The following is a 55828-nucleotide window of genomic DNA, read 5'->3' as shown; positions in this document are numbered from 1 at the left end:
GCGGCGGTGTTGGCGACGCCCTGCTCTGCCCCGTTTCTTGGCACCGCCGTGACATTCGCGCTGGCAGGCAGCGCGCTTGACACATTGGTGATCTTCACCGCACTCGGGCTGGGCCTCGCCCTGCCCTATCTGCTGGTCGCGTTGCGGCCGTCGCTGGTGCAGGCCCTGCCGACGCCTGGCCCGTGGATGGTGCGGGTCCGGTGGGTGATGGCTGCATGTCTGTTGGCGACCGCGCTATGGCTCGGCTTTGTGCTGCTGGGGGTGTCTGGCGCTTTGGTTGCCGGTATTCTGGCGACGTTGCTTGTGACGGGCGTCGTTGTGTTGACGATCCCGAAGGCCAAGCGCGTGGCATTCGCCCTATTCGCTGCGGCGATCTTCGTGCCTGCGATCCTTGCTCCGGCGCCTGCCCCGGTCGCGCCAGAGCGGGCGTGGGCCGTCTTTTCAGAGCAAGCCATTGCAGAGCGCGTGGCTGCCGGGGATATCGTCTTCGTCGATATCACGGCGAGCTGGTGCCTGACCTGCAAGGCCAACAAGGCCCGGGTGCTGAACCGCGGCGCGGTGGCCGACACTCTGGCGTCAGACGGGGTGACGGCCCTGCGTGGCGACTGGACCCGGCCCGACGAGGCAATCCTGACCTACCTGCAAGACAATGGCCGCTTTGGCATCCCGTTCAACAAGGTCTACGGGCCGAGCGCGCCGCAAGGCATCGCATTGCCAGAGTTTCTGACCCAGGATGCGGTGATGGAGGCCGTGGCGCAGGCGCGCTAGCCGCCAAGTTCCCGCAAGCCCTGTTCGACTGTTTCGCGACGGGCGTCGTTTTCGGGCAGGGCGTCCGTCAACTTCTTGGCGCTTTCCAGCGCGCCGCGCGCATTGTCCCGCTCACCCAGCACCATGTAGGCGCGCGCCAGTTGCAGCCAGCCTTGCAGGTTACCGGGCTCATCTTCGAGCCGGTCCGCAAGATTGTCGACCATCGTTCGGATGAAGGCCTGCTGCTCTTCGGGGCTCATCTCTTGCGCCGCTTCAACATCCTCGGCGGAGGGTCCGCGCGGGGCCTCGAAGAAGTCACCTAAAGTCACGGGTTGCAGCGCGAAATTCGCCCCCATGCGGTTGGCTTCCTGCAGGAAGGCGGGCATCCAAGGCTGAGGGGTCTCGGCGCGCGCGACCCGGTCGAGAAGCAGCTTGCGCGCATCGAGCGTCTGGCCCGCCTGATCAAGGGCCACGGCGCGGTAATAGGTGCCCGCCGGATTGTCGGGATCCAGTTCAAGCGCGCGGGCTGTCGCGTCCTCCGCGGGCTTCGTGACGATGCCGTTTTCGGCAGAAATCAGCGCCTCGGCATATTGCGACCACGTGGCGGAGGTGGCGTCGTCGCGCTCGACAATGCGCGCAAAGGCCTGCACCGCATCCGAGAAGCGGCCCATGTTCATGTAAGTGCTTGCCAGAAGCTCCCAGCCACGGGTCTCACCGCCGCCCGGATCGTCGAGCAGGCGCGTGCGCAGCTGCGCGGTCAGCGCGCCGAGGTTTTGCTTCTCGTCCCGCTCCGCCTGCCGCTCGGCGAAGGGTTGCGATGCAATCCCGGGGGCACCGAGTTGGGTGTAGAGCGCCGCGCCTGCGACCGGGGTCAGAGCCGCGAACAGCAGCAGCAGACCCGCCCCGCCCTTGCGGGCATCCTTGCCGGAGCGCGCGCGGTCGGCGGCCAGCATCCGGCGCTGAATTTCAGTGCGCGCGGCGGCGGCTTCCTGATCGGAGATCAGGCCGCGCTCGGCGTCGCGATCAACTTCGGCCAGCTGGTCGCGAAAGATCGCAATGGCGCTGTCGGCGCGGTCGAGCGTCTCGGTCGAGCCTTTAAGGACCGGCCAAACGAAGGCCAGCGCGGTCAGAAGCGCGAGAATGGCGGCAAGGCCCCAGAAGATCATTTCGGCGGGTCCTCTTTCAACAGCTTGTCGAGGGCGTCCTGCTCTTCCGAGCTGAGCCCCGTCGTTGCGGATGCCGGCGCCCGCGGCCTGCGCGCGAGCATCACGACCACGGCCAGAATGCCAAGGAACAGGATCGCGAAAGGCCCGATCCACAGCGCATAGGTCGAGGGCTTGAAGGGCGGCTTGAACAGCACGAAATCGCCGTAGCGCAGCACGAGGAAGTCATAGACCTGCTGATTGGTGTCACCGGCCACAAGCCGCTCGCGGATCAGCACGCGCAGGTCGCGCGCGACGCCCGCGTTGGAGCTGTCGATGGGCTCGTTCTGGCACACGACGCAGCGCACATTGGCCGAGATCGCCCGGGCCCGTTCTTCGAGCGCGGGGTCATCGAGTACCTCGTCTGGCTCCACCGCCATCAGCGGTGTCGCGAGCAACAGGCACAGGATCATCAGCAGGCGCTTCACTGGCGAACCTCGTTGAGGATTTCCGTGAAGCGGCGGCGGCCGTCGCCCACCACAGGGCCAGCCATGCGGTGGCGGATGATACCGTCCTCGTCGATGATGAAGGTTTCTGGCACACCCGAGATGCCCAGCTCGATCCCCGCGCGGCCCGAATAGTCGGAGCCGACGGCGACATATGGATTGCCCAGCTCTTCGAGCCAGGCCGCGGCGGCTTCGGGCTTGTCCTTGTAGTTCAGACCGATCAGGGTCACCCCCTCTTCTTCCGCGATGCGGGTCAAGATCGGGTGCTCGGCCCGGCATGGGCCGCACCACGAGGCAAAGACGTTGAGCAGTTTGATGCCCTCGATCTCGTTCAGCTCGGCGGTCGTAAAGCCGGGGGAGCCGACGCCCTCGACCGGCTCGAGCGCCAGCTCAGGCACGGGTTGAGAGATCAGCACGGAGGGAATCGCGCCCGGGTCACGCCCGCCCGACAACCCCCAGATGGCAAAGCCGCCGATGATGATGGCCACCACCAGTGGCAGCGCGAAGAGAAGACGTCTCATGGCTGACTACTCCGCCGGGGTCGCGATGGCCGGCCCCGCGCGCGACTTGCGCGGCGCGCCCACCCGCAAGCGGCGATCCGACAGGGACAGGCAGCCGCCGATCACCAACAGGAAGGTGCCGATCCACAAGAAATTCACCAGCGGCTCGTAGAGAACGCGCAGGGTCCATTTGCCCTGCGCCCCTTCGGCGGCGGGCTCGGCGATGGAAACGTAGAGGTCGCCCGCGAGCGTTTGTCGAATATCGCTCTCGGTCGTGGAGGAGCCCGCGGCGGGATAGACCCGTCGTTCCGGGTAGAGCTTGGTGACGAATTCGCCGTCCCGCGTGACATTCAAGGTCCCGACCTGCGCGATGTAGTTCGGACCGCGCACCTGCTCGACCCCCTCGAAGGTCAGATCGAAGCCCGCGATTTGCACCTCCGTCCCCTCTTCGGCGAAGGTGACGATATCGGACTTCCAAGCCGAGGCACCCGTGGCCCCCATGACGAGCACGGCGAGGCCCACATGGGCCATGGTCATGCCGTGGGATGCGCGCGGCTGCCGGCGGATGCGGCCCCACGCGCCGGGCTTGAACAGTTTCACGCGCGACGCCCATTCCTGCAAGGTGGCGAATAGCAGCCAGAGGGCGATTGCCATGGCGAGCACTGCCAGGACCGGTCCACCGGTGGTGACGTACCAGATGACCAGCGCCGCGACGAAGGCCAGCGCAAGCGCGAATTTCAGCCGCGACAGCACGCCTGCGAGGTCTGCGCGTTTCCACGACAGGAACGGCCCAACGGCCATGACCAGCACCAGCGCCAGCGAGATCGGAATGAAGGAGGCGTTGAAGAACGGTGGGCCGACGGAGATCTTGTCGCCCGTGACCGCTTCCAGAAACAACGGGTAGAGCGTGCCGAACAGCACGGTCGCGGTTGCCGTGGCGAGCAGCAGGTTGTTGATCAAAAGCCCCGCCTCGCGGGAGACCGGCGCGAACAAGCCACCGCCCTCCATCGCGGGGGCGCGCCATGCGAAGAGCGCCAGCGAGCCGCCGATGGATACGGCCAGAAGGCCAAGAATGTAGACGCCCCTCTCCGGATCGACGGCGAACGCATGGACCGAGGTCAGCAGGCCCGAGCGCACGATGAAGGTGCCGAGCAGCGACAGCGAAAAAGTCAAGATCGCCAACAGGATGGTCCAGCTTTTGAACGTATCGCGTTTCTCGGTCACGATGGCTGAATGCAGTAGGGCTGTGCCCAGAAGCCACGGCATGAAGGAGACGTTCTCGACCGGGTCCCAGAACCACCAGCCGCCCCAGCCCAGCTCGTAATAGGCCCACCACGATCCCAGCCCGATGCCCGCGGTCAGCGCAGTCCACGCGGCCAGCGTCCACGGGCGCACCCAGCGCGCCCATGCGGGATCCACGCGCCCCTCGATCAGGGCGGCGACGGCGAAGGAGAAGACGATTGAGAAGCCGACATAGCCCACGTAAAGCAGCGGGGGATGGATCGCGAGACCGATATCCTGCAGCAGCGGGTTGAGGTCCTGCCCGTCCAGCGGCGGCGGCGAGACGCGGGTGAACGGGTTGGAAGTGAACACCATGAAGCTGATGAAGCCCACCGTGATCCACGCCTGCACCGACAGGGTGCGCGCCATCAGCGTCTGCGGGATGTTGCGCCCGAAAAAGGCCACCGCCGCGCCGAAGGCCGCGAGGATCAACACCCAGAGCAGCAGCGAGCCCTCGTGATTGCCCCATGTGCCGGAGATCTTGTAGATCAGCGGTTTAAGCGAATGGGAATTCTGCACCACGTTCAGCACGGTGAAGTCCGACACGATGTAGCTGCGCATCAGGGCCCCGAAGGCGAAGGCCACAAGCACGAATTGCACCAGCGAGCTGGCCCGCGCAGACCGCATCCACAACACATTGCCGTTAGAGGCCCCCCAGATCGGCACAACGCTTTGCACGATGGCCGCGATCAGGGCGAGGGAAAGCGCAAATTGTCCGAGCTCTGGGATCATTGTCCTACCTGTCAACGTGATGCGCCATAGATGGGGCCAAGCCCCTTGGAAGGTCAAGCAAATCAGGCGCGACCGGTTGCCCCGGGGCCTTCACGTTTGCGCAAGCTCAGCTCTTCCCGGCCCGCAGCAGAACCACCCCCGCCAAGGTGATTGCAGTGGACAGGATTTTGCCGAGGCTCAGCCGCTCTCCCATGAGCAGCACGCCGATCAGCAGCGCGAAGATGATCGAGGTCTCGCGCAGCGCCGTGACCAGCGCAATCGGAGCCTGGGTGAAGGACCAGATCACGAGGCTGTAGGCGAGAAATGAGGCGCCGCCGCCGATCCAGAACAGCTTGGCCCCCTTGCGCGGCATATCGCGGAGCACCTGCGGGGTCGTGACCGCCATGTAGAGCGCGAAGATCGCGGCATTGGCAAGGCCGAGCCACGCGTAGAAGCCAACGGCGCTGCCCGACACCCGCGCGCCCATGCCGTCGACCAGCGAATAGGAGGCGATGAAACACCCGGTGGTCAGCGCCATCCCCGTAGCCTTACCGTTGCGCAGCCCGTCCGCCCCGCGCACCAGAGAGATGCTGAGGATGCCGATGGCGATGGTGATGACGGCGAGAAGCTCGAGCCCCGACAACTCGACCCCCAGCGCCACGACAGACACCCCGGCCACAAGCAATGGCGCGACGCCGCGCGCGATGGGATAGACCTGTGTCAGATCGCCGATCTTGTAGGAGCCCAGCAAGAACATCTGATAGCCGAAATGCAGCACCATCCCGGCGAGGATATAGGGGTAGCTTTCAGGGGCCGGCGCAGGCACGAACACCAAGGCGAGCAGCGCCAGCGGCGTGTGGCCGATGACCACGCCTGCCATGTTCAACCGCTTGTCGGCCCCGCCCTTGACCATGGCATTCCACGTGGCGTGCAGCAGCGCAGCCGTGAGCACAGCGAAGAAAACGGTGACGGACATAGGAGCCGACGCTAGGCAGAACCGGCCTGCGCTACAAGCGCTCTGACGCCTCAATCCTCACTTGAATACGTATTCAGAACGCGGCACACTTCCGGCATTGAACTTTGCGGAGGATCTTCCATGGCGATCGAGTATCTCAAGCGCGGCAAACCCGAAACCGAGCGGGCCGAGGATGACAGCAAGGTTCGCGCAATCGTCGAAGAGACCCTGAAAGACATCGAAACCCGGGGCGATGCCGCCGTGCGAGAGTTATCGGAGAAGTTCGACAACTACTCCCCCCCTTCCTATCGCCTGAGCCTCGACGAGATCGAAGCGCTCATCGCGCAGGTCGATCCGCGCGACATGGAAGACCTGAAATTCGCACAGGCACAAGTCAAGGCATTTGCCGAGGCCCAGCGCGCCTCGATGACCGATATCGAAGTGGAACCGATGCCCGGCGTGATCCTCGGCCACAAGAACATCCCCGTGCAAAGTGTTGGCTGCTACGTGCCTGCGGGCAAGTTCCCGATGGTGGCGTCCGCCCATATGTCCGTGGCGACGGCGAGCGTGGCGGGCGTGCCGCGCATCATCGCCTGCACGCCGCCCTTTCAGGGCCAGCCGAACCCAGCAGTGATCGCAGCCATGCATCTGGGCGGCGCGCATGAGATCTATGTGCTGGGCGGCATGCAGGGCATCGGGGCCATGGCGCTCGGCACCGAGACGATTGAGCCCGTGCACATGCTCGTCGGCCCCGGCAATGCGTTTGTGGCGGAAGCCAAGCGCCAGCTGTTCGGGCGCGTGGGCATCGACCTGTTTGCGGGCCCCACGGAAACGATGGTGATCGCCGACGACACGGTCGATGGCGAACTTTGTGCCACCGATCTGCTGGGTCAGGCGGAGCATGGCTACAATTCCCCCGCCGTCCTGCTGACCAACTCGCGCAAGCTGGCCGAGGACACGATGCGCGAGATCGATCGGCTGCTTGAAATCCTGCCCACACAGGAGACCGCGTCGAAATCCTGGGAGGATTACGGCGAGATCATCTTGTGCGACACCTACGAGGAGATGCTGGAGGTCGCCGACGACATCGCCTCCGAGCACGTGCAGGTGATGACCGACCGCGACGACTGGTTCCTGGAGCACATGACCTGCTACGGCGCGCTGTTTCTTGGGGCGCGGACCAACGTGGCCAATGGCGACAAGGTCATCGGCACCAACCACACCCTGCCCACCAAGAAAGCCGGGCGCTACACGGGCGGGCTGTGGGTGGGCAAGTTCCTCAAGACCCACTCCTATCAGAAAGTCACCACGGACGAGGCCGCTGCTGATATTGGCGCCTATTGCTCGCGGCTGTGCCTGCTTGAAGGTTTCGTGGGCCATGCGGAGCAGGCCAATGTGCGCGTGCGCCGTTACGGGGGCATCAATGTTCCCTATGGCGGGCCCGCGCCATACAAAGACGCAGCCGAGTGATGGCGGACGCGGCGCTCGCGGACAAACAGGCCTACACCGCATTCTGGTCCGCCTTCCGGCACCGGGACGCCGCGGCGCAAACGCGCGCGGTGCACGATTTCTTTGCCGACCGCGCGCAGGTCAATGTGGCGCATCCGGTCAACGATCTCAGCGGGCCGGAGGGTGTGATCGCGGGCTTTCTCGACCCGCTGCTGCGCGCCTTCGAAGGGCTGTACTACCGCCCCGATATCTCGATCGGCGGCAACTCCTTCGATGGCAGTGCCTGGACGTCAGGCATGGGCTACCTCGTGGGCACCTTCCGGCGCGACTGGCTGGGCATCGCGCCCACCGATCAGCTGGCCTACATCCGCATCGGCGATTTTCACCGGATGGAGAACGGCCAAGCGGTCGAGAGCTACATCTACCTCGACCTGCCGGAGCTGCTGATGCAGATCGGGCGCTATCCGCTGGGCACGCCACAGGGCGCTTGCTTCATGGTCCCCGGGCCCGCCACCCATGATGGGCTGCGCACCGACCTTGCCGACCCAGACCACTCGGCCCGGACCTATCAGATCATGGTGGACATGCTCGACGGGCTCGCCACCCCGGACGAGGCTTGGCGCCCCTACTGGCACCCGAACATGATGTGGTACGGCCCCGCGAGCTTTGGGCGGTTCGTCGGCATCGAGGAATTCCAGCGCTTCCAGGTCCCCTTCGAGGCCGCGTTCGAGGGCTGGGGCGGCGGGATGTCTCCGCGCACGCCCACCAAGCATTTCACCCGGTTCGCGGATGGCGACTATTCGTGCATCGGCGGCTGGCCCTCGCTGCAGGGGACCCATACGGGGTCCTATCTGGGGTTTGAGCCCACCGGCGTCACCACCCGCTTCCGGGTCTGCGACTGGTATCGGCGGGAGGGGGATCTGCTGGTCGAGAACTGGGTCTTTGTCGATCTGCCCGACGCGCTGCTGCAATGGGGCTACGACATGATGGCGGAACAGGCCAAGCTATGATCCACGACCTGTGTGCGGCGCTCTATGATTTCGAGGAAGCCCCGGTCCGCGCGGCGCTCGACGCCGCCTTCGCGCCGGATGCGGTGATACACCTGTGCCATCCGTTCGGCGATCTCACGGGGCCCGCCCTGCTATATGATCACGCGTTTGAGCCACTGTTCGGCGCGATCCCTGATCTGGAGCGGCGCGACTGGATCGTCATTGAGGGCGAGACCGCGCAAGGCGGGCGTTGGATCGGCTGCGGCGGCTATTACACCGGCCTGTTCGACGCGCCGTTCCTTGGCATTCCGGCAACGGGCCGGCAGGCGCATATGCGCTTTCACGAGTTCTACCGGATCGAAGACGCGCGCGTGGTCGAGATGCAGGCGATCTGGGACATCCCCGAGCTGATGATGCAGGCCGGTGCCTGGCCAATGGCGCCTTCGCTGGGGCGCGAATGGCTGACGCCCTCCCCCGCCACGCAGGATGGGCTTGGGCCCCATAGCGAGGACGGCGCGGCCAATCTGGTGGTCGTGCAGGACATGCTGATCCATATGGGCAGGCATCCCGGTGAAGGCGGCCCGGAAGTGATGGAGATGGAGCGGTTCTGGCATCCACGCATGTCGTGGTACGGGCCCGCGGGCATCGGCACCGGGCGCGGCATCGACGGCTTTCGCCGGCATCACCAGATCCCGTTTCTGGCCGCCATGCCGGACCGGGGCAATTACCGCGACCAGTTGGACTATCATTTCTTCGCGCAAGGCAGCTACGTGGCCGTCACCGGCTGGCCCAATATGCGCCAGCACCTGACCCATGGCGGCTGGATGGGCATTGCGCCGTCGGGAAAGCAGGTGGAGATGCGATCACTTGATTTCTGGCGTCTCGAGAACGGCCTGATCCGGGAGAACTGGGTGCTGGTCGATCTGCTCGACGTCTATCGTCAGCTCGGAGTCGACGTATTTGCCCGCATGGGCGAGCTGGTCGGAGGTCACCATGGCACCTAAGGTCACGGCCCTCGATGTGGCCCGCGCGGCGGGCGTGTCGCAGCCCACCGTCAGCCGGGTGTTCACCCCGGGCATGAAGGTCTCGGCCACGCTGGCCGACAAGGTCAAACGCGCCGCCGCAGAGTTGGGGTACCGACCGAACACGCTGGCCCGGTCGCTGATCACGGGGCAATCGAAGACCATCGGCCTGATCGTGGCCTATCTCGACAACCCGTTCTACACCGAGGCGCTGGAGAAGCTTTCGCGGGGGCTGCGCGAAAAAGGCTACCACATCATGGTCTTCATGGCCGCCAATCACGCGTCCGATGTGGACTCGGTGGTGCATGACCTGCTGGCCCATCAGGTCGATGGGATCATTCTGGCCTCGGTCGCGATGTCATCGACCCTTACCGACCGGCTGTCCGAAGAAGGCGTCGCGATGGTTCTTTTCAACCGCGGCTCGTCGGACCGGGAGCTATCCTCTGTCACTTCGGCGAATTTCGACGGTGGAAAGCGGGTGGCGGAGTTGCTCATCGCGGGCGGTCACGCGCGCATCGCGCATATCTCCGGCTGGCAGGGCGCATCGACCGGGCGCGACCGCGCGGCAGGATTCGAGGCGGGATTGGCAGAGGCCGGATATGAAGCCTTCGGCGTGGTGGACGGGTTGTTTTCGCGCGAGGCCGCGATGGCCGCTGCGCGCGCGCTTTTTGCGGGCTCAGAAGGCCCGGACGCGATTTTCGTAGGCAATGACCACATGGCGTTTGCCGTGATGGATGTGGTCCGCGGTGAGCTGGGCCTACGCATCCCGGAAGACGTCTCGATTGTGGGCTATGACGACGTCGCGATGGCCGCCTGGCCCACGTTCGAGCTGACCACGGTGCGCCAGCCCGCCAACCGCATGGTGGATGCCGTCATCGCCCAGCTTATGGCGCAAATCGAGGGCGACGCGCCGCCCAAGCAAACAGAAATCGAGGGACCGCTGGTGATCCGCCGCAGTGCCCGCATTCCAGAAGGATGGAGCACATGAAGGGTTTCAGCAATCAATTCAAGGACCTGCCGGACTACATCCTGAAGATCACCAAGGAAATCTGGGAGGATCGCGGCCTGTCCACCCTGAACCACTACTATGCCGAAGACCTGCCGATGCGCTTTCCGTCCGGTCTGGTGCGGGGCAATCAGAACGTGATCAACGGGACGATGGCGACCATCGCCGAGTTCCCGGACCGGCAATTGCTGGGCGAGGATGTGATCTGGTCCGGCGACGAGGACGCGGGCTTCCTGTCCTCCCACCGCTTGCTGACCACCGGCACGCATCTGGGTCATGGCAGCTTCGGCGCACCCACCGGTCGCAGCTTTCAGATCCGCGCCATCGCGGATTGCGCGGCGAAGAACGACCAGATTTACGATGAATGGCTGATCCGCGACGTCTCGGGCATCGTCAAGCAGCTGGGCATGGACGTGGTCGCTTTCACCCGCGATATGATCGACCGCGAAGGTGGGTCGGAGCATTGCGTCAAACCGTTCCATCCGCGTGACGACGTGGATGGCGGCTATAATTCGCGCGGCAACGACAACGAATGGGGGGCGCGGCTGGCCGATATCCTGACGCGCATCATGGACAAGGAATTCTCAGTGATCCCCGCGCTCTATGACCGGGCCTGCCATGTCTACCACGCGGGCGACCGGCACGAGATTTCATGGGCCGGGGCCGATCAGCTGTGGCTGCCACTGCGCTCGTCCTTCCCGTCCGCGAAGTTCGAGGTGCACCACGTGATCGGCCGCCACGACCCGATGCTGCCGCCGCGGGCCGCCGTACGCTGGTCGCTGACCGGCACCCATGATGGCCACGGCAGCTTTGGCGCGCCCACCGGTGCGGAGGTGCATGTGATGGGCATGACCCATGCCGAGTTCGGGCCCTATGGCAATGACGGGCGGGACTGGTCGCTGCGCCATGAGTTTACGCTCTACGACGAGGTGGCGATCTGGAAGCAGATCCTGATGCATCAGGGATGAAGGCCGCCAGATCGCGCCCGCGCGAGGTGAAAAATCCCCGTGTTCAATCCCGAAATGCCCCGTATAAAGGCGGGTGCGACTGACACGCGGGGGAGGATCTGAGTATGACATGCGTCTTTGTGCAGGTGCGCTGCAAGCCGGGGGAAACCTACCGCGTGGCCGATGCCATCGCGTTGAAGGAGATCCACTCCGAGATGTTCTCGACCAGCGGCGACTGGGACCTCCTGGTCAAGATCTACGTGCCCGATGGCGAGGATGTCGGCCGCTTTATCAACGATAACATAAGCCCGATACCGGGCATCGCTAGAACGCTGACAACGCTGACGTTTTCGGCCTTCTAGACCACGAAAATCAGGGAGAAAGACATGAAGAAACTACTACTGGCGACAGCCGCCGCGGCGGTCTGCGCGACAGGCGCTCTGGCCGAGGTCAAGGTCGGCATGATCACCACATTGTCCGGCGGCGGCGCGGGGCTAGGCATCGACGTGCGGGACGGTTTCATGCTGGCCATCGCGCAATCGGGCCGCGACGATATCGAGGTCGTCATCGAAGACGACCAGCGCAAGCCCGACATCGCGGTGCAGCTGGCCGACAAGATGATCCAGTCCGAGAAGGTCGACGTGCTCACCGGCATCATCTGGTCGAACCTCGCCATGGCCGTCGTGCCGAGCGCCACGGCGCAGGGCAAATTCTACCTCTCCCCCAATGCCGGCCCCTCGGCGCTGGCCGGCAAGGGCTGCCATCAGAACTACTTCAACGTGGCGTGGCAGAACGACAACCTGCACGAGGCCGCTGGCGCGCATTCCAACACCGCCGGCTACAAGAACAGCTTCATCATGGCCCCGAACTACCCCGCGGGCCAGGACGCGCTGACCGGCTACAAGCGCATGTATGAGGGCGAGCTTGCGGGCGAGGTCTTCACCAAGCTCGGCCAGACCGACTACGCCGCAGAGATCGCGCAAATCCGCGCGAGCGGCGCCGACAGCGTCTATTTCTTCCTCCCCGGCGGCATGGGCATCTCGTTCCTAAAGCAATATGCCGACAGCGGCGTGGACATCCCCGTCGTGGGTCCCGCCTTCAGCTTTGATCAGGGCATCCTGCAGGCCGTCGGTGATGCCGCCATGGGGGTCGTGAACACCTCGCAGTGGAACAAGGACCTCGACAATCCGACCAACGCGGCCTTCGTCGAGAGCTTTCAGGCTGAATATGGCCGCCTGCCCTCGCTTTATGCGAGCCAGGGTTTTGACACGGCGAACCTGCTGATCTCCGCGCTGGAGAAGGCCGCCCCCGCCGACGCCGATGCGTTCCGTGAAGCCCTGCGCGCGGCTGATTTCGACAGCACCCGCGGGGATTTCGCCTTCGGTCCGAACCACCATCCGGTGCAGACGATCTACGCCCGTGAGGTGATCAAGGAGGGTGACGTGTTCACCAACAAGATCATCGGCGCCGCGCTGGAGAACCACTCCGACGCCTACGCGGCCGACTGCAAGATGTAAAACCTCCGTTCCCGCGCGCCTTGTATCTTAGCGGCGCGCGGGAACCCGGAGCCTTACTCCATGTCCTCGATCCTGATCATCGAGCAGATCCTCAACGGTCTGCAATTCGGCATCATGCTGTTCCTGATGGCTGCGGGTCTGACGCTGATCTTCGGCGTGATGGGGCTGATCAATCTGGCCCACGGCTCGCTTTACATGGTCGGTGCGTTTGCGGCGGCGGCGGTGGCAGGCGCCACGGGGTCTTTCCTTCTGGGGCTGGTCGCGGCGCTGGCGGCGGCGGCGCTGGCGGGCGCGCTGATCGAGATGGTCGTGATCCGGCGGCTCTACCGCGCGGCCCATCTTGATCAGGTGTTGGCGACCTTCGCGCTGATCCTGATCTTCTCGGAAGGCACGCGGTGGGTGTTCGGCTCCTTTCCGCTGTTTCTCGACATCCCGGATGCGCTGTCCGGCCCGGTCACCCTCCCGGGCGGCATCCAGTACCCGCTCTACCGCCTCTCGCTGATCGCAATCGGGCTGGCGGTAGCGGTGGGATTGTGGGCCCTGATCGAGCGCACCCGGATCGGCATCCAGATCCGCGCTGGCGAAAATGACCGCGAGATGATCGCAGCGCTCGGGGTCGATATCTCAAAGCTTTACACGCTGATCTTCGCACTTGGCGCGGCACTGGCGGGGCTGGCGGGCGCGCTGGTGGGCGCGATCCAGTCGGTGCAGGTCGGCATGGGCGAGCCGGTGCTGATTTTGGCCTTCGTCGTGATTGTAATCGGCGGCATCGGCTCGATCCGTGGCGCGTTCGTCGGCGCGCTGCTGGTGGGACTGACGGATACGCTGGGCGGCGTCTTTCTGCCGGAACTGTTCGCCCTGTTCATGGAGCCCGGTCCGGCGCAAAAATCCGGCTCCGCCATCGCGTCGATGGGCATCTACATCCTGATGGGGCTGGTTTTGGTCTGGCGGCCCACCGGGCTGTTCGGGGCCCGCGCATGAGGTTCGACGAGCGCCTGATCAACGCGGTGGTCCTGCTCGGCCTGCTTGCTGTGCCGCTCTGGGCCGTGAGCGTGGACGAGCCCTTCACGATCACTCTGGCCACACGGGTCGCGATCCTGGCGCTGGCCGCCGTGGGGCTCAACATCGTGCTGGGCATCGGCGGAATGGTGAGCTTCGGCCACGCGCTGTTCTTCGGTTTGGGTGGCTACGCGATGGGCATCCTGGCCTACCACGCGCAAACCTATACCGTGCTCGAGATCGGCCCGTTCGCGACGGACGGCACCAAGCTGATGCCGGTGATCTGGCTCGTGGCAATGGTGGTCTCGGCCTGCGTCGCGGCCTTGGTGGGGCTTTTGTCGCTGCGCACCTCGGGCGTCTATTTCATCATGATCACGCTCGCCTTTGGGCAGATGTTTTATTATTTCGCGATCTCATGGGCGGAATATGGCGGCGAGGACGGGCTGTCGATCTATGTGCGCAACGACTTTCCGGGGTTGAACACACTGGTGCCGATCCAGTTCTTCGGCATCTGCTTTGCTCTGCTCTGCGCAGCTCTTTTCCTTTCCGCGCGACTGCGGGCCTCGCCCTTTGGTCTGGCGCTCAATGCAACACGGCAGTCCGCCACGCGGGCGGAAACCGTGGGGCTGAACCCGCAGCGTCTGAAGCTGCTGGCCTTCATCCTGTCGGGCGCGGTCACCGGGCTTGCGGGGGCGCTGTTTGCCGATCTCAACCGCTTCGTGTCGCCGACCATGTTCAGCTGGCAGTTGTCGGGTGAGCTGATCGTGCTGATCATCATCGGCGGCGTGGGCCGTTTGATGGGGCCGGTGATCGGCGCGTGCATCTTTGTGGCGCTGGAGCATTGGCTGGGGGGCCTGACCGAGTTCTGGCACATCTATCTTGGCGCGATCCTGCTGGGCATTGTGCTGTTCGCACGCGGGGGTCTCATCGGACTTTTGACAGGGCGCGAGGGCGCCCATGTCTGAGGTGGTGCTGGCGACATACGGGCTGAGCAAGAGTTTCGGCGCGCTGAAGGCGACGCAAGACGTCTCGATCGAGCTGCGCATGGGCGAGATCCACGCGATAATCGGCCCGAACGGGGCGGGCAAATCCACCCTGATCCAGCAGATATGCGGCGCTTTGCGCCCTGACAGCGGGCGGGTCGAGCTGTTGGGGCGGGACGTCTCCGACTGGTCCATTCAAGCGCGCGCCCGTGCCGGGCTGGGCCGCACCTTCCAGATCTCGCAGCTGGCGATGGAGGATACGGTTCTGGAAAACGCGGTGCTAGGCGCGATCGGGGCCGAAGGCACGCCGTGGCGATTTTGGCGCCCTGCCCTGAACACAGCTGAACTGACCGAGCGGGCCGAGGCCGCATTGGATCGCGTCGGTCTTGAGGGCCTCAGAGATATGCGCTGCGCGAACCTTTCGCACGGCCAGCGTCGCCAGCTGGAAGTGGCTGTCGCTTTGACCCTGCGCCCGCGGGCCTTCATCATGGATGAGCCGATGGCCGGGCTTGGCGCGGAGGGCTCGCGGACGATGACCGGCTTTCTGGACCAGCTGCGCGACGAGGCCCCGATCCTGCTGGTCGAGCATGACATGGACGCGGTCTTCGCGCTGGCCGACCGGATCAGCGTTCTGGTCTATGGCCAGATCATCGCCACCGGCACCGCGGCCGAAATCCGCGCCAGCAAGGCCGTGCGCGACGCCTATCTGGGGGACGCCGCATGAGCTTTCTCGAGGTAGGGCAATTGACCGCCAGCTATGGCAGCTCGCAGGCGTTGTTCGGGGTCGATGTGGCGATGCAGGAAGGCGAGGTCACGGCGCTTCTGGGACGTAACGGGATGGGCAAATCCTCGACCGTAAAGGCGATATGCCGGATGATCCCCGCGCAAGGCACATTGGCGCTGGACGGCACCGATCTGCACGCGCTGCCCAGCCACCGGGTCGCGCGTATGGGGGTCGGGCTGGTGCCGGAGGGGCGGCGCTGTTTCAAGGATCTGAGCGTGCAGGAGAACCTGATTGCGGCCTGCCGGCCCGGTGCGTGGACGCTGGCCTCGGTCACCGCGCTGTTCCCGCGGCTGGGCGAGCGTTTGGGGCAACGAGCGTCATCTTTGTCGGGTGGGGAGCAGCAGATGCTGGCCATCGGTCGCGCATTGATGACGAACCCGCGCCTGCTGATCCTCGACGAGGCGACGGAAGGTTTGGCACCGATCATCCGTCAGGAAATCTGGGCAGCCATTCGCACTCTGAAGTCAAAGACCGGCGTCAGCATCTTGTTGATCGACAAATCCCTGCGCGAACTCGCGCAAGTGTCGGACAAGGCGGTCATCCTTGAGCGTGGCAAAACGGTTTGGGCCGGCCCGATGGGCGAGCTGACCGCCGACATCTCGGAAAGGTTTGTCGGCGTTTAGTCGGCGTCTGGCTTCGGCTTTGCCTGCATCAGCGGCATGTCACTCTGGCTCACGCCCTCTTCGGCGAGAAGCTCGGCGATGGTCTTGAATGTCACGGCGGTGGGCTGAACCTGCGCCGGGCCGCGCTCGAGAGGTTGCAGCGCTTTGTGGTCGTGTACACGCTGGGGCGCTTTGAGCGGCTGATCGGGCGCCTTACTCTCAATGGCGACGTCCTTGAACTCGACGCCTTCTTGGGCGAGCAGCTCCTTGATCGTCATTTTGGTCACATTGGTGGGCTCGCGGCCCGACTTGCCCTTAAGCGGCTCAAGACGTTGGTGATCCATCATAGGTCCTTCCGACATCACACAATTACACACTCAGCGGGCGGTCTGATCCGCGCCGCGCGATCCAGACAGTGGCTCCAAATTGTGGCGGATGTTCGGAAAAAATGTGTCGAATTGGATAAATTCGAGCGGGCGGTGTTCCGTCAGGCACGCAAGGCGGCCCCCGGGGGCCGCCTTGCAATAGGTCTAGTTCAGGGCCGCATCCGTGATCTCGGAGGTCCATGCGCCTTCCGGCGTCTTGGTGATCACGGGATCCGAGCCACCCGCCAGAAGCGTCTCGACCGTGCGGTTGAAATCCGCCTCATCGAGCGCGCCATTGGAGCCCGCGGTGAGCTTGGCGATCTCGCCCATCATGCGCTTTTGATGCGCCTCGGTCTGAGCCCCGCTCTCGTCGTTTTCAAGCACGATTTCCGCAGCCTCATCCGGGTTGGCCTCGGCGTATTTCCAGCCTTTCATCGAGGCGCGCACGAACTTGACCATCTTCTCCTTGAAGGCCGGGTCCGCGAGGTTTTGCTCAAGCGCATAAATGCCGTCTTCCAGCGTGGCGACGCCCTGATCTTCGTATTTGAACGTCACCAGCTCATCCTCGGAGACGCCCGCATCCAGCACCTGACCATATTCGTTGTAGGTCATGGTCGAGATGCAATCGGCCTGCCGTTGCAGCAGCGGGTCGACGTTGAAGCCCTGCTTCAGAACCGTCACGCCGTCCTCGCCGCCATCGGTCGAGATGCCTTCCTGGCTCATCCAGCTCAGGAACGGATACTCATTGCCGAAGAACCACACGCCGATGGTCTTGCCCTTGAAGTCCTGTGGCGAGGTGATGCCGGTGTCCTTCCAGCAGGTCAGCATCAGGCCAGAGGATTTGAACGGCTGGGCGATATTGACGACCGGCAGGCCCTTTTCGCGCGCGGCCAGAGCCGAGGGCATCCAGTTGAGCATCACGTCAGCGCCGCCGCCTGCCAGCACCTGCGGCGGTGCGATGTCGGGACCGCCGGGCAGGATCGTGACGTCGAGCCCCTCTTCCTCGTAGAAGCCCTTGTCCTTTGCCACGTAGTAGCCTGCGAACTGGGCCTGCGTGACCCATTGCAGCTGCAGCTTGACCGAGTTGTCGGCGTGGCCATCGGCAGCCGCAAACTGCGGTGTTGCCGCGAGCGTCAGCGCCAGAGCGGCGGTTGAGAGTAGCTTTTTCATGTTGTCCTCCAGGTTGGATTTTTCAGTGTTGTTGTTTGCGTTGCGAGGGGTGCCAGAATGTCAGGCGGCGCTCGACCAGCGCCACCGCCCCGTAGAAAGCCGAGCCCGCCAGGGCCGCGACCACGATTTCCGCCCAGACCATGTCGAGCGCCAGCTGCCCGACCGATGTGGAGATGCGAAAGCCCATCCCCATGGTGGGCGAGCCGAAGAATTCCGCCACGATCGCGCCGATCAGGGCCAGGGTTGTCGAGATTTTCAGCCCGTTGAAGATGAAAGGCAAGGCCGCGGGCAGACGCAGTTTGGTGAGCGACGCCCAGTAACCCGCGCCATAGGTGCGCATCAGATCGCGCTGCATAGCCGTGGTCTCCTGCAGGCCCGCCACGGCGTTGACCAGCATCGGGAAGTAGACCATCACGACGACCACGGCCGCCTTGGACTGCCAGTCGAAGCCGAACCACATCACGAGGATCGGCGCGGTGCCGACGATAGGCAGGGCGGCCACGAAATTGCCCACTGGCAGCAGGCCGCGACGCAGGAAATCGAACCTATCGACAAGGATGGCGGTCGCAAAAGCGGCCCCGCAGCCGATCAAGTATCCCGACAGCGCGCCTTTGAGGAAGGTCTGTTTGAAATCAAGCCAGAGCGTCGGCAGCTCTTCGGCGAATTTTACGGCTACTTGGCTGGGCGCGGGCAGGATCACCAGCGGGACCTCAAGGCCGCGCACCAGAAGCTCCCACATCACCAGCAGGGTCAGGCCGAAGATTGCGGGAACCGCCAGCCGAACGGCCGGAGTGTGGGAGCCAGGGCCATTGGCAAGCCGCACATTGAGCGCCCAGGCTGCAAGCCACAGGATCAGGGCAAGAGCCACCAGCGTCATGCGAGCCCCATTCGCTTGAGAGTGCCGCGCTGGATCACCCCGATGATCAGCACAAGACCCGCCGCAAGGATCGCCGCAAAGACGAGCGCCGACCAAATTTGCACCATCTGTCCGTAATAGCTGCCTGTCAGCATCCGCCCGCCAAGCCCCGTGGCGCCGCCCGCAGGAAGCTCCGCCACGATGGCACCGACTAGGGACGCGGCCACGCCGATCTTGAGCGAGGCAAAGAGATAGGGCATCGAGGCGGGCAACCGCAGCTTCCAGAACGCCTGCGTGCGCGAGGCATTATAGGTGCGCAGCAGATCCATCTGCATCGCATCTGGCGCGCGCAGGCCCTTGACCATGCCCACGACCACCGGAAAGAAACTCAGGTAGGCAGAGATAATCGCCTTCGGCACGAGCCCCTGCAGCCCGACGGAATTCAACACCACGATGATCATCGGCGCGATGGCGAGGATCGGGATTGTCTGCGACGCAATCGCCCAGGGCATCACGCTCATATCCATCGCACGGCTGTAGACGATGCCGACCGCGAGCAGGATCCCCGCGCCGGTGCCGATGACGAAGCCCAGAAGCGTCGCGGACAGGGTGATCCAGCCGTGGTAGACGAGGCTGCGTTTCGAGGTGACTTTCTTCTCCACCGTGGTGTCCCACAAGTCCAGAACGACCTGATGCGGCGCGGGCAGCCTTGGCCGGTCCTGCGCGTAGGTCGCTGGGATGGCGAAGCTGTTTTGCAGGACGAGCCCGAGGTGGCCCGCATCGCGTCGCGCCATCGGGCTGTCCGGGGTGACCTGCGCCCCTGCCCGCTCCAGCCCGGTCAGGGTTTCCTTGATGTTCATCACCGGCACGGCGGCGTACCAGATCGCAAAGATCGCCGCGACCACGACCAAAACTGGACCCGCGGTTCTCATGCGCGCCACTCGAAGGTGATCTCGGGGATGCCGTCGTTGCCCTGCCACGGCGCGCCGGTCGGCTGAAACGCTTCTCGCGCGTAGAACCGGTGCGCGGCTTTGTTGGCGGCGTGGCTGTTGAGCTTGAGGTAGCTGCGCCCGGTTTTGGCGCGGTCCAAGAGCGCCTTGCCAAGCCCCTGCCCGGGTCGACCCACATAGAGCCCCCAGATATGGTTTTCCGCCGGATCAAGCGACAGGTAGCCTGCGATCGGATCGCCAACCACATATGCTTCGCGCTTCGGCAAGCCCTCTCGCAGGGCCGTCTCGATCGCGTCGGGCGATATCGTTCTCGGCATCCAGTCCGTGCCGTCGATCCACGCGTTCAGGATCGCGGCGCAGGCGGGCGCATCGTCCGCGGTGGCGCGGCGGATCGGCTCAGTCATCGAGATGCCCTGCCCTCAAGCCCTCGCGGACCCGGTGCGCAATTTCCAGAAACTTCGGCGTTTCGCGGATTTCTAGAGGACGGTCTTTCTGCAGCGGGCTGTCGATCACGTCTGTGATCCGCCCAGGCCGCGGGCTCATCACGACGATCTTGGTCGACAGATAAACGGCTTCGGGGATCGAATGGGTCACGAACCCGATGGTCTTGCCTGTCCGCGCCCAGAGCGCGAGCAGTTGCTCGTTGAGATGGTCGCGCACGATCTCATCCAGCGCACCGAACGGCTCATCCATCAGCAAGATATCCGCATCGAAGGCCAGCGCCCGTGCAATGGAGGCGCGTTGCTGCATGCCGCCGGACAGCTGCCACGGGTATTTCGCGCCGAACTCCGACAGATCAACCAGCTCCAATACCGACGACACGCGGGCCTGCTGATCGGCCTTTGAATAGCCCATGATCTCTAGCGGAAGCTTGATATTGCCAGATATCGTCCGCCACGGGTAAAGCCCCGCGGCCTGAAACACGTAGCCATAGGCGCGGGCCTGCCGCGCCTCTTCGGGGGTCATGCCATTGACGGTCAGCGTGCCGCCCGTGGGCTGCTCCAACCCCGCGACGCAGCGCAGGAAGGTGGTCTTGCCACAGCCGGATGGTCCGATAAAGGAGACAAACTCGCCCGGAGCGATATCCAGCGACACATCCGAGAGCGCATGAACCGGCGCGTCGGCTGTCTGGAACACCAGATCCAGGTTTTGCGCCGAAATGACCGGCGCGGTCGTGTCGAGGGCCATCTAGCGCAGCCCTCGCATGGACGAAGGCTCTAGAGAGCGACCTCGTCGTTGGCCGCGCTGTATTTCGACCAGACCCCGCCGATCGCGAAAGCTGCGAAGATGAACATCGCGTCGGCAATTGCCACGTCGTTGATCCAGGTGCCGACGGCCAGCAGCCCCAGCGCCATTACCAAGAGAGCTTTGGTAAACAGAATTTGCATCCGGAAACCCCTTCATTTGTCCCGATCTGAGGGTAAGGAATTCCAAACCTTTGGGGCGAGACTGTGACACTGGGCGGGCGTTTCGGTCCAATTTGGAGGTATTGTGCAACATTTAATTCTAATCAGACCCCGGACGGGATGTTGAGCGGATCGCGTTCGATCTTGCGGGGGGTGTTGAGCGATTTCCAGCGGCTAAGCGCCTTGGAGGCAGAGGCAAAGGCCGGGCGTCGCACAAATTTTCCGCGGCCGGGCTGCGGCTGCGAGTTTTGCCCGTAGGCCCAGATCACCTCACCCCGCGACAGCGTGTAGCGCGGCTGTGCCGTGACGGTCATGCCTTCGAACACATTGTAATCAATGATCGATTTCTGCGTGCTGACGGCAATCTCGCGGCTGATGGTCGGATCCCACACCACGACATCAGCGTCGCCACCCACGTTGATCCCGCCCTTCAGCGGGTAGATGTTGAGGATCTTGGCGATGTTGGTGGAGGTCGCGGCCACGAATTCTTCCGGCGTCAGGCGGCCGGTCTCGACCCCGGTGGTCCAAAGCATCGCCATGCGCTCCTCCAGGCCGCCCGTGCCGTTGGGAATGGACGTGAAATTGTCGAGCCCCATCTGCTTTTGCTTATCGGTAAAGGCCGCGTGATCTGTTGCCACGACCTGAAGAGAGCCTGCGGCAAGGCCTGCCCAGAGTGAGGCCTGATGGTCCTTGGAGCGGAACGGCGGGCTCATTACCCGGCGCGCGGCGTATTGCCAATCCTTGTTGAAATACTCGCTCTCATCGAGGGTCAGGTGCTGGATCAGCGGCTCGCCATAGACCCGCATCCCCTTCTGTCGCGCACGCCGGATCGCCTCGTGCGCCTGCTCGCAGGACACGTGCACAATATAAAGCGGCGTGCCAGCGGCGTCGGCGATCATGATGGCACGGTTGGCGGCCTCGCCCTCGACCTCGGGCGGGCGGGAATAGGCGTGGCCCTCGGGTCCGGTGATGCCTTCGGCCATGTATTTCTGCTGCAGCTCCTGCACAATGTCACCGTTCTCCGCGTGGACCAATGGCAGCGCGCCCAATTCTGCGCAGCGTTTGAACGACGCGAACATCTCGTCATCCTCCACCATCAGCGCGCCTTTGTAGGCCATGAAATGCTTGAACGTGTTTATCCCGCGCTTGTTAACAACATCTTCCATCTCATTGAAAATGTTCTCATTCCAGCCGGTAATGGCCATGTGGTAGGAGATGTCGCAGCAAATCTGGTCCTTGGACTTGCGGTCCCAATCATCAATGGCGGACAAGAGCGAGCCGTCCTCGCCCGGCAGGCAGAAATCCACCAGCATCGTGGTGCCACCGGCGGCGGCGGCAAAGGTGCCACTCTCGAACGTCTCTGCCGCGGTCGTGCCCATGAACGGCATTTCGAGATGTGTGTGAGGGTCGATGCCGCCCGGGATGACATAGGCGCCTTCGGCGTCGATGACTTCGTCGCCTTTCAGGTTCTCGCCGATCTCGGCGATCTTCTCGCCCTCGATCAATACATCCGCGGTCCAGCTGCGGTCCGCCGTGACGATTGTGCCGCCTTTGATCACCTTGCTCATCGGGGTCTCTCCTTGGTCTCAGTCTCGGGCGCAGGGCGCGGCCTGCGGGAATGGGTCAGTCTTTTAAGCGCTCACTTGCGCTTGATGGCAAATCGGGACCGCTGGCCGCCGGAGCCGCGCAGCACCACCATGTCGAGAAGCACCGCGTTCTTGTCGATCGAGTAGATCGCGCGGCGGGTCTCGTTGACGAGCCCGGGGTTCTTCTCGCGCGGGTCAAGCTTGGTGCGGGAGCGCCAGATGCCGCCCTCTTCGGTCGTTTCGGTCACCAGCGAAGCCGCCCGCCCGGCGCGGTCGATGGCCTTGTAGCGGCAGGTGCCGAGCACCGCGAAGCAATCATTGGGCGCATAGCGGGTCGTGTCGCCGGTGATCGACGAGCTGGTCGCCCGAAAGCGGTTGTCGGCCTTGAGCCCGATGGGAATGAACAGCTGGTTGCCCCGCGCACTGATCGGCGCCTCGCCGATGGCCTCTGACAGGATCGCGGTGATCTGTTCGAGGTTCCGGGCATCCGGCAGCGTCAGGATCATCTGCCCGGCATAGGTGTAACTTGTCGCCCCGCGCTTGCGGGAAGTCAGGCGCATATCCGTCGGGATCGGCAGGCCGTCATTAATCAGATCAAAGCGGTAGGTGACGCCCGAGGGGGGCCGGATCGCATCAAGATCGACATCGGATCCAATGCCGGGCCGCACGGTCAAGGTCTCGCCGGGGGGCGGCGCACAGGCGGTCAGCAGCAAGGCCGCGCACAGGGCGGCGAGACGCTTCAAGAGACGATCTCCGCCGTCTCGACCACGGCGTGGAACAACACATTGGCCCCCGCCTCTGCCCAGTCGGGGCTGATCTCTTCGGCCTCGTTATGGCTCAGACCGTCGACACAGGGGCACATGATCATCGCCGTGGGCGCCACGCGGTTGATCCAGCAGGCGTCATGCCCCGCGCCGGAGATGATATTCTGGTGGCTGTAGCCCAGCCGCTCTGCCGCGCTGCGCACGGCGCTCACGCACCCCTCGTCGAAGGTGACGGGATCGAAGCCGCCGACCTTCTCCATCTCGATGCCAAGCCCCATATCATCGCAGATCGTCTTGGCACCGGCGGCAAGCCGTGCCTCCATATCTTCGATCACACTCAGATCAGGGGATCGGAAGTCGACGGTAAAGACAACCTTGCCCGGGATCACATTGCGCGAGTTCGGGTAGACGTCGATATGGCCCGCCGCGCCCACCGCGTGGGGCGCGTGAGACAGGGCAATCTGGTCGACAAGCTCCAGCACCCGCGCCATGCCGAGCCCTGCATTCTTGCGCATGGGCATCGGGGTCGAGCCGGTGTGGCTGTCCTTGCCGGTGATGGTGACCTGCGTCCAGCTGAGACCCTGGCCGTGGGTGACGACGCCGATGTCCTTGCCTTCGGCCTCCAGGATCGGCCCCTGTTCAATATGCAGCTCGAAGAAGGCGTGCATCTTGCGCGCGCCGACCTCTTCGTCGCCCTTCCAGCCGATGCGCACTAGCTCTTCGCCGAATGTCTTTCCCTCGGCATCGGTGCGATCATAGGCCCAATCCTGCGTGTGGATGCCCGCGAAGACGCCCGATGACAGCATCGCGGGGGCATAGCGCGTGCCTTCCTCATTGGTGAAATTCGTCACGACGATGGGATGCTTGGTGGTGATGCCCAGATCGTTGAGCGAGCGGATAATCTCCAGCCCGCCCAGAACGCCCAGCACGCCGTCATACTTGCCGCCCGTTGGCTGCGTGTCGAGGTGGGAGCCGACATAGACCGGCAGCGCATCCGGGTCTGACCCCTCGCGCCGCGCGAACATATTGCCCATCTGATCAAGGCCCATCGTGCATCCCGCCGCCTCGCACCAGCGTTGGAACAGGGCGCGGCCCTCGGCATCTTCGTCGGTCAGGGTCTGGCGGTTGTTGCCGCCCGCGACGCCCGGGCCGATCTTGGCCATCTCCATCAGACTGTCCCAAAGGCGCGCGCCATTGATCTTCAGGTTTTCGCCAGGTGCTGCCATGAGATGTTCCCCAGTATTTGACCAGTCGGTCAAAGAGAGGCTACCCATGGGTCATGGGGTGTCAAGGATTCCTCTCGCGAAACCTGCCCGCCGACGCGGCAATCGATGAAGAATGAGGCACCCGACAGATGGCAGATGGCCGCCCCCGCACCCGCATCCAGCAGCGCAACCGCGAAGCCATTCTGGAGGCCGCGCTGGAGGTCTTCTCGACCCATGGATTCCGCGGTGCCACGCTCGACCAGATCGCGCAGGGCGCGGGGCTGTCGAAGCCCAACCTGCTCTATTACTTCCCGTCCAAGGAGGCAGTGCATGTCGAACTTCTGGGCGGGCTCATGGACACCTGGCTTGACCCGCTGCGCGACCTTGACCCGGATGGCGACCCGATCGAGGAAATCCTGACCTATGTACGGCGCAAGCTGGAGATGAGCCGGCTTTACCCGCGCGAAAGCCGCCTTTTCGCCAACGAGATCGTGCAAGGCGCGCCGCGCATGAAGGACGCGCTGACCGACGAGCTACGCCCTCTGGTGGATGCGAAATGCGCCGTGTTCGAGCGGTGGATGGAGGACGGCCTGATTGCACGGCTTGACCCCTACCACCTGATCTTCTCGATCTGGTCGCTGACGCAGCACTATGCCGATTTCGATGTGCAGGTCCGCACCGTCATGGGCCCGCGCGACCCGTTCAAGACAGCACCGGATTATCTAGAAGCCGTGTTTCGCAAAACGCTGGCGCCGGGAACCTGAACGCCTCGGCTGCGGTTGGTTGTGCAAAAGGAGCACAACATGAGCCATTCCGTCACCCTGACCTCGGTCGAGCCGATCACCCACAACACCTACCACCTCACCATGGAGCGCCCGGAAAGCTTCGACTTCGCCCCCGGCCAAGCCACCGAACTTGCCATTGACAAGGACGGCTGGCGCGACGAGGCACGGCCGTTCACGATGACCTCACAGCCCGAGGACCCGGAGTTGAGCTTCGTCATCAAGAGCTACCCTGACCATGACGGCGTAACAGAACAGGTCGCGAAGCTGGGCGCGGGCGATACAGTAATGCTCGACGAGCCCTTTGGCGCGATCCAGGACCAAGGCCCGGGCGTGTTTATCGCAGGCGGTGCCGGCATCACCCCATTCATCCCGATCCTGCGCAAGCGCGCCATGACCGGCGACTTCCAGAACTCACACCTGATCTTCTCAAACGCCACCGAGAAAGACATCATCCTGCGCGAAGAGTGGGAAGGCTATGACGGTCTCGAGACCACGTTCCTCGTGACCGAACAGGAAAACAGCCCGATGCACGCGCCGCAGCTCAACAAGGGAATTCTGGCCGAGCTGATCGACGATTTTGGGCAGAACTTCTACCTGTGCGGCCCTAAACCGATGGTCAAGGATGTCCGGTCCGCGCTCAAGGAGCTTGGCGCGCACGAGGACAAAATCATCACCGAAGACGGCTGGTAGGCTACTCTGCGGCCACAGCACCCGGATTGTTCGGGTGCGTGGTCCAGTTTGCGTACTCCTTCTCCACGATTTTGCCCGTGCGGGGGTCCACCTCGCCGGGCGTCATCGGCACCATCGAGATGCAGTCTTCCACCGGGCAAACATCCACGCACAGGTTGCAGGCCACGCATTCCGCGTCGATCACCTCGAACGTGCGGTCCCCTGACATCGAGATCGCCTGGTGCGAGGTATCCTCGCAGGCCGCGTAGCAGCGCCCGCATTTAATGCAGGCATCCTGGTCGATCTTGGCCTTGGCGACGTAGTTGAGGTTAAGGTACTGCCAGTCGGTCACGTTCGGCACCGCCATCCCGATAAAATCCGCGGTCGATGTGTGCCCCTTCTCGTCCATCCAGTCCGACAGGCCCGAAATCATTTCCTGCACCACCTTGAAGCCATAGGTCATTGCGGCCGTGCAGACCTGCACGTTGCCACATCCCAGCGCCATGAACTCCGCCGCGTCGCGCCATGTTGTAATGCCGCCGATGCCAGAGATTGGCAGACCACGCGTCTGCGCGTGACGCGCGATCTCAGAGACCATCGACATCGCAATGGGCTTCACCGCGGGGCCGCAGTAGCCGCCATGGGAGCCTTTTCCGTCAATCGAAGGCTCAGGGCTCATCGTGTCGAGGTTGACCGAAGTAATCGAGTTGATCGTATTGATTAGCGACACCGCATCGGCACCCCCATTCAAGGCCGCCTCTGCGGGCTTGCGCACGTCGGTGATGTTGGGGGTCAGCTTCACGATCACGGGCTTGGAGTAGTTCTCCTTGCACCAGCGCGTCACCATTTCGATATATTCCGGCACCTGCCCCACGGCGGCGCCCATGCCGCGCTCCGACATACCATGCGGGCAGCCGAAATTCAGCTCGATGCCATCCGCGCCGGTCTCTTCCACGCGCGGCAGAATGGCTTTCCACGCCTCTTCCTCGCACGGCACCATGAGGGATACGATCATCGCGCGGTCGGGGTAGTCGGCCTTTACGCGGGTGATCTCCTCCAGATTTATCTCAAGCGGTCGGTCGGTGATCAGCTCGATATTGTTGAGCCCAAGCAAGCGCCGGTCCGCGCCGTAAATCGCACCGTAGCGCGGCCCGTTGACGTTGACGACGGGCGGCCCCTCTGCCCCAAGCGTCTTCCAGACAACACCGCCCCACCCCGCCTCAAAGGCGCGGCGCACATTGTATTCCTTGTCGGTCGGCGGTGCAGAGGCCAGCCAGAACGGATTGGGGCTTTTGATGCCAAGGAAATCGGTTGTCAGGTCAGCCATGGGACTTCTCCTCTTGGGACAATTAGATTGGCGGGGCTCATGCGGCCTCCACCTGATGCTTGGGGCAGAAATAAGAGCTGCGGCCGCCCACCTTGATCCGGGCGATGCTGCCGTCACAGCGCGTACAGGCGTACCCTTCCTCGCGGCGGTGGATCAGCCACGCGTCCGGCAGTTCGCGATAGTGGGCATCCACGTCACAGACGCCGCGCAAAATCCTGTCTGAGGCCTTGTGGAGGCCCGAAATGTCGTCGCGGCTCAGCTCCGGGATCTTCGTGGCCGGATGAATGCCCGTCTGGTAGAGCGTCTCATCGGCCCAAAGATTGCCGATCCCCGCCAGCCGCGACTGATCCATCAGCGCCGATTTGATCGCGCCGCGCCCGCCTTCAAGCCGGTTCGCAAATCCATCGGCGTCGAGGTCAAGCGCATCGGGACCCAGCTCGCGCGCTTCGATCTCCGTCTCGGGTGTGTCGACGTATTTGACCCAGCCGAACTTGCGCGGATCGCGGAACGCCATGCGTCGGCTGCCCTCGAACGCGACAATCAGCCGGGCGTAATCCGGGTTGCCGTCCTCGGCGTCATACACCCGGACCGAGCCCGCCATGCCCATATGCAGCGCCATCCAAGGGCCGGTTGCGGACCCGGCGAAGAGGTATTTTCCGTGACGGCGCACCTCGGTGAATTGATGCCCCTCAAAACGCGCGCGATCTTCGGGCCCGGGCAGCTCGACATGCTTGGTGTCGTTGCCCAAAGTCACCGTCTCGATCGTGCGGTGGAGCGCGCCGTCCTTGATCCGGCGCCCGTAAGCTTCGACTTCCGGCAACTCGGGCATGTCAGGAGGACAGCCGCGCGTGGATGTCTTCTGCGGCGTCGCGGCCTTCGGCCACCGCGGTGACGGTCAGGTCCTCGCCCCCCGCCGCGCAATCGCCGCCCGCCCAGACCTTCGGGTTCGAGGTGCGGCCCGCGCCGTTGACGGCGATCTTGCGCCCATCAAGCTCCAGCCCGTCCGGCACACCTTCGAGCGCCTGTCCGATTGCCTTGAAGACCTGATCGCATTTGAGGCGGAAGGTCTCGCCCGTGCCCTCGAGCCCGGCATCCGTACTGCGTGTGTACTCGAACTCGACCTCGACCGCGGCACCATTGCCATGGACCGCGACGGGTTGAGCGTTTGCGATGATGCGCACGCCTTTCGAGGTGGCGAGGTCCTGCTCGTAGGTGGACGCCCCCATGCGGTCGGTGCCGCGGCGATAGACGATGGTCACCATCTCCGCGCCCAGGAGTTTGGACTGCACCGCGGCGTCTACCGCCGTCATGCCACCACCGATAACCACCACGTTGCGGCCCACGGGCAGCTTGGTCAAATCGTCTGTCTGGCGCAGCTCCGCGATGAAGGACACCGCGTCGAGCACACCGTCCTTGTCCTCACCGGGTGCGCGCAATGCATTGACGCCGGCAAGCCCCATGCCCAGGAACACCGCGTCATGCTCCGCTGTCAGCTTGTCGAGGTCGATATCCCGCCCGAGCGCCTTGCCCGAATGCATCGTGATACCGCCGATCTGCATCAGCCACTCGACTTCGCGCGCGGCAAACTCGTTGGGCGTCTTGTAGGCCGCGATGCCGAATTCGTTGAGCCCGCCGGGCTTCGGCTTTGCGTCAAAGAGCGCGACGTCGTGGCCATGCATCGCCAGCCGGTGCGCACAGGCGAGGCCTGCGGGGCCCGCCCCCACTACAGCCACACTCTTGCCGGTGGGTGCGGCGCGGGTGAACGGATGCATGCCAGCCTCCATCAACGTGTCGGTCGCGTGGCGCTGCAGGCGGCCGATCTCTACCGGCTTGCCCTCCGCGGCCTCGCGCACACAGGCCTGCTCGCACAGGGTTTCTGTCGGGCAGACGCGCGCACACATCCCGCCAAGGATGTTTTGCGACAGGATCGTCTTGGCCGCGGCCTCTTCCGTGCCGGTCTGGATCTGGCGAATGAACAGCGGGATATCGATGTCCGTCGGACAAGCCGTGATGCAGGGCGCATCATGGCAGAAATAGCAGCGATCCGCCGCAACCGCCGCCTCGTGCGGTGCGTAGGCGGGATGCAGATCCGAGAAGTTCTCGGCCAGGGTTTCGGCGGGCAAGCGGCCCGCGGCAATGCCGGGGGTCAGGGGCGTGGCGTCGGACATGGGGTCTCCGGGCTGCGTCAGGGTTCGACGAAGCTTGCCACAGATCAGAATTTTATCAACTGGTAAAATTTAGGCGGTTTGTGAACGCGGCTAGAACGGGAAACCCTTATGTGGCCCTTGGTCCAGACGCCAGCAGAACTCGGGCCCGTCGCGCGGGAACAACTCCGTCGTCAGCGGATCATGGCCCGGAATAATCAGCGACCGATCCGAGGCGAGCCGCTGGATCGTCGCGAACCCGTCGAGCATGTTCTGAAGATCAACAACGATGGGGAATGGCTTGTTCTCAAACACATTCTCATAAAAATGCGTGGCATCAGAAGCGAGGCAGAGCCAGCCCGCATCGGTGCGCACCCGCACCACCTGAAGCCCCCGCGAATGGCCGCCAACGCAGTGCACCGTCACGCCTTCGGCGACCTCACCGTCCCCCTTGTGGAAGACGCAGCGGCCCTGGAAGACCCGGCGCACGGCCTCGCAAATATGCTCCGCTGTGAAGGGCATTTGCAGCGCACCGTGGCACATGCACGGGCCGGTGGCATATGCCATCTCGGCTTCCTGCAGATGGATTTCGGCGTTTGGAAAAAGGTGCAGCCCACCGCCGTGGTCGTAATGCAGATGGGTGACGATCACTTGCGAGATGTCTTCGGCCTGCAGTCCGATCTCGGCCAAGGCGTCGCGCGGATCGCGAATGATCGGACGGCCGCGCGTGTCGGCCTCCGCCCCGTCATAGCCGGTGTCGACCAGAATGACCTCGGCCCCGCGACGCAGGACCCAGATGAAATAATCCATCGGATGCGGCGCATTGTGATCGTCGTCGAACAGAAAGCTCTCGACGCGCGTGCGGTCGTTACGATCCGCATATTTCAGCGCGTGGACCTGCCAGGCGCTCATCGGGCCACCTGCGAGAAAAATCGCACGTCCTTTGATAGGACCATTCCGTCAATGTCCTTCTGGAACTGCGCATAATGCGCCGACGCCGTGTGCGCCTCGAACGCCGCGCGGTCGTCGTAGATCTCGTAGAGGAACACCTCCCCCGCCCGCTCCGGGTCTGTGCAGACGTCGAATTGCTGGCATCCCGGCTCGTTGGCGCGCGATGAGCGTGCGTTTTGCATCATGAGCGGCAAGAAGGCCGCGACCGCATCTGGCGCGATCTGGAAGGTGACGACGACGGCGTACATGAGCGGTCCTTATTCTATTGCATGCATTAACGTATACGTTAATGTGCGATCAAACGTATAATCACAAGGCTGAGTTACGCATCCATGGGAAAAACATTCAAGATTGCCGTCTTTGATGGCGACGGCATCGGTCCGGAAATCATGCACCCGACGGTTGCTTTGTTAAAGGGCTTGGCCGCGCGCAGCGATGAGTATGATTTCGCCTTTGACACCGTGCCTGCAGGGGCCGCTCACTACGTATCCAACGGTGAGAGCTTGCCCGATGCGTCGCTGGAGACAGCCCGGGCAGCGGACGCCATCCTGCTGTCGGCCATGGGCCTGCCTTCCGTCCGCTATCCCGACGGCACCGAAATCTCGCCGCAGATTGAGATTCGCAAGACGCTGAACCTGTACGCGGGCGTGAGACCGGTGCGCATCGCGCCCGGCCAGCCAACGCCGCTTGCGCTGAAGGGCGGACAGACGGTCGATTTTGTGCTCATCCGCGAGAGCACCGAAGGGCTGTTCCATTCGCAGGGCACGCGCGACGTACGCAACGACGAAGAGGCCTATGAGACGCTGAAAATCACCCGCGCCACATCGGAGAAGCTGCACCGCTTTGCCTTCAAACTTGCGCAAAATCGCAAAGCAACGGGGCGCAGCCCCGGCAAGGTCACATGCGTCGACAAGGCGAATGTCTTTGCGGCCTTCGCCTTTTTCCGCAAGATTTTCGACGAGCAGGCGGCGCTCCATCCTCAGATCAGCCATGATCACGCCTATGTCGACGCGACCGCGCTCTGGATGGTGGAAAAACCGTGGGTTTTCGATGTGCTTGTCACCGAAAACATGTTCGGGGACATCCTGTCCGATCTTGGCGCGGGCCTGATGGGGGGGCTGGGGCTCGCACCATCTGCCGATATCGGCGACGAGCACGCGGTGTTTCAGCCCTGCCACGGCTCGGCCCCCGATATTGCGGGTCAGGGCATTGCCAACCCGTTTGCGATGATCCTGTCGGCTGCGATGATGCTCGATTGGCTGGGCGAGACCCACGGCATTGCGGCGCTGTCCCAAGATGGCACGCGCCTGCGCGAAGCGGTCGAGGCCGCCATCGCGGACCGGGACGGCGTGACCCGCGATCTGGGCGGCACAGCCAGCACATCGGAGGCGGCAGAGGCCATCGCCGCGCGCCTGTTGTGAAGGTCGCCTGCCTAGGCGCGGGCTATTTCGCGGCGTTTCATTACGACGCGTGGCGGCGCAATTCCGGGGTGGAGTTGGTCGGCTCCTGTGACATGGACCTGGTGAGGGCCGAAGCGACGGACCTCCCTGCATTCCAGTCCTTGGACGAAATGCTCGAGCGCACACGACCCGATATCCTTGACATCATCACCCCACCGCCAACACACGCCGAGGCGATCATGACGGCGCTCGATGCCGGGGTCACGGCGATCATTTGCCAGAAACCATTTTGCACCTCTTTGGACGAAGCGCGGCGGGTCACGGACGCCGCAAAGAAAGCCGGCATCCCGCTGATCATCCATGAAAATTTCCGTTTCCAGCCGTGGTACCGTGCAATCAAATATCTGATGGATGACGGCGCGATCGGGACGCCGCATCAAGGCACGTTTCGATTGAGAACAGGCGACGGCCAAGGGCCCGACGCCTATCTTGACCGGCAGCCCTATTTCCAGACCATGCCAAGGCTGCTGATCCACGAGACCGGCGTGCATTGGATCGACACGTTTCGCTACTTGTTTGGACGCCCGGTAGCAGTCTATGCCGATCTGCGCCGCATGAACCCGGCCATCGCAGGCGAAGACGCGGGCCACGTTCTGTTCGAATTCGAAGACGGCACGCGGGCGATGTTCGACGGCAACCGTTTGCTTGATCACAGCGCGCAGAACCACCGGCTGACATTGGGCGAAGGGCTGTTCGAGGGCACCGGTGGCACGCTGACCCTCTCCGGCGCCGGCACGGTGGAGCTTCGCCAGTTCGGCACACGCGACATGACCCGGGTTCTGCCCCCGCAGCTCTGGCGCGGATTTGGCGGGGACTGCGTGTTCGCGCTGCAAAACCACGTCGTGGAGGCGTTGGAGGTCGGTGCACCGTTCGAGAACAAGGCGGAGGATTACCTGATCGTGCGAGAGGTCGAGGACGCGATCTACCGCTCCGCCGAGACCCGCCAACGGGTCGAGGTCTGAGCCATGGCGCGCCAGACCGAACACGCGTTGGAGCGGCTGCGCGAGATGGTATTTTCCGGGGAGCTTGCGCCCGGCTCGAACCACTTTGAGGCTGACCTTGCCGAAGCGCTTGGCATGTCACGCACACCGGTGCGCGAGGCGGCGTTGACGATGCAGGCCCAAGGCTTGGTGGAGGTCCGACCGCGGCGCGGAATGCGCGTTTTGCCGATTTCTGCCAAAGACATGGCGGACATCTACGACCTGCTGAGCGAGCTTGAAAGCCTTGCCGCCGCACGGGCCGCCGCGCGCGGGTTGTCACGTTCGGAGCTTGCGCAGGCCCAGGACTGCATCGCGCGTATGGACGCGGCCTTGGCGCGCAAGGACCTCACCGCGTGGGCCGAGGCAGATGCGGATTTCCATGCCGAGCTCGTGCGGCTCTCCGACAATCCGCGCCTGATGGAGGTGTTCGCGCGCTACACCGATCAGGTGCGTCGCGCGCGATTGGTTACCCTGCCGCTGCGCCCGCTGCCCGTGCAATCGAACCGCGATCATCAGGCGGTGCTCGATGCCATAGGCCTTGGATTTGCTGACAGGGCCCGCGATCTGCACCGCGATCATGTGACCCGCGCACGCGCGATGCTAACCCAGCTGCTGGTCGAGACGGGGCTAAACGCGCTTTAGGGGCTCTTGGGCGGCTCGATGTCCCGGTCTGCCACGGGCACGTTCAGGGTCGACCACGTGTCGTCGCGCGGCGGCGTAGGCGGTGTGTCGCATGAGCGCTTGTGAATGTTCACCTTCGCCAGAAAGTTCGCCGAAATCGGCGCGGTGACGAACAGGAACGCCATGATCAACACCTGATGCAACGAGCCTTCGGAATAGGTGAAGGAATAGAATATCGAGGCAAGCAGGAACATGCCTACCCCCACAGTGCCGACCTTTGTCGGCGCGTGCATTCGGGTCATGCTGTCGTTGAACTTCAAAAGGCCAATGGCGCCCACAAGCGTGAAGATCGAGCCAATGACGAGGCAGATAGCGGCGGCTATTTCTAAGATCTCGGTCATTCGATGATATCCCCGCGAAGCACGAAGCGCGCATAGGCGACCGTAGACACGAAGCCTAACATGGCGATCATCATGGAGACCTCGAAATAGATCGTGGTGCCTTGCGCGATGCCCAAAAGCACGATCAGCCCGATGGCATTGACCACCATCGTATCGAGCGCAAGGATACGATCCCCGGTGCTTGGCCCGATCACCAGCCGGATCATGCACATGATCTGTCCAAGCGCCGCGATGACAAAGGCGATCGTCAGCGCGCCGGACATGAAACTTGTGGCGAAACTCATAGGAAAATCTCCTTCAAGCGGGCCTCGTAGCGGCTTTTGATCTCATCGCACACCCCGTCGGGGTCATCGGTGTCCAGCACGTGAACCAACAGGCTGTGCCCCTGATCCGACAGATCGGCGGATACCGTGCCGGGCGTCAGCGTGATGGTACCGGCGAGGATCGTGATCGCCTCTGGCTGGACCAGATCAAGCGGGACGACAATCCACGCGGGCTTCAGCTTGCTGTTGGGCTTGGTCAGCACGATCCAGGCCACCTGCACGTTGGCCACCATAATATCCCACAGGACAATCACGGCATAGCTTGCCATCTTGCCAAGGCGGAAGCCCTTGGGCGTATTCGGCCACCAGATCGAGGTGGCCCAGGGAATAATGATCCCCAAAATGATGCCGAAGACCACCATCCCGGCCGAAATCTGGTTTTGCAGCAGCGTCCAGACCACGGCGAGGATCAGGGTGACGAACGGATGCGGGATCAACCAGTAGAACGCACGTTTGAGCATCTCAGTTGTCCCCCTCTTTCTTCTCGCCGACCGTCTCGCTGAGCTTGCCCGGGGTCTCGAGCACGGTCGAGATGTAGCGATCCGGCGCGAAAAGCTGGGCGGACATCTCGGTCATGTAGGCATGGGCCCGGCCCGCGAAGACAGTGTAGAGCACCAGCAGTCCCAGCAAGCTGCCAACGGCCACGTAGGACAGGGCCGATGGCTGCGGGGCGACCTCGGCAGTCTCCTCCTGCGTCACGCTCTGGGCCTTCCAGAACACAACGGAGCCCGCGCGGGCGAAACCCACAACGGAAATCAGGCTTGAGATCAGGACCGTGGCCCAGACCCAAACTGCCATCTCGTCGGTGAAAGCCGCTTGCAGGATCAACAGTTTGCCCACAAAGCCCGACAGCGGTGGCAGGCCGGCCATCGCGATGGCGGCCATGAAGAACAGCCCGGCCGTCAGCGCCGCGCCCGCAACGGGGGCCATCGGGGTCAGGTTAAGGTTCATCCGGCATGCACGCACCAGGTCGGTGATCAGGAAAAGGGCCGCGGCGGCGAGCGTCGAGTGGATGATATAGTAAAGCGCCGCCGCGATGCTCACTTCCGTGAACATTGAGATCGCGACCATCACCATGCCCATTGAGCCGATGACGGAGAAGGCCACAAGTCGGTCAAGCTTTTTCGCCGCGAGAACACCCACCATCCCAATCGCCAGAGACACCAATGCGGCGGGCAGCAGCCACCAGCCATGCAGGCCCGCAGTCGCCTCCAGCTCTGGCGAGAAGATCATGGTGTAGACGCGGATGATCGCGTAGGCGCCGACCTTGGTCATGATCGCGAAGAGGGCTGCGACCGGTGCCGGAGCCTCGGCATAGCTTGACGGCAGCCAGAAATGCAGTGGCACGAGCGCGGCCTTGATCGCGAAGACCAGCAACAGCAGTACCGAGGCTATGCGGATGCCCACCGTCGCCTCCGGTCCGATCAACTGCACCCGCTGGGCGAGATCCGCCATGTTGAGCGTCCCCGCCTCGGCGTAGATCGCGCCGAGTGCGAACAGGAACAGGGTCGAGCCCAACAGGTTGAACAGCACATACTGAACGCCCGCGCGCAGCCGCTCATTGCCGCCTGAGTGGATCATCAGTCCGTAGGAGGCAATCAACAGCACCTCAAAGAACACGAACAGGTTGAACAGGTCGCCCGTCAGGAACGCGCCAAGGATGCCCATGAGCTGGAATTGGAACAGCGCGTGGAAGTGCCGCCCGCGCTCATCCCAGCCAGAGCCGATGGCGTAGAGCAACACAAACAGGGCCAGTACGGAAGTCAGCAAGACCATCATCGTCGACAGCCGGTCGCCGACGACCACGATGCCGAAGGGCGCGGCCCAATCGCCAAGCTGGTAGAGCATCACTGTGCCGTCAGAGGCCTGCCATGCCAGCCCCGCCGTGATGGCGATCAGGGCGATGACGCCCGCGACGGACAGCACCCGCTGGATGCCGATGTGATAGCGTGCGGCCAGCACAATAAAGGGCGCGAGGATCGCGGGCAGGATGACGGGAAGGATCAGCCAATGGGTCATGACTGTGCCTCCTCATCCTCGGAAGGCACCGGATCATCCACGTGATCGTCGTCGGATCCCAGATAGGCCCCGAGCGCCAGCATCACCACGACCGCGGTCATGCCGAACGAGATCACGATCGCCGTCAGCACAAGCGCCTGGGGCAGCGGATCGGCATAGGTCTCGACCCCGTAGCGCAGGATCGGCGGGGAACCTGTGGTCAGACGCCCCGAAGCGAAGAGGAACACGTTGACCGCATAGGTCAGCAGTGAAATCCCCAAAATGACCGGGAAACTGCGCAGGCGCATCACAAGGTAAAGACCGGCGGCCGTCAGGATGCCGATGGCGGAGGAGACGAGCAATTCCATGGTCACGCGCTCTCCGCTTTGATGTCGAGACTATCGGGCGGCGCTTCGCGGGACGGGTCGATGTCCATCGGATGCTCGCTTTCGGGCACATGCGCGCGCCGGGCAAGCCGCGAGAAGCTTTCAAGCGACAGCATCACGGCGCCAACGACCGCAAGGAACACGCCTAGGTCAAACAGCGCCGCAGTCGCAAGCTCGAACTGCTGGAAGGGCGGGATGCGCACATAGGTGAAGTCCGAGGTCAGGAAAGGCTTGGAGAAGAACCAGGAGCCGATGCCTGTCAGCCCCGCGATCAGCACGCCTGCGCCGATCACGCCGTGATACGGGTATCTCAGCCGCGCCGAGGTCCAGGAAAAACCGCTCGCCATGTACTGCATGACCACGGCGATGGAAACGACGAGCCCCGCAATGAACCCGCCACCGGGCTCGTTATGACCGCGCAGGAAGATATAAAAGCCCACCATCAGCACGACCGGCATGATCACGCGGGTCAGCACCACCATCATCGTCGGGTGCATGTCCCCCGCCCGCGGCTGATCGGGCTTGCGGTTCAGCAGCCGTGCGCGGACAGGGCCGGACAGCAGTGTCTCTGTCAGAGCGTAGATCAGCAGCGCGGCGATACCCAGCACGATGATCTCACCATAGGTATCAAAGCCCCGGAAATCGACGAGGATCACATTCACCACATTGGTGCCGCCCCCGCCTTTGTAGGAGTTTGCGAGGTGAAACTCCGAGATCGGCGTGGCGACCGCGTCGCGCAGCAGGAAATGGTAGCTCATCGCCATCGTCGCCAATCCACCCGCAATCGCGACACTGGTGTCGCGCAGGCGGCGCAGAACGGTGCTCTCGATGGGGGTGGCGTTCGGCAGGAAGTTCAGCGCAAGCAACAGTAGGATGATCGTCACCACCTCAACCGTGAATTGCGTCATCGCCAGATCCGGGGCGGAAAAGTAGACAAATGCCACCGAGACCATCAGCCCGACGATCCCGATCAACACCAGCGACAACAGACGGTTGCGATGCATGAACACCATGCCCAGCGTCGCCGCGACCAGCATGACCCAGCCGGCTATCGCGATCGGCTCAATCGGTGTGAGCTCTCGCGTGGCCGCGCCCAACGTGCCGGTCGTAAACGCGTAGTAGCCCGCAAGCGTGGTTGTGGCCGCCATGATCGCCGCATAGCGTGTAAAAGCGCCGTTGTGCAGCGTGTGCGTGACGGCTTGGGCGAGCCTGACGATCGCCGCGATCAAGGCCTCGAATATCGTCTTGGCCTCCGGGCGCGGCGTGTTTTCCCAAGCGGCCAGCAAGGGCTTGTAGATCAGCATCAAGAGCAAGCCACCCACCACGGCCGCGATGGACATGAACAGCGCCGGGACCAGCCCATGCCAGATCTTGAAATAGGCTTTCGGAACCTCGCCCGCCTCGCCGATCACAGCGGCTGTGACGAGCTTCACGAACGGCTCCGCCAGGAATGGCGCGCAGCCGATCACAACGACCAGAACGATCAGGAATGCAGGCGGCCCCCACATCCCGAAGCCCGGATCATGCGGCTTTGCCGGGTAGTCGTCGCGCACAGGGCCGAGGAAGGTATGGCCGATGAGGCGGAAGCAATAGGCGGCAGAGAAGAGCGAGCCGACGGTCGCCAAGACCGGCACCAGCCAAGGCGAGTTGAAGAGCACCGTGTGCGTCGCCTCCTCCAGCATCATCTCTTTCGACAGGAAGCCGTTGAGCAGCGGAATGCCCGCCATGGACAGCGCGCCAAGGGTCGCGATGACGAACGTGATCGGCATGAGGTGGCGCAGGCCGCCAAGCTGGCGGATATCGCGCGTATGCGCCTCGTGATCCACGATGCCCGCAGACATGAAAAGCGCCGCCTTGAAGGTCGCGTGGTTGAGAATGTGAAACATCGCTGCCATCGCACCAAAAGGCGTGCCAGTGCCAAGAAGCATAGTGATCAGGCCGAGGTGACTGACCGTCGAGAAAGCCAGAAGCGCCTTTAGATCATGCTTGAAGATCGCGATCAGCGCGCCGAGCACCATCGTGATCAGGCCCGCGGTCGTGACGATCACAAACCACTCCGGCGTGCCGGACAGCACCGGCCACATGCGCGCCATCAGGAAAATGCCCGCTTTCACCATCGTCGCGGAGTGCAAATAGGCGGATACCGGCGTCGGTGCCGCCATCGCGTGCGGCAGCCAGAAGTGGAACGGGAATTGCGCCGATTTGGTAAAACAGCCGAGCAGGATTAAAATCAAGGCTGGCAGGTAGAGCGGGCTGTCCTGGATTGCCTCGCGGTTCTGCAGGATCACGCTCAGGTCATAGGAGCCTGCGATCTGGCCCAGAATGAGCATGCCACCGATCATCGCGAGGCCGCCCATACCGGTGACAGTCAACGCCATGCGCGCGCCCTGCCGCCCCTCGGGAAGGTGCTTCCAGTAGCCGATCAGCAGGAAGGAAGACAGCGACGTCAGCTCCCAAAACACCAGCAAAAGCAGGATGTTATCGCTCAGAACGATACCGACCATCGCGCCTTGGAAGAGCAACAGGTAAGTGAAGAACTCACCCATATTGTCTTTGCGTGACAGGTAGTAGCGGCCGTAGGTGATGATCAAAAGCCCGATGCCAAGGATCAGACAGGCAAAGAAGAACCCAAGCGCGTCGAGCATCAAGGTGAAATTCATGCCCAGAAGCGGCAACCAATCGACGCCGACCTGAACCACTTCGCCTGCGAAGACGGCGGGCGCGTTTGTCAAAAGCCCAACCAAGGCCGAGAGCGTCACCATGAAGGTCACCCCGGCACATGCCGCACGCCCTGCTTGGTTCATCAATCCCGGCAACAACGCACCCAGGAAGGGCAAGGCGACGATAAGGAAGAGGGACACGCGAACTCCTAGTCTCGGGGGCCAAGGGCAGGTTTGCGCACTATTTGTGGCAGTTAGCCCCGGTGCTCAAGAGCTGTTGACAAAATTTGTCGTATTTTAAGAGGCCGAAGGTTCGATAATCGGCCTTTTGATCGGATTTTCAGGAATTGTAGGCTCTAAAAAACAGAAATGGCGCGCAAAACTGGACAATTTGCGCGCCTTTCAGCGTGAGCCGAGTATATCTTATGCCGCGCGGTCGCGGCTCTGACTGGTGACAAAGGCGTCTAGCACGTCCGCAAATTCGGGATCCTGCTGAGCGAGATGCAGTTGCGCTGCGAGCATGCCCTGCTTTGAGCCGCAATCGAAGCGTAGCGCGGAAAAGCTGTACCCGGCGAGCCCGAGTGTCTTGACGCCAGCGGCGATGGCGTCCGTCAGCTGGATCTCTCCCCCCACACCGGGCTTCTGCGTCTCCAACGCAGCGAAGATGCTTTCATCCAGAATGTAGCGCCCCACTACAGCGCTGGTGGACGGGGCTTTCTCCGGCTGCGGCTTCTCGATCATGCCATCGGCGCGCGACAGCTGACCGGTGCGTTCGATAACGGAAAGGATGCCGTATTTCGACACGTCCTGCGAAGGGACTTCCATCGTTGCAACAAGGTGGCCTGCGTCGCTTTCCTCATAGGCTTCGATCATCTCGGACAGGCAGCCCTTACCGCCGACAATCAAATCATCCGGCAGCAGGACAGCGACGGCGCCCGGAAGCGCGACGTCCTTGGCTTGCAGAACGGCGTGGCCCAGGCCCAACGGCTCCATCTGCATCACAAAGCTCACATCGACGTCTTTTTCGTCAAGCGCTGCCTCTTTCAATTTCCGCGCGATCCGCGCTTTTCCCCGCTCTCGCAGAGTCTGGCGCAGCTCGAAATCGTCAAGCACGTGGCGCTCAATCGCGTCTTTCGAAGGGTGACTGACGAAGACCATCCGTTCGATCCCGGCATCGCGCGCCTCGTCAATGGCATATTGGATGAGCGGCGTATCCAGAACCGGCAACAGCTCTTTCGGAGTAGCCTTCGTCGCCGGGAGAAAACGCGTGCCGAGCCCGGCTACTGGAAAAATTGCGGTTCTTACGGCGGGTTTCGGCATTGTGGAGGGCTCCTTCGATGTTTGCCATTCTGCGGCGCGGCGTTGAGGATTGATTAAGAACTGCTCTCGGAGGTCGAGATGTCCAGCAAACAACCCACTGCCCAAGCTGGTTCCCGCCAAGGCTGAAATCGTGGACATCGCTACGTGACGGCGGTTTGAATGCGAGAACTCTTCATTCCGCATGAGAAAATCGCACGGAAGTTCAATTACTTCCGCGGTTTTGCCTCTATTTTATGGGTTTCTTTGGCTCGTACAGTACGCTCGCGAGCCAGAGCGACTGAATTGTGCCCCGCCACTAAATCATCCGAATTGCTCAAATATAGGGCAGAAAATGCATGGGAGCTGGCCGGTTTGCAACACGATCGCGTGGTCTCCTTGTAGTCGCCCATCAGCCCCGGCATTCCACTTGGACAAAAGCTTGGAACCAACGGAAGCGCCAACCGTTGGGTCACGATTTGTCGCAATGCAGCGAAGGGCGTGCCGACGCTGCGCAAGGACAGGACCCCGCATGAATATGAGCCCCAATATCGCGCCGCCCGAGCCAACGACACATCCCTACCATCGCATTGCCGTGATCGGCGCAGGGTCATGGGGGACCGCGCTCGCAAGCGTCGCGGCAACGGCCGGGCGGCAGGTGGCGATGTTTGCGCGGGACAACGAGACTGTGTCAGAGATCAACGAGCGTCACAGAAATATGCGCTACCTTGGTGACATTGGCCTTCCACCATCAATCCGCGCCACGCAGGATATGGAAGACGCCGTTGGGGCCTGCGACGCAGTGATCATAGTTGTCCCGTCGCGTGCCGTACGCTCCGTCGCGGCTCGCCTGGCGCTATTTATTCCGGAAGGCATCCCGGTCGCCGTCTGCACCAAGGGGATCGAGCCCGTCACGGGCCTGTTGATGACGCAGGTTGCGGAGGAAGAGCTTGACGAAACGCCACTCGGCACGATCTCTGGCCCGACGTTCGCCCGGGAGACCGCGCTCGGCCACCCAACCGCCGCCTGCGTCGCCTTCCCGTTCACCTACGCGGACAGGTTAACGCCCCATCAAAGCGTCGCTGCACGCTTCGCGCATTCCATGTCGACCGCCTCTTTCCAGACATACATATCCGATGACCTTGTCGGCGTAGAGATTGGCGGCGCCGTCAAGAATGTGATCGCGATTGCGTGCGGAATGATGACCGGCGCGGGCTTTGCCGAGAACACCCGTGCGGCGCTGATCACCCGAGGCATGGACGAGATGAAGGCTCTGGCTGAAGCGCTCGGCGGGCGGCGCGAGACGGTCACGGGCCTCTCCGGGGCCGGTGATCTGACACTGACTTGCTCGTCGACCACCTCGCGCAACATGTCGCTTGGCATGCAGTTGGGGCAAGGAACGCCGCGCAAGAAATGCTTCGAGGGGCGTCCGATCGTTGTAGAAGGCGAAGCCAACGCGACTTCGATTATGGACCTCGCCCGCCGCGTTGGGGTTTCGATGCCGATTTGCGAGACGGTCAATGCGGTACTCGGCGGTCGCGCTGAGCTGCAAGAGGCCTTCAAAAACCTTTGGACCCGCCCGATTGAAGCCGAGCCGCGCGCGATGGATCTGTCCTTGCCCAATCCGGTCGCAGCAACTCCCGTCTGATTGAAACGATAGGACCTTATGACCCTTTCTCTTCCCCCATTGGCCGACCGGCGCATGGTTCTGGCCACTGACCTTGATGGCACGTTTCTGGGTGGCACCGACGACGACCGCGACCAGCTTTATGATTGGTTGCGGGCCAGTCGCGACACGGTTGGGCTCGTCTTCGTCACCGGTCGCGACCCGCAGTTCATCGCCGAGCTATGTGGCGATGGGCGTGTGCCTTGGCCGGAATATGTGATCGGCGATGTCGGCACGACCATCGCGGAGGTGCGTGACAGCGCGATCCATCCAATCGAGCCGCTCGAGAAAGAGATTTCGCAGGCCTGGGGTGACTTGGGACATCGGGTCCGGGATACGCTGAAAGATCGCTCGGGCCTGTCTCTGCAACAAACGGAATTTCGTTACAGATTGAGCTACGATATGGACCCCGACGCGCTCGACCCACAGGCCAAACACGAGGTCGAGGCGATGGGGGCGGACGTATTGATCTCCGACAATCGTTTCTTCGACGTTTTGCCACGCGGGGTCAGCAAAGGGCCGTCGCTGATACGCCTGATTGCGCATCTGGGTCTTTCGCCGAATTCGGTCCTCGCCGCTGGTGACACTTTGAACGATTTGTCCATGTTGGTCGCTGGAACCCCTGCTGTCGCAGTCGGTGGCTCCGAAGAGCCGCTGCTGGACCAGCTCCCGCAAAGGCCTACCATTTATCGGGCCGAGGCCATCGGGGCCGCCGGCATTGTCGAGGCGATCAGCGCCTTCGACCTGCACCCAGACCATTTGGACGCGTAAACATGGCCTCTGATTTTGTGATCGTCTACCACCGCCAGCCCTATGAAGAGGTTGAGGAAGATGGGAAGATTACCTTCCGCGAGAACTCCAGCCCGAACGGGATCGTGCCGACGCTGAAAAGCTTTTTCGGGAAGGCCGATCACGGGGCTTGGATCGCGTGGAAACTCGCCGATGATCCGGCCAACCCAGATTTCGAACGAGTGGTCGAGATTGAAGACGCCCATGGCAGCTACGCCGTCTCGCGCCTGCCTCTGACGGCCGAGCAGGTGCGCAGCTTCTACCACGTGACCTCGAAAGAAGCGTTCTGGCCGATCCTCCATAGCTTCAAGGAAAAGTACAACTACGACCCCGTGGACTGGCCGACCTTCCGCGAGGTGAACTGGGCGTTCGCGGAGGCTGCCGCCCGCGAGGCCGATCGCGGGGCGAAAGTCTGGGTGCATGACTACAATCTGTGGCTGGTGCCTGGATATCTGCGCCAGATGCGCCCCGATCTGACGATTTCTTTCTTCCACCACACCCCCTTCCCGTCTGCCGACCTTTTCAACGTCCTGCCGTGGCGCAAGGAGATCGTAGAGAGCCTGCTGACCTGCGATGTCGTTGGCTTTCACATCCCGCGCTACGCGGCGAATTTTGTGTCCGTCGCGCGCAGCCTGCTTGATGTTCGGGTCAAGGAGCGTGTTCCCGTCGAGGAAGAGTTGATATCCGAGGGCACCGCGCTCAGCGAGCGCAGCGCACCGACCCTGTTGTCCTACGCAGGACGAGATGTGGCGATCAGCTCTTCTGCCGTTGGCGTCGCCGTGGACTTCATCGAAGACCGCGCCAACGACCCGGAGGTCAAGGCCCGCGCCGCAGGTATCCGGTCAGATATGGGCGACAGCAAGCTGATCCTGTCCGTCGGACGCACCGATTACACCAAGGGCGGGCTGGAGCAGATGGAAAGCTTCGAACGTGTGCTCGAGAACAATCCGGAGCTGCGCGGCAAGGTGCGGTTGATGCATGTCTCGGTCAGCGCCAATCGCGCGATGACCGCCTACGAGGGCATTCAGGCGGGTATCGAAGAGACCGCGGGCCGGATCAACGGCCGGTTCGGGACGCTCGAATGGCAGCCCATTGCGCTGATATCTCGGGCCATCGCCTTTGATGATTTGATCAAATACTACCTCGCCGCCGACGTCGCCTGGATCACGCCCTTGGCCGATGGGATGAACCTTGTGTGCAAGGAATACGTCGCGTCGCGGACCGACTGCGACGGGGTGCTGGTCCTGTCCGAATTTGCCGGTGCCGCGGTCGAGCTGAACTCCGCCGTCATCACCAACCCGTTCTCGCAACGCTCCATGGATCAGGCGATCCTTCACGCCCTGTCGATGGAGCAGGCCGAGCGGCAAGAGCGCATGTCCGCCCTGCGCAAAATGGTCAAACGGTTCTCGGTCGAGGCGTGGGGCGCATCACAAGACCTCGCATTCGAGCAAGCGGCGGCGCGAAAGCAGATCACCGACGCGGCGTGAGCAGATTGCCCTGGCAGAGGCGAAGACGGGCTAAGGGCGGCTTAAGATAAAGTCTGGCGCGATGCCTGAATCCCGGATCGCGGTATCCACATCGTGCCCGGCAAAGAAGCCGTATTCCGCGATCAGCGCGGTCTTCAGACCCGCTGCGTTGCCGCCCAAAATGTCGGTGTGCAGGCTGTCACCGACCATGACCGTCCTCGACGGATCAACGGAGCCCAACTGGGCAAAGGTCAGCTCGAAAATATTGCCAAACGGTTTGCCGAAAAACATGGGCTCAATCCCGGCCGCGTCAGCAAGCCTGTGCGCGAAGCTACCGGGCTCGGTCGAGAAGCCGCTCTCGCGCGGTGCGACGATGTCCGGGTTGCCCACGTAGACAGGCCGCGGATTGCGGCGCAGGGACTCCACGAGCAGGGTCTGCCGCTCTTCCGTCCAGACGGCGCTTCCGAGCAGCAGAAATGCCTCCGCCGCGTCGTAGTCGCGGGCGGCCTCGGCAAGATAGGTTATGTCGAGCGTTTCCAGATCGGCACGGCCAAGGCTTTCAGTCGCCATCAGCCCCCATTTTCGGGATGGCTGGGACGCCAGCGCGTGGAGCGTCGTCTTACGGCTGGTGATCACGTCCTCGGGCGCGAAATCATATCCGAGCCGGGCGTATTTCTTCATCAGATCCGCATGGGGGAACCCGGCAGCGTTCGAGACGACCATTACCCGCTTACCCGCCTTCTGCAGCCGCGCGACGCGCTCCGGCACGCCTTCGATCGCCGTTTCACCGATGTTCAAAACCCCGAACGCATCCAGCAGGAAGGTGTCGATGCCATCGGCAATGGCCTCGAGATGCGGCGCGCGCATAGAAGCGCCGCCATTCGTGGCTGCTGGCAAACGGTGGCGCACGCTCTCATACGCGGCAAATGCGTCTTCGGTCTTCAAATGATCGCGCCACGCACTTTGGCTGAGACCCATTCCGAAATGACGACGGCGAGCAGGATCACCAGCAAGATCAGCGACACTTGCGGCCACGCCAGCACGTTGAGTGAGGACGACAGCTGCAAGCCAATGCCCCCTGCTCCGACGAGCCCCAGCACCGTGCTCTCACGAATGTTGATATCCCAGCGAAACACGGCGATCCCGGCAAAGGCAGGCAGGATCTGTGGCACGATCCCGTAAGCCATGACCTGCCAGCGGGAGGCCCCGGTGGCGGTGATCGCCTCGACCTGGGTGTCGTCGATCTCTTCGATGGCCTCATAGAGCAGCTTGGCACAAAAGCCGATGGACCGGATTGCGATGGCGATGACCCCCGCAAAAACCCCTGGCCCGATGATCGCGATCAGCAGCAATGCCCAGATTAGCGAATTGATCGACCGGGTGGACACAATGATCAACAAGGCGATGGGCCGGATCAGGTAGCGCGACGGGGTGGTGTTGCTGGCGGCAAGGAAGGCCACCGGTACAGCCATGATAAGGGCCAGCAAAGTCCCCAAGGTCGCGATGTTGAGCGTGTCCCAAATCGGTCGGCCCAGTTGGGCGATATACTCCCACCGGGGGGGGGTCGCACGGGTCCAGATGTCGCCCGCGATGCGCGGCGCATCCCAGACGAAGAACCACGTTGTCGCGGCCGAGATCTGTTGCCAGCAATAGGCAAAGATGGCGATGCCAACCAACCAGAGCACCCAGTGAAACAGGCTCTCGCGGCTGGTGCGCCGCTGCCAGACTTTGAGCCCGTGGGCGTCTTGCACCGGCATTACTGCACCCTCGCCCGGATCACGCCGGACATGTATTCAAGCGCCATGACGATCACGATGATGATGAGTAGAATCGCCGCCGCCGTGTCGTACTCATACCGGTCGAAGGCCGTGTTCAGCGTGGCGCCGATGCCCCCGGCCCCGACGAGCCCGAGGATCGCGCTTTCGCGGAAATTGATGTCGAGCCGGTAGATGGACAGACCGATCAGGCGCGGCATCACCTGCGGCTGCACACCGTAGTTGATCCATTGCGCCCACCGTGCCCCGGACGCCTTGATCGCCTCCGCCTGAACCTTGTCCATGCTTTCGATATCCTCGGCCAATAGCTTCGACAGGAAGCCGATCGTGGCAAAGCTGAGTGTCAGGAAACCGGCCAGCGGGCCAAACCCGAAAATGGCCACTAGCAGGATCGCTACGATGATTTCCTGCAGCGCACGGCTGACCGCGATGATGCCGCGGCAGATCAGGTAGACCGGCAATGGGGCCACGTTTCGCGCCGCACCAAGAGCGATTGGGATCGAGATCGCGATGCCCACCACGGAGGACGCGACCGTCATGACGATGCTTTCCACCATGCCTTCGTAGATGTCGGACGACCGGCTCGTGAAATCGGGGCTGGTAAATGCGAGGACGAAGTTCTTGCCGCGCTCAAGACCCTCATAGACCCGCGACCAGTTCACCTCGATCGTCATGTAGGACGCGATGAGATAGGCGATGAAGCCTGCGAGCAGTGTCCACCGCAGCCATCTGCGCTGAATGAAATGCGGCTTTTTCCAAGGCTGGCCGATGCGCGCGTTCACATCAAAAGTCGTGTCGCTCATTGCGCGGCGACCTCGGGCTCGTCTTCATCCTCGTCGACCGGTTTGATCGTGGCCTCCCAGTCTTCTTCGCCGTAGATTTCGGTCAGTTTGTCCGGGGTCAGGCCATCGGGCGCCCCATCATAAACCACCGCGCCGAAGCGCAGGCCGATGACGCGCTGCACGAACATCTGCGCCAGGGCGACGTCGTGGATGTTGATGATCGCGGCGAGCCCGCGCTCCTCGCAGAGCTCGCAAATGAGGCGCATAATCTGGCGGGAGGTCTTCGGATCAAGCGATGCTGTTGGCTCGTCCACCAGCAACAAGGCGGGATTCTGGATCAAAGCGCGGCAGATGCCGACCCGTTGGCGCTGGCCGCCCGACAACTCGTCGGCCCGCTTGTCGGCCATATGGGCGAGCCCCACCCGGTCGAGAAGCCGAAACGCCTCATCCACATCTGATTGCGGGAATTTGCGCAGGAAGCTGCGCCAAAACCCAACGTAGCCAAGGCGCCCGGACAGCACGTTCTCCATCACGGTCAGGCGCTCGACGAGGGCATATTCCTGAAAGATCATCCCCATGCGCCGACGCTCTTTGCGCAAGGCGCCGGACGACAGGCCGGTCAGCTCTGTGTCGCCGAGATAGACCTTGCCACTGGTGGGCTCGACCAGGCGGTTGATGCACCGGATCAGCGTGGACTTGCCCGCCCCGGACGGTCCGATGAGGGCCAGTACTTGGCCCTCCGGCACCTCCAACTCGACCGCCTTCAGCGCCTGATCGCCGGTCTTGTAGGTCTTCACAAGCTTCTCAAGCCGCAGCATCAAAGCCCCCTGCCTTTTGATTTATAATTGGAAAAGGCGGGCCACGTGGCCCGCCTGATCAAGTCTTATTCGCAGGAGTAGCTGACCCCATTGGCGGCGTCGATCTTGCGAATAACGTCCCAAAATTCCTTGTAGGTCATCTCGAGGAACTGGCCCTCGTTCGATTTCTCGAACTCCGCCTGCAGCGTGGTGCCGTCCCACTCGAAGTTGAAGAACGCGTTGCGGATCTTCTCCTTCAGCTCGGGCTTGAGGTTATGCGCCGTGCCAAAGCCCGTGGTCGGGAAGGTCTGGGACTTGTAGATTACCTTGACGTCGTCTTCCTTGATCACATCGCGCGAAATCATCCGCGACTTGACCGAATTGGCGATGGATGCGGCGAGGTAGTCCTTGTTGGCCACGCCAAGGATCGAGTTGTCATGCTTGCCGGAATAGACCGGCTCGAAATCCCGCTCGGGCAGCAGGTCGAAATCGCCCTTCAGGATCGCGGACGGAGCCTTGAAGCCGGAGTTGGACGTAGGCGAGGTGAAGGCCAGTTGTTTGCCCTTGATGTCCTCGACCTTTTCGATGCCGGATCCGGGATACGTGATGATTTCCATCTCATAGCCGAAATTGCCGTCCTCGGACGCCATGATGGTAAACGGGTTGAAGCCCGCGCAGTTCACCGCAAGCGGGTTCGAGCCGGTGTTGAAGCCCGCAATATGTAGGCGGCCCGAGCGCATCGCTTCGATCTGGGCTGCGTTGTTCTGGACGGGGAAGAAAACGACGTCCTTGCCAGTCTCTGCTTCCAGATGGGTCAGGAAATCCGACCAAGCCTCTTTGTAGACGGCCGGGTCCTCGACCGGAGTGTAGGCAAAAATCAAGGTGTCCGGGTCGACCTGATCGGCCGGATCGGTCGGGGTATCGGCAAGCAGATCGCCGTCCACGTCGCAGAAGCGCTCATCGAGATCGCCACGCGGGCAATCCTGAGCGGCAACCGGCCCTGCAAGCGCCAAGGCCAGCGACACCGCAGCGCCGGACAAAAGTGAGTTCATAAGTTTCATGTCAGTTCCTCCCATTTCGTGAACGCTAACGGGAAGTTTCCAACACATAAAGACGATTCTTTGGCTTGGTTCAGCGAGGTCACGTTTGGCGAGTAAGTCACACGGGCCACCCGCTTTCGCGACCGTAAGGTTTCGGGTGGCATCGGGTCAGCGATCAAGGTCTGTAGTCTCGCACCGAGGGTACATGGTATTGACAATTGGACGGCTCATTGCGCATCGATATCGAGGATTCTACTGCAAGTTGGGATCCCTCGCTTCTCGCCGGGAAACGCTCGACGTGGCGGAGCCGAGCCCAACGCGCCTCTGCACCAATCAATAACAAAACACTCGGTCGAAAGCCCTAAGAAATGGTACCACACGTCACTGGGCGGACTTGCTCCGGCAGTCTATGCCGCTCTCAACCGTGCCACCCGGCCTACCTTGCTTGAGCTTCGCAACGGTTCCGCTCAGCAGGCCTTGACCACAATCCGACCAGCGAAAAAACCAGGAACGGATCATTTAACGAAACGGGCTCGGATCAGGGGCTGGGCCAGACCTGAATACGAAAGACGGACATCAATCCGTTTCGTGTTTGCAGCATTGAAATTGATGGTAACAGCGTGGATCGTCCACGCGTTGCAACTGGGACCATTTTTCACACTTTAACCAACCGAGTTCGCGCATAGAGGACGCATGTTCAAGCCGTTGAGGCTTCCTGCAACTTATGGACGGCAGCTGCCTTGATCTGTTCGATATCGCGAACACCACTTGAGTATTGCTCCATTAAAGCCTCGAAAACGTAGTGCTCGCGTTCTGCTGGGGTGTGTTCGGAAACGTCAGGCGGAATCGCCATTTCAACCGATTTCGCTCTTCCTCTCAGAACGCCTTTCAGAAGGGCTGCGTCTTCGGTCGGTGTAAGTGTGAATTCTCCGTTTGAGTAGGCCGCTGTAGAAACAATAGATTTGTTCGGGATGATCTTGTGCGCCTGACCGATTTGGTCGGCATAACTTACGATGACCGAAATCCAGCCCCCACCCTTAATCTGAAACAAGTCCTTGCAGCGTGAGGGCATCTTCGCAATGGCCTCGAAGTAGTCGCGTGCCGTGTTCGTTTCCCAGAACCGGAAAAAGCGGTCTGGACCGTCTATGCTACGGGTCCGGGTGAATTTTCGCAGATGCTTCCAGACCGTATCCATGGGCGCATCCGAGCACAGGAGTATCCCGGTCCCTTTTTCCCAATGCTCAGCGAAAAACTCGCGGTGAAAGCGCGTGGCACCGCTTTCGTGCACAGTCAAATCTACAAGGTGCGGCGCGCTCTCTCTAAAGCGTTCTTCTGCCTCGCCTTGAAACAGACATCGCACGGGTAAATCCTGTGAATCGAGATCGAACACCTTGGTTATATTTGTTCTCAAACAGGCGTCCACAACGAGATAGGTTCTCTGGGACGGATCGCCAAACAGAAGCTCAAACAGGTCCGGATCGATCCATGTTCGGTCCCAAAACGGAACATTCGGCTGTGCAGGTACGCGTTTCACGTCGATAGGCGCGACCTCTAAGCAGGCGGTGCCCGGCACCTAACGCCCCCTTAACGCATCAAGCAACTGTGGGCGCACAAACTGGTAAAAGCGACCAGTCTCCTCCAGCCTCTCTTCAAGGGCGTCTTTTGGCATCTCTCGCAACCATGCGGCATAGGTCGCAGCGTTGTCGGCCTCCTTGAGATGCATGGCGATGAGAAGTGGATCAACTGAGTCCTCGTGGGGATAGGCCCTTATCATGAACAGGCTATTGGTGACCTGCCAGTCCGGCTTGACGTCTTCGAACTTGAGAATGTCTTCCCAAGCATAGGGTAAGACATCGTATTTCCACTCTTGTTGGGTTTTTCGCGTGAATTTGTTCCACAATGGATGCATACCCGCTGCGCGTTTACTCATCATCTCGGCCGGCACGTCGGCAAGCTCGGCGTCAATCTCATTGTAGAGCGGTGCATTCTTCTGCCAACCGCGCAGAATAAGGTACTGCGCACGATACCGCGGATCGTGATCGGAGAGTGCGGCATCATAATTAGGCAATAAGTCCGCACCGCGTAAGAAAGCGTTTCTTCGCTCGACATATGCCGCCCCCATCAAGCCGGAAAGTTCTTGGATTTCTTTTTGGGTCATGGAGTCAATATCCTCAGCGGATGTCGTGCATGCAGTTATAAGTAGGACCGAAAATGCAAAGAATGTGCGCAATACGCCCAACATTATTGCCACCACTTCTTGGTGGGCGGCTTGCGGTTTGAATTGGTTCCACAATGGATTTCGCCTTGCATGATGTGATAGGTTAAAAAGCAATCCACGTAATGTACTTTGACGTCGGGGTTCGGTGCAAAGGCGGTGTCGATGGCCTTTTCGAACTCGCTCTTTGTCCCCGTCGCGCCAAGCACAGGCCCGAACGGTTTGGGGATAATTAAGTCCGCTTTACGCCCGGCCTTGGTTACCACCAACATGTTAACCGATCCCGGGGTCAGCGCAATACAATCGAGAAGTACCGTTTTGTCGGTGGCTGTGAACAAGATCGGGAGATCAATGAAGTCGGAATCCTTAAGCGACAGCTCTTTTTTGAGAATGGTCTTTTGATCATTCAAGGTTTTTTGCACCTTCGTCTGAAGGGCAACCGCATCGGCATTTGCCATGAACTGTCCAGCAGTCTTTGCGGCGATATACTCGTCGAGGTAGCCGCCAATACTGCCTAGCGGCGGTAGCGGAAAGACGGCGCCGTCATTGCCTGTGATCGCGTCGAAAAGAGGTGCAGTCGGCTTCGCGGCAGCCGCCTTGCGCACAAGATCAAGCGCATCCTCGGGACACGCGAAGGCCACCTTGAACCCGTGGGTGCCGGATTTGTCGGGGATGAAGCTCAAGAATTCATCCACGTGGCCCACGGTAAGCCACCCGGTGTCCAGTGGGATCGGATCTTGGATCCCCTGCCCCTCCAAAAGCTCGCGCATCTCTACCATCATGTTGGCATGACCGGTCCCGCCACCTGTCGTGCCGTAGACAATTCTGCCAAATGGGTAATGTGTTCCAATCGGAGGAGAACATTCCAGATTTCCAAATGAATCGAGGCTGGAGTTCGGGATAGGCTTATTCGCCTCGTAGTAGCCAAAATCGGGACCAAGCATTTCGCGGCCTGGATATTTGGCAAAGTGATCGCCGGGCCCTGCGCCGCGGCTGCGCGGTGTACGGATGACTGAGACGAGATCATGGCTCGCCGGAACCGCACTGTACCCAAGCTCCATAATATCTTGCGTCCATCGATCCCCCAAAGACTCGCCAGCCGGGATCACTTCAAGCTTGCCACCAAGAATCTTTTTCAAGGCCGGAATGAAATAGCCTGTATTCTCAGTCAGATCTCCGGTGGGTTGCGCCGCGACATAGACCTTTTCTGTCTCGTCAAAATGCGTGAACAATATCCACGGTGCGACACGAAGCTTGGCCGTCTCGGAGTGAAGCACAGCCCCGCCGGCTTCGACCCGCAAGGTCAGCTCTATGTAGCCGTCAAAGGCCTTCTGGCCCGATCCAAGGTCTGCATTCGGAAACTTCACGGCCTCCATACCGAGCTCAATCCGTCCATTTGCATCGAAATCGGCATCAGAAAACGTCTTTTCGGCACCTGTGCTGGGCCCGATGATCTCAACCGACCCTGCGGCACGCCCATCAAATATCCGGATGTAGTCTTGGAAACTGCGACTTCCGGACGATACCGAAAGCACGACGTTCGCCGGAGAAATGCTCGCCTTGGTTTCCTTGCGCAAATCGAGCGGCGCAATCTCCGACAAGTCCGTTCCGCCGTTGATCTTGTTGTCCTTCAAGTCGGTGTTATCGATCGCCTTCGCGCCACTTTTTCCATCGTCATTGTCACAATTCACACAAAGGATCGCGCCCTTGCCTGCCGGACCAGAGCTCCAGATATTATTGGTCAAGTAAGTATCATCCGGCACGCCGTCCCGATTGGAATCGACGTGCAGATGGACCTTACTACAAGGCAAACAAGCGCTATCCGGGAGCGGCTCAGAGGCAGGTGCAGGAGAATGCAAAATGATCTCAAATAAAAAACTTAAACACCGACAGATGTTAGTCATTACCACGCGTCTGTCGAGTCGCTTTAATGATCTTTTCTGACTGGCGGATGGACTCGTAGAAAGAACGACAGTCTTAGGGATCTTCAGCCGAGAAGCTTTTCGAAGGACAAGATCGTCACATAACCCCAAACAGGTTTCAAAATAGCATCCTTGCAACGGTAATGGTGTGGTCCCGCCTGTCAAAGTTCGACGCAGAAACACGCTAAGAACTTAGGCGGTTGGTCACCTCGATCGCACCTGATGGAATTGCAACGTACTTTACCTAAGCGTCGGGTTGCCTAGGCCAGAGCGCAATTCACGGCGGACACCTTTATCTTCATGCGCTTATTCCGACATTTGATGAATGCAAAATCAATAGTGCCGCTTGTACGCCATTCCGAAATTCGACCACGGGTTGTCCGGATTTCTTAGTCCGCATCGACCTGCTTGATCTCAATTTCTGCCGCGGCGTACCAGTTTGCGATGTCGCGCAGGTCTTCATCGCTGATCTCACTGGCGATCGGGGCCATGATGTCGCTGGCGCGCTGGCCGTTTCGAAACGCCTTGAGCTGGGTCTCGATGTAGATATTCGTCTCAGCCGCCAGATTGGGGGCATCCTCGACCAAAGAGATACCGTCGCTGCCATGGCAGGCCGTGCAAAGCTCCGGCGCATTTTCTGCGGGTTCGGGGTGGCTGACGGTTACGGTGTGGCCCGCATACCAGGCGGCCACATCGGCGATCTGTGCGTCGCTCAATCCACGCGCCACAACGGTCATCATCTCGTGTTCGCGGCTGCCATCGCGAAAGGCTTTGAGCTGGGCTGCGAGATACGCGGCGGGCTCTCCTCCGATATGCGGCGCGATGGGGATGAGCGCAAAACCGTCCAGCCCGTGACAGGTCCGGCACATGCCCGCGACCTTGCGGCCCGCGGCACGGTCCGCCTCGGACAAAACAGCGCCGGCGAGGAAGACCCCGCCGAGCGCCAGTGTCAGTGCCAGTCTCATTCGCCGTAGCTGATGCGGTAGATCGCACCGGCCAGATCGTCGGAGACCAGGATGGAGCCGTCCCGCAACTGCGCGACATCCATCGGACGGCCAAGATATTCGCCGTTCTCGTCCAGCCAGCCTTCGGCGAAGGGCTCCATCGTCGCGTTGCCCTCCTCGTCGATGAAGGTGACCATGACGCGGGCTCCGACCGGCTCCGTGCGGTTCCACGAGCCATGCTGGGCCGAGAAGATGGCGTTCTTGTATTTGGCCGGGAACATGTTGCCCGAATAGAACGTCATGCCAAGGTCTGCCGCGTGGGCCACGGTTTCGACCACGGGCATCACCACGTCGACCGGCACCTCCATCTTGTCGTAGCCGTGATCGCTGACCCGGATGTCGCCGCCGCCGTACCAAGGTGCGCCGAAATGCTGGCCCATGGCCGTCTGCCGGTTCAGCTCACCGGGCGGGATATCGTCGCCCATGCCGTCAACCTGATTGTCGGTCCACCACAATTCACCGGTCACGGGATGGAAGTCATGCCCGACCGAATTACGAACGCCGTATGTGTAGACCTCGCGGTCCGAGCCATCGCGGTTGATCCGAATGATGCCGCCAATGCCCCATTCGTTGTACAGGTCCAGCTTCTCGGGCGGCGCGACATTGAACGGCTGGCCCAGCGAGATGTAGAGTTTGTCATCCGGACCGACCCGGCAGACACGGGCGGAGTGGTTGAAGCTTTCTTCTTCCGGCGGGATCAGGTCGCCCTGCGCCACGAGATTGAACGCCGCCACGTCGGGGCTTTCATAGAAGAACTCCGCAGCCGGGAAGAGCAGAACGCGGTTCTGCTCGGCGATATAGAGGAACCCGTCCTTCGAGAAGCATGGCCCGTTCGGGATCGAGAAGGTCAGCGACGGCGCGAAATCCTTCACCTCGTCGGCCACCCGGTCCTTGTTGCGATCCGTGACGGACCAGACCTTGTCCTTGCGCGTTCCCACGAAGGTCACGATACCTTGCGGGCCGACCGCCATGGAGCGCGCATCGGGCACGATGGCGTAAAGCTCGATCTTGAAGCCGTCGGGCACGGTGATGTCCTCGGCCAGGATCTTCTTGATCCCTTCGGCGTAATCTCCACCCTGCTCGATAAAGGTGAAGTCGGTCACCCCCGTCGTCTGGAAGTTCGAGAGCTTTTCGAGGTTGTCGGGCACATCGGCGGATTGCGCCAGGGCCGCCCCCGAGATCAGCGCGACGGCACTGACATAGGTTGCAAGATTTTTCATTGTCTTTCCTCCCAAAAATGAAAGCGGCGCGCCGGGATGGGCGCGCCGCTTTGGTTCAAATATTTCCTTTGGACAACTCGCCCGCCAGATGATCGGCCTGACGTATGGCCAGCGCCACAATGGTAAGCGTCGGGTTCTCCGCCGCCCCGGTGGTGAATTGCGAGCCATCCGAGATGTAGAGGTTGTCGATGTCGTGGGTTTGGCCCCACTTGTTCACGACCCCATCGCGCGGATTGGCCGACATCCGGTTGGTGCCAAGATTATGCGTCGACGGGTAAGGCGGGGTCGGGAAGGTCCGCGTGGCCCCGACCGCGTCATAGACCGCCATGCCCTGCCGGTAGGCATGGTTGCGCATCGCGATGTCGTTGGGGTGGTCGTCGAAATGCACATTGGCCACCGGCAGACCGTACTGGTCCTTGACGTCGTGGTTCAGCGTCACGCGATTGGTTTCCTGCGGCATGTCCTCGCCCACGATCCACATGCCCGCCATGTTCTCGTATTCGTCGAGCGCGGAGGTGAACTCTCGGCCCCATCCGCCCGGATCGAGGAAGGCGGCCATGAAGGGCAGGCCAAGGGCCAGCGTTTCCAACTCGTAGCCGCCGACGAAGCCGCGCGACGGATCGTGTCGCGCCTCGTCCTGAATGATGCCCGCCATGGTCGTGCCGCGCCAGAAGCGCACCGGCTTGTCGAAGACCGCGTAGACCGATCC

58 protein-coding genes (2 of these 58 only partly in view) are annotated in these 55828 nt (G+C 62.2%); 20 read left to right on the top strand and 38 right to left on the bottom strand.

All coding sequences use genetic code 11. The features are described 5' to 3' along the window. Positions 1 to 768, top strand: partial view of a protein-disulfide reductase DsbD family protein gene (locus C8N43_RS00885; RefSeq protein ID WP_107843823.1) — the 3' portion only. Its footprint begins 1245 nt before the window's first position; the window shows 768 of its 2013 coding nt (coding positions 1246-2013); its start codon lies beyond the left edge, outside the window; it ends in the stop codon at positions 766 to 768. Here C8N43_RS00885 and ccmI read toward each other — a convergent pair. The 5 genes from ccmI to C8N43_RS00860 all read right to left on the bottom strand — a co-directional run bounded on the left by ccmI (position 765) and on the right by C8N43_RS00860 (position 5863). After that, positions 765 to 1913, bottom strand: coding sequence for a c-type cytochrome biogenesis protein CcmI (gene ccmI, locus C8N43_RS00880; RefSeq protein WP_211308549.1), 1149 nt, complete (start codon positions 1911 to 1913; stop codon positions 765 to 767). The genes C8N43_RS00885 and ccmI overlap by 4 nt on opposite strands. Beyond that, positions 1910 to 2377, bottom strand: coding sequence for a cytochrome c-type biogenesis protein (locus C8N43_RS00875; protein WP_245912863.1), 468 nt, complete (start codon positions 2375 to 2377; stop codon positions 1910 to 1912). The genes ccmI and C8N43_RS00875 overlap by 4 nt, the downstream gene beginning before the upstream one ends. Continuing rightward, positions 2374 to 2916, bottom strand: coding sequence for a DsbE family thiol:disulfide interchange protein (locus C8N43_RS00870; protein WP_107843822.1), 543 nt, complete (start codon positions 2914 to 2916; stop codon positions 2374 to 2376). Before C8N43_RS00870 ends, C8N43_RS00875 begins: the two co-directional genes overlap by 4 nt. 6 nt (positions 2917 to 2922) lie before the next feature. Then, a complete protein-coding gene (locus C8N43_RS00865) occupies positions 2923 to 4908 on the bottom strand; it encodes a heme lyase CcmF/NrfE family subunit (RefSeq protein WP_107843821.1) in 1986 nt (661 codons plus the stop codon). 106 nt (positions 4909 to 5014) lie between these two features. After that, positions 5015 to 5863 (bottom strand): DMT family transporter, encoded by an 849-nt coding sequence (locus C8N43_RS00860; protein WP_107843820.1) that lies wholly within the window; start codon positions 5861 to 5863, stop codon positions 5015 to 5017. A gap of 120 nt (positions 5864 to 5983) precedes the next feature. Between C8N43_RS00860 and hisD the strand changes: the two genes are divergently transcribed. The 11 genes from hisD to C8N43_RS00805 all read left to right on the top strand — a co-directional run bounded on the left by hisD (position 5984) and on the right by C8N43_RS00805 (position 16161). After that, complete coding sequence (gene hisD, locus C8N43_RS00855; RefSeq protein WP_107843819.1) at positions 5984 to 7312, top strand: histidinol dehydrogenase; 1329 nt, start codon at positions 5984 to 5986, stop codon at positions 7310 to 7312. Next, positions 7312 to 8301: a nuclear transport factor 2 family protein gene (locus C8N43_RS00850; RefSeq protein ID WP_107843818.1), complete on the top strand. Its 990-nt coding sequence runs from the start codon at positions 7312 to 7314 to the stop codon at positions 8299 to 8301. Before hisD ends, C8N43_RS00850 begins: the two co-directional genes overlap by 1 nt. Beyond that, positions 8298 to 9284 (top strand): ester cyclase, encoded by a 987-nt coding sequence (locus C8N43_RS00845; protein WP_107843817.1) that lies wholly within the window; start codon positions 8298 to 8300, stop codon positions 9282 to 9284. The genes C8N43_RS00850 and C8N43_RS00845 overlap by 4 nt, the downstream gene beginning before the upstream one ends. Next, positions 9274 to 10290 (top strand): LacI family DNA-binding transcriptional regulator, encoded by a 1017-nt coding sequence (locus tag C8N43_RS00840; RefSeq protein ID WP_107843816.1) that lies wholly within the window; start codon positions 9274 to 9276, stop codon positions 10288 to 10290. The genes C8N43_RS00845 and C8N43_RS00840 overlap by 11 nt, the downstream gene beginning before the upstream one ends. Further along, positions 10287 to 11276 (top strand): nuclear transport factor 2 family protein, encoded by a 990-nt coding sequence (locus C8N43_RS00835; protein WP_107843815.1) that lies wholly within the window; start codon positions 10287 to 10289, stop codon positions 11274 to 11276. The genes C8N43_RS00840 and C8N43_RS00835 overlap by 4 nt, the downstream gene beginning before the upstream one ends. Positions 11277 to 11380: 104 nt before the next feature. After that, complete coding sequence (locus C8N43_RS00830; protein WP_107843814.1) at positions 11381 to 11617, top strand: Lrp/AsnC ligand binding domain-containing protein; 237 nt, start codon at positions 11381 to 11383, stop codon at positions 11615 to 11617. Between the two features lie 24 nt (positions 11618 to 11641). Continuing rightward, entirely contained in the window at positions 11642 to 12772 is a 1131-nt protein-coding gene (locus C8N43_RS00825; RefSeq protein WP_107843813.1) for an ABC transporter substrate-binding protein, read from the top strand. Between the two features lie 60 nt (positions 12773 to 12832). Further along, a complete protein-coding gene (locus tag C8N43_RS00820) occupies positions 12833 to 13753 on the top strand; it encodes a branched-chain amino acid ABC transporter permease (protein ID WP_107843812.1) in 921 nt (306 codons plus the stop codon). After that, entirely contained in the window at positions 13750 to 14736 is a 987-nt protein-coding gene (locus C8N43_RS00815; RefSeq protein WP_107843811.1) for a branched-chain amino acid ABC transporter permease, read from the top strand. Before C8N43_RS00820 ends, C8N43_RS00815 begins: the two co-directional genes overlap by 4 nt. Then, on the top strand, positions 14729 to 15478 hold the full coding sequence (locus tag C8N43_RS00810; protein WP_107843810.1) for an ABC transporter ATP-binding protein: 750 nt from the start codon (positions 14729 to 14731) through the stop codon (positions 15476 to 15478). Before C8N43_RS00815 ends, C8N43_RS00810 begins: the two co-directional genes overlap by 8 nt. Then, positions 15475 to 16161, top strand: coding sequence for an ABC transporter ATP-binding protein (locus C8N43_RS00805; protein ID WP_107843809.1), 687 nt, complete (start codon positions 15475 to 15477; stop codon positions 16159 to 16161). The genes C8N43_RS00810 and C8N43_RS00805 overlap by 4 nt, the downstream gene beginning before the upstream one ends. Here C8N43_RS00805 and C8N43_RS00800 read toward each other — a convergent pair. From C8N43_RS00800 to C8N43_RS00760, 10 genes are all read right to left on the bottom strand, one after another. Then, a complete protein-coding gene (locus C8N43_RS00800) occupies positions 16158 to 16484 on the bottom strand; it encodes a hypothetical protein (RefSeq protein WP_146174139.1) in 327 nt (108 codons plus the stop codon). The genes C8N43_RS00805 and C8N43_RS00800 overlap by 4 nt on opposite strands. Positions 16485 to 16670: 186 nt before the next feature. After that, positions 16671 to 17675, bottom strand: coding sequence for an ABC transporter substrate-binding protein (locus C8N43_RS00795; protein WP_107843807.1), 1005 nt, complete (start codon positions 17673 to 17675; stop codon positions 16671 to 16673). Positions 17676 to 17697: 22 nt separating this feature from the next. After that, a complete protein-coding gene (locus C8N43_RS00790) occupies positions 17698 to 18552 on the bottom strand; it encodes an ABC transporter permease (RefSeq protein ID WP_107843806.1) in 855 nt (284 codons plus the stop codon). Continuing rightward, positions 18549 to 19463, bottom strand: coding sequence for an ABC transporter permease (locus C8N43_RS00785; RefSeq protein WP_107843805.1), 915 nt, complete (start codon positions 19461 to 19463; stop codon positions 18549 to 18551). The genes C8N43_RS00790 and C8N43_RS00785 overlap by 4 nt, the downstream gene beginning before the upstream one ends. Further along, entirely contained in the window at positions 19460 to 19885 is a 426-nt protein-coding gene (locus tag C8N43_RS00780) for a GNAT family N-acetyltransferase (protein ID WP_107843804.1), read from the bottom strand. Before C8N43_RS00780 ends, C8N43_RS00785 begins: the two co-directional genes overlap by 4 nt. Next, positions 19878 to 20669, bottom strand: a complete 792-nt coding sequence (locus C8N43_RS00775) for an ABC transporter ATP-binding protein (RefSeq protein WP_107843803.1) — start codon at positions 20667 to 20669, stop codon at positions 19878 to 19880. The genes C8N43_RS00780 and C8N43_RS00775 overlap by 8 nt, the downstream gene beginning before the upstream one ends. 29 nt (positions 20670 to 20698) lie before the next feature. Next, on the bottom strand, positions 20699 to 20869 hold the full coding sequence (locus C8N43_RS19520; protein ID WP_158269882.1) for a hypothetical protein: 171 nt from the start codon (positions 20867 to 20869) through the stop codon (positions 20699 to 20701). A gap of 122 nt (positions 20870 to 20991) precedes the next feature. After that, positions 20992 to 22455, bottom strand: coding sequence for a dihydropyrimidinase (gene hydA / locus C8N43_RS00770; protein ID WP_107843802.1), 1464 nt, complete (start codon positions 22453 to 22455; stop codon positions 20992 to 20994). Between the two features lie 71 nt (positions 22456 to 22526). After that, complete coding sequence (locus tag C8N43_RS00765; protein WP_107843801.1) at positions 22527 to 23216, bottom strand: hypothetical protein; 690 nt, start codon at positions 23214 to 23216, stop codon at positions 22527 to 22529. After that, on the bottom strand, positions 23213 to 24463 hold the full coding sequence (locus tag C8N43_RS00760) for a Zn-dependent hydrolase (RefSeq protein WP_107843800.1): 1251 nt from the start codon (positions 24461 to 24463) through the stop codon (positions 23213 to 23215). Before C8N43_RS00760 ends, C8N43_RS00765 begins: the two co-directional genes overlap by 4 nt. A gap of 128 nt (positions 24464 to 24591) precedes the next feature. On the opposite strand from C8N43_RS00760, the gene C8N43_RS00755 reads away from it, so the two are divergent. Together C8N43_RS00755 and C8N43_RS00750 are read left to right on the top strand one after the other, a co-directional pair. Further along, on the top strand, positions 24592 to 25206 hold the full coding sequence (locus tag C8N43_RS00755; RefSeq protein WP_107843799.1) for a TetR family transcriptional regulator C-terminal domain-containing protein: 615 nt from the start codon (positions 24592 to 24594) through the stop codon (positions 25204 to 25206). Positions 25207 to 25245: 39 nt separating this feature from the next. Beyond that, a complete protein-coding gene (locus C8N43_RS00750) occupies positions 25246 to 25917 on the top strand; it encodes a ferredoxin reductase domain-containing protein (protein ID WP_107843798.1) in 672 nt (223 codons plus the stop codon). 1 nt (position 25918) lies between these two features. Here the strand turns inward: C8N43_RS00750 and preA are convergent, their stop codons facing one another. The 5 genes from preA to C8N43_RS00725 all read right to left on the bottom strand — a co-directional run bounded on the left by preA (position 25919) and on the right by C8N43_RS00725 (position 30566). After that, the gene (preA, locus tag C8N43_RS00745) at positions 25919 to 27223 is read right to left on the bottom strand and encodes an NAD-dependent dihydropyrimidine dehydrogenase subunit PreA (RefSeq protein WP_107843797.1); all 1305 of its coding nucleotides are present in this window, start codon (positions 27221 to 27223) and stop codon (positions 25919 to 25921) included. Between the two features lie 37 nt (positions 27224 to 27260). Next, the gene (locus C8N43_RS00740; RefSeq protein ID WP_107843796.1) at positions 27261 to 28052 is read right to left on the bottom strand and encodes an Fpg/Nei family DNA glycosylase; all 792 of its coding nucleotides are present in this window, start codon (positions 28050 to 28052) and stop codon (positions 27261 to 27263) included. Between the two features lies 1 nt (position 28053). Then, a complete protein-coding gene (locus C8N43_RS00735; RefSeq protein ID WP_107843795.1) occupies positions 28054 to 29391 on the bottom strand; it encodes an NAD(P)-dependent oxidoreductase in 1338 nt (445 codons plus the stop codon). A gap of 90 nt (positions 29392 to 29481) precedes the next feature. Continuing rightward, positions 29482 to 30279 carry an N-acyl homoserine lactonase family protein gene (locus C8N43_RS00730; RefSeq protein WP_107843794.1) on the bottom strand — a complete coding sequence of 266 codons (798 nt, stop codon included), beginning with the start codon at positions 30277 to 30279 and terminating at the stop codon, positions 29482 to 29484. Continuing rightward, positions 30276 to 30566, bottom strand: a complete 291-nt coding sequence (locus C8N43_RS00725; RefSeq protein ID WP_107843793.1) for a putative quinol monooxygenase — start codon at positions 30564 to 30566, stop codon at positions 30276 to 30278. The genes C8N43_RS00730 and C8N43_RS00725 overlap by 4 nt, the downstream gene beginning before the upstream one ends. Before the next feature lie 84 nt (positions 30567 to 30650). On the opposite strand from C8N43_RS00725, the gene C8N43_RS00720 reads away from it, so the two are divergent. Genes C8N43_RS00720 through C8N43_RS00710 form a run of 3 tightly spaced genes read left to right on the top strand, consistent with a single transcriptional unit; the run spans position 30651 to position 33400 of the window. Then, on the top strand, positions 30651 to 31739 hold the full coding sequence (locus C8N43_RS00720) for an isocitrate/isopropylmalate dehydrogenase family protein (RefSeq protein ID WP_107843792.1): 1089 nt from the start codon (positions 30651 to 30653) through the stop codon (positions 31737 to 31739). Beyond that, positions 31736 to 32740 carry a Gfo/Idh/MocA family protein gene (locus tag C8N43_RS00715; protein ID WP_107843791.1) on the top strand — a complete coding sequence of 335 codons (1005 nt, stop codon included), beginning with the start codon at positions 31736 to 31738 and terminating at the stop codon, positions 32738 to 32740. Before C8N43_RS00720 ends, C8N43_RS00715 begins: the two co-directional genes overlap by 4 nt. A 3-nt stretch (positions 32741 to 32743) precedes the next feature. Beyond that, on the top strand, positions 32744 to 33400 hold the full coding sequence (locus C8N43_RS00710; RefSeq protein ID WP_107843790.1) for a GntR family transcriptional regulator: 657 nt from the start codon (positions 32744 to 32746) through the stop codon (positions 33398 to 33400). Here the strand turns inward: C8N43_RS00710 and mnhG are convergent. The 7 genes from mnhG to C8N43_RS00675 form a co-directional block, all read right to left on the bottom strand. Beyond that, on the bottom strand, positions 33397 to 33780 hold the full coding sequence (mnhG, locus tag C8N43_RS00705) for a monovalent cation/H(+) antiporter subunit G (RefSeq protein ID WP_107843789.1): 384 nt from the start codon (positions 33778 to 33780) through the stop codon (positions 33397 to 33399). The genes C8N43_RS00710 and mnhG overlap by 4 nt on opposite strands. Next, complete coding sequence (locus tag C8N43_RS00700) at positions 33777 to 34064, bottom strand: K+/H+ antiporter subunit F (protein ID WP_107843788.1); 288 nt, start codon at positions 34062 to 34064, stop codon at positions 33777 to 33779. Before C8N43_RS00700 ends, mnhG begins: the two co-directional genes overlap by 4 nt. Further along, positions 34061 to 34564 (bottom strand): Na+/H+ antiporter subunit E, encoded by a 504-nt coding sequence (locus C8N43_RS00695; RefSeq protein ID WP_107843787.1) that lies wholly within the window; start codon positions 34562 to 34564, stop codon positions 34061 to 34063. Before C8N43_RS00695 ends, C8N43_RS00700 begins: the two co-directional genes overlap by 4 nt. Before the next feature lies 1 nt (position 34565). Continuing rightward, on the bottom strand, positions 34566 to 36122 hold the full coding sequence (locus C8N43_RS00690; RefSeq protein ID WP_107843786.1) for a monovalent cation/H+ antiporter subunit D: 1557 nt from the start codon (positions 36120 to 36122) through the stop codon (positions 34566 to 34568). Then, entirely contained in the window at positions 36119 to 36469 is a 351-nt protein-coding gene (locus C8N43_RS00685) for a Na+/H+ antiporter subunit C (RefSeq protein ID WP_107843785.1), read from the bottom strand. The genes C8N43_RS00690 and C8N43_RS00685 overlap by 4 nt, the downstream gene beginning before the upstream one ends. Before the next feature lie 2 nt (positions 36470 to 36471). Further along, a complete protein-coding gene (locus tag C8N43_RS00680) occupies positions 36472 to 39348 on the bottom strand; it encodes a monovalent cation/H+ antiporter subunit A (RefSeq protein ID WP_107843784.1) in 2877 nt (958 codons plus the stop codon). 222 nt (positions 39349 to 39570) lie between these two features. Further along, entirely contained in the window at positions 39571 to 40650 is a 1080-nt protein-coding gene (locus C8N43_RS00675; RefSeq protein ID WP_245912862.1) for a UTP--glucose-1-phosphate uridylyltransferase, read from the bottom strand. A 331-nt stretch (positions 40651 to 40981) separates the two neighbouring features. Here C8N43_RS00675 and C8N43_RS00670 point away from each other — a divergent pair, with 331 nt between their 5' ends. From C8N43_RS00670 to ggpS, 3 genes are read left to right on the top strand one after another with little or no spacing between them, the layout of a single operon-like run. After that, positions 40982 to 42091 carry an NAD(P)H-dependent glycerol-3-phosphate dehydrogenase gene (locus C8N43_RS00670; protein ID WP_425437071.1) on the top strand — a complete coding sequence of 370 codons (1110 nt, stop codon included), beginning with the start codon at positions 40982 to 40984 and terminating at the stop codon, positions 42089 to 42091. A gap of 18 nt (positions 42092 to 42109) precedes the next feature. Then, on the top strand, positions 42110 to 42880 hold the full coding sequence (locus tag C8N43_RS00665) for an HAD-IIB family hydrolase (RefSeq protein ID WP_107843781.1): 771 nt from the start codon (positions 42110 to 42112) through the stop codon (positions 42878 to 42880). Positions 42881 to 42882: 2 nt separating this feature from the next. Further along, positions 42883 to 44385 carry a glucosylglycerol-phosphate synthase gene (ggpS, locus tag C8N43_RS00660; RefSeq protein WP_107843780.1) on the top strand — a complete coding sequence of 501 codons (1503 nt, stop codon included), beginning with the start codon at positions 42883 to 42885 and terminating at the stop codon, positions 44383 to 44385. A 30-nt stretch (positions 44386 to 44415) separates the two neighbouring features. On the opposite strand, the gene C8N43_RS00655 is transcribed toward ggpS, so the two are convergent. The 11 genes from C8N43_RS00655 to C8N43_RS00605 all read right to left on the bottom strand — a co-directional run. Next, positions 44416 to 45342, bottom strand: a complete 927-nt coding sequence (locus C8N43_RS00655; protein ID WP_107843779.1) for an HAD-IIA family hydrolase — start codon at positions 45340 to 45342, stop codon at positions 44416 to 44418. Further along, positions 45306 to 46121, bottom strand: a complete 816-nt coding sequence (gene phnE, locus C8N43_RS00650; RefSeq protein WP_107843778.1) for a phosphonate ABC transporter, permease protein PhnE — start codon at positions 46119 to 46121, stop codon at positions 45306 to 45308. The genes C8N43_RS00655 and phnE (C8N43_RS00650) overlap by 37 nt, the downstream gene beginning before the upstream one ends. Then, positions 46121 to 46942: a phosphonate ABC transporter, permease protein PhnE gene (gene phnE, locus C8N43_RS00645; RefSeq protein WP_107843777.1), complete on the bottom strand. Its 822-nt coding sequence runs from the start codon at positions 46940 to 46942 to the stop codon at positions 46121 to 46123. The genes phnE (C8N43_RS00650) and phnE (C8N43_RS00645) overlap by 1 nt, the downstream gene beginning before the upstream one ends. Continuing rightward, entirely contained in the window at positions 46939 to 47739 is an 801-nt protein-coding gene (phnC, locus tag C8N43_RS00640) for a phosphonate ABC transporter ATP-binding protein (protein WP_107843776.1), read from the bottom strand. Before phnC ends, phnE (C8N43_RS00645) begins: the two co-directional genes overlap by 4 nt. Before the next feature lie 65 nt (positions 47740 to 47804). After that, positions 47805 to 48779 (bottom strand): phosphate/phosphite/phosphonate ABC transporter substrate-binding protein, encoded by a 975-nt coding sequence (phnD, locus tag C8N43_RS00635; RefSeq protein WP_107843775.1) that lies wholly within the window; start codon positions 48777 to 48779, stop codon positions 47805 to 47807. A 676-nt stretch (positions 48780 to 49455) separates the two neighbouring features. Next, positions 49456 to 50331: a DUF4123 domain-containing protein gene (locus C8N43_RS00630; RefSeq protein WP_107843774.1), complete on the bottom strand. Its 876-nt coding sequence runs from the start codon at positions 50329 to 50331 to the stop codon at positions 49456 to 49458. After that, the gene (locus tag C8N43_RS00625) at positions 50332 to 50916 is read right to left on the bottom strand and encodes a hypothetical protein (RefSeq protein WP_146174138.1); all 585 of its coding nucleotides are present in this window, start codon (positions 50914 to 50916) and stop codon (positions 50332 to 50334) included. Positions 50917 to 50999: 83 nt separating this feature from the next. Continuing rightward, positions 51000 to 52877, bottom strand: coding sequence for a protein-arginine deiminase family protein (locus C8N43_RS00620; RefSeq protein ID WP_107843772.1), 1878 nt, complete (start codon positions 52875 to 52877; stop codon positions 51000 to 51002). 407 nt (positions 52878 to 53284) lie between these two features. Continuing rightward, on the bottom strand, positions 53285 to 53860 hold the full coding sequence (locus tag C8N43_RS00615; protein ID WP_107843771.1) for a c-type cytochrome: 576 nt from the start codon (positions 53858 to 53860) through the stop codon (positions 53285 to 53287). Continuing rightward, the gene (locus tag C8N43_RS00610) at positions 53857 to 55119 is read right to left on the bottom strand and encodes a PQQ-dependent sugar dehydrogenase (protein WP_107843770.1); all 1263 of its coding nucleotides are present in this window, start codon (positions 55117 to 55119) and stop codon (positions 53857 to 53859) included. The genes C8N43_RS00615 and C8N43_RS00610 overlap by 4 nt, the downstream gene beginning before the upstream one ends. Positions 55120 to 55174: 55 nt before the next feature. Further along, positions 55175 to 55828 carry the end of a GMC family oxidoreductase gene (locus C8N43_RS00605; RefSeq protein ID WP_107843769.1) on the bottom strand. It continues 918 nt past the right edge of the window, so the window shows 654 of its 1572 coding nt (coding positions 919-1572); its start codon lies off the right edge, out of view — the gene reads right to left on this strand; it ends in the stop codon at positions 55175 to 55177.

Origin of the sequence: Litoreibacter ponti (assembly GCF_003054285.1) — a bacterium.
Lineage (GTDB): Bacteria > Pseudomonadota > Alphaproteobacteria > Rhodobacterales > Rhodobacteraceae > Litoreibacter > Litoreibacter ponti.
This window is presented reverse-complemented; position numbering and strand designations above follow the sequence as displayed.

Excerpts from the sequence above, each read along its gene's own strand:
- ccmI (WP_211308549.1), bottom strand. The coding sequence starts at position 1,913 with ATGATCTTCTGGGGCCTTGCCGCCATTCTCGCGCTTCTGACCGCGCTG.
- C8N43_RS00870 (WP_107843822.1), bottom strand. The coding sequence starts at position 2,916 with ATGAGACGTCTTCTCTTCGCGCTGCCACTGGTGGTGGCCATCATCATC.
- C8N43_RS00865 (WP_107843821.1), bottom strand. The coding sequence starts at position 4,908 with ATGATCCCAGAGCTCGGACAATTTGCGCTTTCCCTCGCCCTGATCGCG.
- C8N43_RS00860 (WP_107843820.1), bottom strand. The coding sequence starts at position 5,863 with ATGTCCGTCACCGTTTTCTTCGCTGTGCTCACGGCTGCGCTGCTGCAC.
- hisD (WP_107843819.1), top strand. The coding sequence starts at position 5,984 with ATGGCGATCGAGTATCTCAAGCGCGGCAAACCCGAAACCGAGCGGGCC.
- C8N43_RS00850 (WP_107843818.1), top strand. The coding sequence starts at position 7,312 with ATGGCGGACGCGGCGCTCGCGGACAAACAGGCCTACACCGCATTCTGG.
- C8N43_RS00845 (WP_107843817.1), top strand. The coding sequence starts at position 8,298 with ATGATCCACGACCTGTGTGCGGCGCTCTATGATTTCGAGGAAGCCCCG.
- C8N43_RS00840 (WP_107843816.1), top strand. The coding sequence starts at position 9,274 with ATGGCACCTAAGGTCACGGCCCTCGATGTGGCCCGCGCGGCGGGCGTG.
- C8N43_RS00835 (WP_107843815.1), top strand. The coding sequence starts at position 10,287 with ATGAAGGGTTTCAGCAATCAATTCAAGGACCTGCCGGACTACATCCTG.
- C8N43_RS00830 (WP_107843814.1), top strand. The coding sequence starts at position 11,381 with ATGACATGCGTCTTTGTGCAGGTGCGCTGCAAGCCGGGGGAAACCTAC.
- C8N43_RS00825 (WP_107843813.1), top strand. The coding sequence starts at position 11,642 with ATGAAGAAACTACTACTGGCGACAGCCGCCGCGGCGGTCTGCGCGACA.
- C8N43_RS00820 (WP_107843812.1), top strand. The coding sequence starts at position 12,833 with ATGTCCTCGATCCTGATCATCGAGCAGATCCTCAACGGTCTGCAATTC.
- C8N43_RS00815 (WP_107843811.1), top strand. The coding sequence starts at position 13,750 with ATGAGGTTCGACGAGCGCCTGATCAACGCGGTGGTCCTGCTCGGCCTG.
- C8N43_RS00810 (WP_107843810.1), top strand. The coding sequence starts at position 14,729 with ATGTCTGAGGTGGTGCTGGCGACATACGGGCTGAGCAAGAGTTTCGGC.
- C8N43_RS00805 (WP_107843809.1), top strand. The coding sequence starts at position 15,475 with ATGAGCTTTCTCGAGGTAGGGCAATTGACCGCCAGCTATGGCAGCTCG.
- C8N43_RS00800 (WP_146174139.1), bottom strand. The coding sequence starts at position 16,484 with ATGGATCACCAACGTCTTGAGCCGCTTAAGGGCAAGTCGGGCCGCGAG.
- C8N43_RS00795 (WP_107843807.1), bottom strand. The coding sequence starts at position 17,675 with ATGAAAAAGCTACTCTCAACCGCCGCTCTGGCGCTGACGCTCGCGGCA.
- C8N43_RS00790 (WP_107843806.1), bottom strand. The coding sequence starts at position 18,552 with ATGACGCTGGTGGCTCTTGCCCTGATCCTGTGGCTTGCAGCCTGGGCG.
- C8N43_RS00785 (WP_107843805.1), bottom strand. The coding sequence starts at position 19,463 with ATGAGAACCGCGGGTCCAGTTTTGGTCGTGGTCGCGGCGATCTTTGCG.
- C8N43_RS00780 (WP_107843804.1), bottom strand. The coding sequence starts at position 19,885 with ATGACTGAGCCGATCCGCCGCGCCACCGCGGACGATGCGCCCGCCTGC.
- C8N43_RS00775 (WP_107843803.1), bottom strand. The coding sequence starts at position 20,669 with ATGGCCCTCGACACGACCGCGCCGGTCATTTCGGCGCAAAACCTGGAT.
- C8N43_RS19520 (WP_158269882.1), bottom strand. The coding sequence starts at position 20,869 with ATGCAAATTCTGTTTACCAAAGCTCTCTTGGTAATGGCGCTGGGGCTG.
- hydA (WP_107843802.1), bottom strand. The coding sequence starts at position 22,455 with ATGAGCAAGGTGATCAAAGGCGGCACAATCGTCACGGCGGACCGCAGC.
- C8N43_RS00760 (WP_107843800.1), bottom strand. The coding sequence starts at position 24,463 with ATGGCAGCACCTGGCGAAAACCTGAAGATCAATGGCGCGCGCCTTTGG.
- C8N43_RS00755 (WP_107843799.1), top strand. The coding sequence starts at position 24,592 with ATGGCAGATGGCCGCCCCCGCACCCGCATCCAGCAGCGCAACCGCGAA.
- C8N43_RS00750 (WP_107843798.1), top strand. The coding sequence starts at position 25,246 with ATGAGCCATTCCGTCACCCTGACCTCGGTCGAGCCGATCACCCACAAC.
- preA (WP_107843797.1), bottom strand. The coding sequence starts at position 27,223 with ATGGCTGACCTGACAACCGATTTCCTTGGCATCAAAAGCCCCAATCCG.
- C8N43_RS00740 (WP_107843796.1), bottom strand. The coding sequence starts at position 28,052 with ATGCCCGAGTTGCCGGAAGTCGAAGCTTACGGGCGCCGGATCAAGGAC.
- C8N43_RS00735 (WP_107843795.1), bottom strand. The coding sequence starts at position 29,391 with ATGTCCGACGCCACGCCCCTGACCCCCGGCATTGCCGCGGGCCGCTTG.
- C8N43_RS00730 (WP_107843794.1), bottom strand. The coding sequence starts at position 30,279 with ATGAGCGCCTGGCAGGTCCACGCGCTGAAATATGCGGATCGTAACGAC.
- C8N43_RS00725 (WP_107843793.1), bottom strand. The coding sequence starts at position 30,566 with ATGTACGCCGTCGTCGTCACCTTCCAGATCGCGCCAGATGCGGTCGCG.
- C8N43_RS00720 (WP_107843792.1), top strand. The coding sequence starts at position 30,651 with ATGGGAAAAACATTCAAGATTGCCGTCTTTGATGGCGACGGCATCGGT.
- C8N43_RS00710 (WP_107843790.1), top strand. The coding sequence starts at position 32,744 with ATGGCGCGCCAGACCGAACACGCGTTGGAGCGGCTGCGCGAGATGGTA.
- mnhG (WP_107843789.1), bottom strand. The coding sequence starts at position 33,780 with ATGACCGAGATCTTAGAAATAGCCGCCGCTATCTGCCTCGTCATTGGC.
- C8N43_RS00700 (WP_107843788.1), bottom strand. The coding sequence starts at position 34,064 with ATGAGTTTCGCCACAAGTTTCATGTCCGGCGCGCTGACGATCGCCTTT.
- C8N43_RS00695 (WP_107843787.1), bottom strand. The coding sequence starts at position 34,564 with ATGCTCAAACGTGCGTTCTACTGGTTGATCCCGCATCCGTTCGTCACC.
- C8N43_RS00690 (WP_107843786.1), bottom strand. The coding sequence starts at position 36,122 with ATGACCCATTGGCTGATCCTTCCCGTCATCCTGCCCGCGATCCTCGCG.
- C8N43_RS00685 (WP_107843785.1), bottom strand. The coding sequence starts at position 36,469 with ATGGAATTGCTCGTCTCCTCCGCCATCGGCATCCTGACGGCCGCCGGT.
- C8N43_RS00675 (WP_245912862.1), bottom strand. The coding sequence starts at position 40,650 with ATGCGGAATGAAGAGTTCTCGCATTCAAACCGCCGTCACGTAGCGATG.
- C8N43_RS00670 (WP_425437071.1), top strand. The coding sequence starts at position 40,982 with ATGAGCCCCAATATCGCGCCGCCCGAGCCAACGACACATCCCTACCAT.
- C8N43_RS00665 (WP_107843781.1), top strand. The coding sequence starts at position 42,110 with ATGACCCTTTCTCTTCCCCCATTGGCCGACCGGCGCATGGTTCTGGCC.
- ggpS (WP_107843780.1), top strand. The coding sequence starts at position 42,883 with ATGGCCTCTGATTTTGTGATCGTCTACCACCGCCAGCCCTATGAAGAG.
- C8N43_RS00655 (WP_107843779.1), bottom strand. The coding sequence starts at position 45,342 with ATGGGTCTCAGCCAAAGTGCGTGGCGCGATCATTTGAAGACCGAAGAC.
- phnE (WP_107843778.1), bottom strand. The coding sequence starts at position 46,121 with ATGCCGGTGCAAGACGCCCACGGGCTCAAAGTCTGGCAGCGGCGCACC.
- phnE (WP_107843777.1), bottom strand. The coding sequence starts at position 46,942 with ATGAGCGACACGACTTTTGATGTGAACGCGCGCATCGGCCAGCCTTGG.
- phnC (WP_107843776.1), bottom strand. The coding sequence starts at position 47,739 with ATGCTGCGGCTTGAGAAGCTTGTGAAGACCTACAAGACCGGCGATCAG.
- phnD (WP_107843775.1), bottom strand. The coding sequence starts at position 48,779 with ATGAAACTTATGAACTCACTTTTGTCCGGCGCTGCGGTGTCGCTGGCC.
- C8N43_RS00625 (WP_146174138.1), bottom strand. The coding sequence starts at position 50,916 with ATGACCCAAAAAGAAATCCAAGAACTTTCCGGCTTGATGGGGGCGGCA.
- C8N43_RS00620 (WP_107843772.1), bottom strand. The coding sequence starts at position 52,877 with ATGACTAACATCTGTCGGTGTTTAAGTTTTTTATTTGAGATCATTTTG.
- C8N43_RS00615 (WP_107843771.1), bottom strand. The coding sequence starts at position 53,860 with ATGAGACTGGCACTGACACTGGCGCTCGGCGGGGTCTTCCTCGCCGGC.
- C8N43_RS00610 (WP_107843770.1), bottom strand. The coding sequence starts at position 55,119 with ATGAAAAATCTTGCAACCTATGTCAGTGCCGTCGCGCTGATCTCGGGG.